The organism is Vibrio qingdaonensis, from assembly GCF_026191675.1.
Classification (GTDB): Bacteria; Pseudomonadota; Gammaproteobacteria; order Enterobacterales; family Vibrionaceae; genus Vibrio; species Vibrio qingdaonensis.
The window spans coordinates 1-57,671 of record NZ_JAKRRY010000016.1; the positions used below are offsets into that span (position 1 = coordinate 1).

At 44.2% G+C, this 57,671-nt stretch carries 54 protein-coding genes and 2 pseudogenes (1 of these 56 running past the window's edge); 30 read left to right on the forward strand and 26 right to left on the reverse strand.

Annotated elements, in window-relative coordinates; translation table 11 throughout:
* Positions 1-240: 240 nt before the first annotated feature.
* On the forward strand, positions 241-1,824 hold the full coding sequence (locus MD535_RS12805) for a hypothetical protein (RefSeq protein WP_265675416.1): 1,584 nt from the start codon (positions 241-243) through the stop codon (positions 1,822-1,824).
* Between the two features lie 240 nt (positions 1,825-2,064).
* Entirely contained in the window at positions 2,065-3,279 is a 1,215-nt protein-coding gene (locus MD535_RS12810) for a phosphoribosyltransferase family protein (protein WP_265675417.1), read from the forward strand.
* Positions 3,280-3,373: 94 nt separating this feature from the next.
* Here MD535_RS12810 and MD535_RS12815 read toward each other — a convergent pair whose 3' ends face one another.
* Positions 3,374-3,802 carry a MarR family winged helix-turn-helix transcriptional regulator gene (locus tag MD535_RS12815; RefSeq protein WP_265675418.1) on the reverse strand — a complete coding sequence of 143 codons (429 nt, stop codon included), beginning with the start codon at positions 3,800-3,802 and terminating at the stop codon, positions 3,374-3,376.
* A gap of 2 nt (positions 3,803-3,804) precedes the next feature.
* Positions 3,805-4,440: a cytochrome b/b6 domain-containing protein gene (locus MD535_RS12820; RefSeq protein ID WP_265675517.1), complete on the reverse strand. Its 636-nt coding sequence runs from the start codon at positions 4,438-4,440 to the stop codon at positions 3,805-3,807.
* A 112-nt stretch (positions 4,441-4,552) separates the two neighbouring features.
* Here MD535_RS12820 and MD535_RS12825 point away from each other — a divergent pair, with 112 nt between their 5' ends.
* Positions 4,553-5,065 (forward strand): c-type cytochrome, encoded by a 513-nt coding sequence (locus tag MD535_RS12825; RefSeq protein ID WP_265675419.1) that lies wholly within the window; start codon positions 4,553-4,555, stop codon positions 5,063-5,065.
* A 44-nt stretch (positions 5,066-5,109) separates the two neighbouring features.
* On the forward strand, positions 5,110-5,784 hold the full coding sequence (locus MD535_RS12830) for a hypothetical protein (protein WP_265675420.1): 675 nt from the start codon (positions 5,110-5,112) through the stop codon (positions 5,782-5,784).
* 159 nt (positions 5,785-5,943) lie between these two features.
* On the opposite strand, the gene MD535_RS12835 is transcribed toward MD535_RS12830, so the two are convergent.
* Complete coding sequence (locus MD535_RS12835; protein WP_265675421.1) at positions 5,944-7,047, reverse strand: carcinine hydrolase/isopenicillin-N N-acyltransferase family protein; 1,104 nt, start codon at positions 7,045-7,047, stop codon at positions 5,944-5,946.
* A gap of 129 nt (positions 7,048-7,176) precedes the next feature.
* Here MD535_RS12835 and MD535_RS12840 point away from each other — a divergent pair, with 129 nt between their 5' ends.
* The 3 genes from MD535_RS12840 to MD535_RS12850 all read left to right on the forward strand — a co-directional run bounded on the left by MD535_RS12840 (position 7,177) and on the right by MD535_RS12850 (position 10,076).
* Complete coding sequence (locus MD535_RS12840; protein ID WP_265675422.1) at positions 7,177-7,599, forward strand: helix-turn-helix domain-containing protein; 423 nt, start codon at positions 7,177-7,179, stop codon at positions 7,597-7,599.
* Between the two features lie 339 nt (positions 7,600-7,938).
* Entirely contained in the window at positions 7,939-9,675 is a 1,737-nt protein-coding gene (locus tag MD535_RS12845) for an S-type pyocin domain-containing protein (RefSeq protein ID WP_265675423.1), read from the forward strand.
* A complete protein-coding gene (locus MD535_RS12850) occupies positions 9,672-10,076 on the forward strand; it encodes a hypothetical protein (RefSeq protein WP_265675424.1) in 405 nt (134 codons plus the stop codon). The genes MD535_RS12845 and MD535_RS12850 overlap by 4 nt, the downstream gene beginning before the upstream one ends.
* 648 nt (positions 10,077-10,724) lie before the next feature.
* On the opposite strand, the gene MD535_RS12855 is transcribed toward MD535_RS12850, so the two are convergent.
* The 7 genes from MD535_RS12855 to MD535_RS12885 all read right to left on the reverse strand — a co-directional run bounded on the left by MD535_RS12855 (position 10,725) and on the right by MD535_RS12885 (position 16,850).
* Positions 10,725-11,162, reverse strand: coding sequence for a hypothetical protein (locus tag MD535_RS12855; RefSeq protein WP_265675425.1), 438 nt, complete (start codon positions 11,160-11,162; stop codon positions 10,725-10,727).
* Between the two features lie 175 nt (positions 11,163-11,337).
* On the reverse strand, positions 11,338-12,219 hold the full coding sequence (locus tag MD535_RS12860) for an L-ribulose-5-phosphate 3-epimerase (RefSeq protein ID WP_265675426.1): 882 nt from the start codon (positions 12,217-12,219) through the stop codon (positions 11,338-11,340).
* 11 nt (positions 12,220-12,230) lie between these two features.
* Positions 12,231-12,878, reverse strand: a complete 648-nt coding sequence (locus MD535_RS12865) for a 3-keto-L-gulonate-6-phosphate decarboxylase UlaD (protein ID WP_265675427.1) — start codon at positions 12,876-12,878, stop codon at positions 12,231-12,233.
* Positions 12,879-12,883: 5 nt separating this feature from the next.
* A complete protein-coding gene (locus tag MD535_RS12870) occupies positions 12,884-13,753 on the reverse strand; it encodes a pyridoxal phosphatase (protein WP_265675428.1) in 870 nt (289 codons plus the stop codon).
* A 20-nt stretch (positions 13,754-13,773) separates the two neighbouring features.
* A complete protein-coding gene (locus tag MD535_RS12875; protein WP_265675429.1) occupies positions 13,774-14,472 on the reverse strand; it encodes an L-ribulose-5-phosphate 4-epimerase in 699 nt (232 codons plus the stop codon).
* Positions 14,473-14,481: 9 nt separating this feature from the next.
* Positions 14,482-14,943: a PTS sugar transporter subunit IIA gene (locus MD535_RS12880; protein ID WP_265675430.1), complete on the reverse strand. Its 462-nt coding sequence runs from the start codon at positions 14,941-14,943 to the stop codon at positions 14,482-14,484.
* A gap of 116 nt (positions 14,944-15,059) precedes the next feature.
* Positions 15,060-16,850 (reverse strand): PTS ascorbate-specific subunit IIBC, encoded by a 1,791-nt coding sequence (locus MD535_RS12885; protein WP_265675431.1) that lies wholly within the window; start codon positions 16,848-16,850, stop codon positions 15,060-15,062.
* A gap of 340 nt (positions 16,851-17,190) precedes the next feature.
* Between MD535_RS12885 and ulaR the strand changes: the two genes are divergently transcribed.
* The 4 genes from ulaR to MD535_RS12905 all read left to right on the forward strand — a co-directional run bounded on the left by ulaR (position 17,191) and on the right by MD535_RS12905 (position 20,288).
* Positions 17,191-17,946: an HTH-type transcriptional regulator UlaR gene (gene ulaR / locus MD535_RS12890; RefSeq protein ID WP_265675432.1), complete on the forward strand. Its 756-nt coding sequence runs from the start codon at positions 17,191-17,193 to the stop codon at positions 17,944-17,946.
* A gap of 137 nt (positions 17,947-18,083) precedes the next feature.
* Positions 18,084-19,151, forward strand: coding sequence for an L-ascorbate 6-phosphate lactonase (gene ulaG, locus MD535_RS12895; RefSeq protein ID WP_265675433.1), 1,068 nt, complete (start codon positions 18,084-18,086; stop codon positions 19,149-19,151).
* An 86-nt stretch (positions 19,152-19,237) separates the two neighbouring features.
* Entirely contained in the window at positions 19,238-19,483 is a 246-nt protein-coding gene (locus MD535_RS12900; RefSeq protein WP_265675434.1) for a hypothetical protein, read from the forward strand.
* Positions 19,473-20,288 carry a Cof-type HAD-IIB family hydrolase gene (locus MD535_RS12905; protein ID WP_265675435.1) on the forward strand — a complete coding sequence of 272 codons (816 nt, stop codon included), beginning with the start codon at positions 19,473-19,475 and terminating at the stop codon, positions 20,286-20,288. Before MD535_RS12900 ends, MD535_RS12905 begins: the two co-directional genes overlap by 11 nt.
* A gap of 91 nt (positions 20,289-20,379) precedes the next feature.
* Here the strand turns inward: MD535_RS12905 and yghU are convergent, their stop codons facing one another.
* Both yghU and MD535_RS12915 read right to left on the reverse strand, forming a co-directional pair.
* Positions 20,380-21,240 (reverse strand): glutathione-dependent disulfide-bond oxidoreductase, encoded by an 861-nt coding sequence (yghU, locus tag MD535_RS12910; protein ID WP_265675436.1) that lies wholly within the window; start codon positions 21,238-21,240, stop codon positions 20,380-20,382.
* 261 nt (positions 21,241-21,501) lie between these two features.
* The gene (locus tag MD535_RS12915) at positions 21,502-22,179 is read right to left on the reverse strand and encodes a glutathione S-transferase family protein (RefSeq protein ID WP_265675437.1); all 678 of its coding nucleotides are present in this window, start codon (positions 22,177-22,179) and stop codon (positions 21,502-21,504) included.
* A 459-nt stretch (positions 22,180-22,638) separates the two neighbouring features.
* On the opposite strand from MD535_RS12915, the gene MD535_RS12920 reads away from it, so the two are divergent.
* Positions 22,639-23,016 (forward strand): hypothetical protein, encoded by a 378-nt coding sequence (locus MD535_RS12920; protein ID WP_265675438.1) that lies wholly within the window; start codon positions 22,639-22,641, stop codon positions 23,014-23,016.
* 130 nt (positions 23,017-23,146) lie between these two features.
* On the opposite strand, the gene MD535_RS12925 is transcribed toward MD535_RS12920, so the two are convergent.
* Together MD535_RS12925 and MD535_RS12930 are read right to left on the reverse strand one after the other, a co-directional pair.
* On the reverse strand, positions 23,147-24,061 hold the full coding sequence (locus MD535_RS12925; RefSeq protein WP_265675439.1) for an ROK family protein: 915 nt from the start codon (positions 24,059-24,061) through the stop codon (positions 23,147-23,149).
* Positions 24,062-24,102: 41 nt separating this feature from the next.
* Positions 24,103-25,134 (reverse strand): LacI family DNA-binding transcriptional regulator, encoded by a 1,032-nt coding sequence (locus tag MD535_RS12930; RefSeq protein WP_265675440.1) that lies wholly within the window; start codon positions 25,132-25,134, stop codon positions 24,103-24,105.
* A gap of 225 nt (positions 25,135-25,359) precedes the next feature.
* On the opposite strand from MD535_RS12930, the gene MD535_RS12935 reads away from it, so the two are divergent.
* The 4 genes from MD535_RS12935 (at position 25,360) to MD535_RS12950 (ending at position 31,353) form a co-directional block, all read left to right on the forward strand.
* Positions 25,360-26,526, forward strand: a complete 1,167-nt coding sequence (locus tag MD535_RS12935; protein ID WP_265675441.1) for a glycoside hydrolase family protein — start codon at positions 25,360-25,362, stop codon at positions 26,524-26,526.
* A gap of 64 nt (positions 26,527-26,590) precedes the next feature.
* On the forward strand, positions 26,591-27,580 hold the full coding sequence (gene dctP, locus MD535_RS12940) for a TRAP transporter substrate-binding protein DctP (RefSeq protein WP_265675442.1): 990 nt from the start codon (positions 26,591-26,593) through the stop codon (positions 27,578-27,580).
* A gap of 65 nt (positions 27,581-27,645) precedes the next feature.
* On the forward strand, positions 27,646-29,589 hold the full coding sequence (locus MD535_RS12945) for a TRAP transporter large permease (protein ID WP_265675443.1): 1,944 nt from the start codon (positions 27,646-27,648) through the stop codon (positions 29,587-29,589).
* A gap of 114 nt (positions 29,590-29,703) precedes the next feature.
* Positions 29,704-31,353: a heparin lyase I family protein gene (locus MD535_RS12950; protein WP_265675444.1), complete on the forward strand. Its 1,650-nt coding sequence runs from the start codon at positions 29,704-29,706 to the stop codon at positions 31,351-31,353.
* A gap of 99 nt (positions 31,354-31,452) precedes the next feature.
* Here MD535_RS12950 and MD535_RS12955 read toward each other — a convergent pair whose 3' ends face one another.
* On the reverse strand, positions 31,453-32,370 hold the full coding sequence (locus MD535_RS12955) for a LysR family transcriptional regulator (protein ID WP_265675445.1): 918 nt from the start codon (positions 32,368-32,370) through the stop codon (positions 31,453-31,455).
* 144 nt (positions 32,371-32,514) lie between these two features.
* Here MD535_RS12955 and MD535_RS12960 point away from each other — a divergent pair, with 144 nt between their 5' ends.
* A complete protein-coding gene (locus MD535_RS12960; RefSeq protein WP_265675446.1) occupies positions 32,515-32,955 on the forward strand; it encodes a PACE efflux transporter in 441 nt (146 codons plus the stop codon).
* 130 nt (positions 32,956-33,085) lie between these two features.
* Complete coding sequence (locus MD535_RS12965; RefSeq protein WP_265675447.1) at positions 33,086-33,493, forward strand: DUF2061 domain-containing protein; 408 nt, start codon at positions 33,086-33,088, stop codon at positions 33,491-33,493.
* A 106-nt stretch (positions 33,494-33,599) separates the two neighbouring features.
* Here the strand turns inward: MD535_RS12965 and MD535_RS12970 are convergent, their stop codons facing one another.
* From MD535_RS12970 to phnW, 4 genes are all read right to left on the reverse strand, one after another.
* Positions 33,600-34,889: a hypothetical protein gene (locus MD535_RS12970; protein WP_265675448.1), complete on the reverse strand. Its 1,290-nt coding sequence runs from the start codon at positions 34,887-34,889 to the stop codon at positions 33,600-33,602.
* A gap of 433 nt (positions 34,890-35,322) precedes the next feature.
* Positions 35,323-36,171 (reverse strand): phosphonoacetaldehyde hydrolase, encoded by an 849-nt coding sequence (gene phnX, locus MD535_RS12975; protein ID WP_265675449.1) that lies wholly within the window; start codon positions 36,169-36,171, stop codon positions 35,323-35,325.
* Entirely contained in the window at positions 36,164-37,537 is a 1,374-nt protein-coding gene (locus MD535_RS12980) for an aspartate aminotransferase family protein (RefSeq protein ID WP_265675450.1), read from the reverse strand. The genes phnX and MD535_RS12980 overlap by 8 nt, the downstream gene beginning before the upstream one ends.
* Positions 37,537-38,640 (reverse strand): 2-aminoethylphosphonate--pyruvate transaminase, encoded by a 1,104-nt coding sequence (gene phnW, locus MD535_RS12985; protein ID WP_265675451.1) that lies wholly within the window; start codon positions 38,638-38,640, stop codon positions 37,537-37,539. Before phnW ends, MD535_RS12980 begins: the two co-directional genes overlap by 1 nt.
* Positions 38,641-38,953: 313 nt before the next feature.
* On the opposite strand from phnW, the gene MD535_RS12990 reads away from it, so the two are divergent.
* From MD535_RS12990 to MD535_RS13010, 5 genes and pseudogenes are all read left to right on the forward strand, one after another.
* Positions 38,954-39,961: a putative 2-aminoethylphosphonate ABC transporter substrate-binding protein gene (locus MD535_RS12990; protein ID WP_265675452.1), complete on the forward strand. Its 1,008-nt coding sequence runs from the start codon at positions 38,954-38,956 to the stop codon at positions 39,959-39,961.
* Positions 39,962-40,155: 194 nt separating this feature from the next.
* A complete protein-coding gene (locus MD535_RS12995; protein WP_265675453.1) occupies positions 40,156-41,298 on the forward strand; it encodes a putative 2-aminoethylphosphonate ABC transporter ATP-binding protein in 1,143 nt (380 codons plus the stop codon).
* Positions 41,299-41,378: 80 nt separating this feature from the next.
* A pseudogene (locus tag MD535_RS13000) lies at positions 41,379-43,031 on the forward strand (putative 2-aminoethylphosphonate ABC transporter permease subunit); the annotation flags it as partial.
* 58 nt (positions 43,032-43,089) lie between these two features.
* Positions 43,090-43,803 carry a phosphonate utilization transcriptional regulator PhnR gene (phnR, locus tag MD535_RS13005; RefSeq protein WP_265675454.1) on the forward strand — a complete coding sequence of 238 codons (714 nt, stop codon included), beginning with the start codon at positions 43,090-43,092 and terminating at the stop codon, positions 43,801-43,803.
* A gap of 81 nt (positions 43,804-43,884) precedes the next feature.
* The gene (locus MD535_RS13010; RefSeq protein WP_265675455.1) at positions 43,885-44,784 is read left to right on the forward strand and encodes an EamA family transporter; all 900 of its coding nucleotides are present in this window, start codon (positions 43,885-43,887) and stop codon (positions 44,782-44,784) included.
* 76 nt (positions 44,785-44,860) lie between these two features.
* On the opposite strand, the gene MD535_RS13015 is transcribed toward MD535_RS13010, so the two are convergent.
* On the reverse strand, positions 44,861-45,391 hold the full coding sequence (locus MD535_RS13015) for a dihydrofolate reductase family protein (RefSeq protein WP_265675456.1): 531 nt from the start codon (positions 45,389-45,391) through the stop codon (positions 44,861-44,863).
* 83 nt (positions 45,392-45,474) lie between these two features.
* On the opposite strand from MD535_RS13015, the gene MD535_RS13020 reads away from it, so the two are divergent.
* Positions 45,475-46,053: a TetR/AcrR family transcriptional regulator gene (locus MD535_RS13020; protein WP_265675457.1), complete on the forward strand. Its 579-nt coding sequence runs from the start codon at positions 45,475-45,477 to the stop codon at positions 46,051-46,053.
* A gap of 68 nt (positions 46,054-46,121) precedes the next feature.
* Here MD535_RS13020 and MD535_RS13025 read toward each other — a convergent pair whose 3' ends face one another.
* Entirely contained in the window at positions 46,122-47,654 is a 1,533-nt protein-coding gene (locus MD535_RS13025) for a phospholipase D family protein (RefSeq protein WP_265675458.1), read from the reverse strand.
* Between the two features lie 201 nt (positions 47,655-47,855).
* Here MD535_RS13025 and yddG point away from each other — a divergent pair, with 201 nt between their 5' ends.
* Positions 47,856-48,767 carry an aromatic amino acid DMT transporter YddG gene (yddG, locus tag MD535_RS13030; RefSeq protein WP_265675459.1) on the forward strand — a complete coding sequence of 304 codons (912 nt, stop codon included), beginning with the start codon at positions 47,856-47,858 and terminating at the stop codon, positions 48,765-48,767.
* A 119-nt stretch (positions 48,768-48,886) separates the two neighbouring features.
* The gene (locus MD535_RS13035; RefSeq protein ID WP_265675460.1) at positions 48,887-49,564 is read left to right on the forward strand and encodes an START domain-containing protein; all 678 of its coding nucleotides are present in this window, start codon (positions 48,887-48,889) and stop codon (positions 49,562-49,564) included.
* Between the two features lie 105 nt (positions 49,565-49,669).
* Here MD535_RS13035 and MD535_RS13040 read toward each other — a convergent pair.
* Together MD535_RS13040 and MD535_RS13045 are read right to left on the reverse strand one after the other, a co-directional pair.
* Positions 49,670-50,308: pseudogene (locus tag MD535_RS13040) on the reverse strand (cation transporter); the annotation flags it as partial.
* 277 nt (positions 50,309-50,585) lie between these two features.
* Positions 50,586-51,464, reverse strand: a complete 879-nt coding sequence (locus MD535_RS13045; RefSeq protein ID WP_265675461.1) for a LysR family transcriptional regulator — start codon at positions 51,462-51,464, stop codon at positions 50,586-50,588.
* Between the two features lie 182 nt (positions 51,465-51,646).
* Here MD535_RS13045 and MD535_RS13050 point away from each other — a divergent pair, with 182 nt between their 5' ends.
* The 3 genes from MD535_RS13050 (at position 51,647) to MD535_RS13060 (ending at position 54,020) form a co-directional block, all read left to right on the forward strand.
* Positions 51,647-52,228 (forward strand): class I SAM-dependent DNA methyltransferase, encoded by a 582-nt coding sequence (locus tag MD535_RS13050; protein WP_265675462.1) that lies wholly within the window; start codon positions 51,647-51,649, stop codon positions 52,226-52,228.
* A 179-nt stretch (positions 52,229-52,407) separates the two neighbouring features.
* Entirely contained in the window at positions 52,408-53,187 is a 780-nt protein-coding gene (locus MD535_RS13055) for a lipid-binding SYLF domain-containing protein (protein WP_265675463.1), read from the forward strand.
* Positions 53,188-53,450: 263 nt separating this feature from the next.
* On the forward strand, positions 53,451-54,020 hold the full coding sequence (locus tag MD535_RS13060) for a DUF4136 domain-containing protein (protein WP_265675464.1): 570 nt from the start codon (positions 53,451-53,453) through the stop codon (positions 54,018-54,020).
* Positions 54,021-54,098: 78 nt separating this feature from the next.
* On the opposite strand, the gene MD535_RS13065 is transcribed toward MD535_RS13060, so the two are convergent.
* The 3 genes from MD535_RS13065 to MD535_RS13075 form a co-directional block, all read right to left on the reverse strand.
* A complete protein-coding gene (locus MD535_RS13065) occupies positions 54,099-54,629 on the reverse strand; it encodes a GNAT family N-acetyltransferase (RefSeq protein WP_265675465.1) in 531 nt (176 codons plus the stop codon).
* Between the two features lie 24 nt (positions 54,630-54,653).
* Positions 54,654-55,562: a hypothetical protein gene (locus tag MD535_RS13070; RefSeq protein ID WP_265675466.1), complete on the reverse strand. Its 909-nt coding sequence runs from the start codon at positions 55,560-55,562 to the stop codon at positions 54,654-54,656.
* 213 nt (positions 55,563-55,775) lie between these two features.
* Positions 55,776-56,864, reverse strand: a complete 1,089-nt coding sequence (locus MD535_RS13075) for a choloylglycine hydrolase family protein (protein WP_265675467.1) — start codon at positions 56,862-56,864, stop codon at positions 55,776-55,778.
* A gap of 321 nt (positions 56,865-57,185) precedes the next feature.
* On the opposite strand from MD535_RS13075, the gene MD535_RS13080 reads away from it, so the two are divergent.
* A protein-coding gene (locus tag MD535_RS13080; RefSeq protein WP_265675468.1) for a Lon protease family protein crosses the window boundary here: on the forward strand, positions 57,186-57,671 show its 5' end (the start). Its footprint extends 1,875 nt past the window's final position; the window shows 486 of its 2,361 coding nt (coding positions 1-486); it begins with the start codon at positions 57,186-57,188; its stop codon lies beyond the right edge, outside the window.

Below are 57,671 nucleotides of genomic sequence, written 5' to 3' on the forward strand. Positions count from 1 at the left end.
CTTCGAGAAGTGACTAAAGGGCCATATATGGTCTCCTCGCTGAGTGCAGGGCATTGGTGACCAGTTTAAAGTAGGACTAAAAAGGCGGATACTGAACATAAAAGTGTTAGCTATGTAGTGTTTTTTAACTATAAATAAGCGAAAACAACATACGCCTACTAGCCTAATGGGTCACATGGAATGTTAAGTAGGAATCAGGTCTTGTTCGTCAAATAGGATGAGTAATGACTGATATGGAAGATGAAAAAGATAAAATTATTGGTTACTTTTGCCTGTCTCTTTTGGGTTGTAGGTAGTATAAGCGGCTGTAGTAAAGCAGCGCCAACACCAGAATGGAAACTATTTAAAGGTGACTATCAATGGCAGCTATTTATGCCAATTTCGGCCGTGCCTTTGCAGAATACATCGACACCAACCAAATCGCTTTATAAGGCTTACGACCAAGAAATAAAACGCTGGGTTGATAATACACTCTATAGCTATTTCGAGTATAAAAGTCGTTTTAATGACTGTCAGTTTACCGAATATAAGACTTGGAACTTATGTGATGCCTCCTATCAAAAATCAATTTATTTTGGCTACGGTTATGACCGCCTAGTTTCTGTGCTCAATGATTACTACGTTAATGGGGTTCACCAAGCAAGTTATACTTCGTTGTTAGAGTATAACGGAAAGAAAAGGTGGCATGATACTACAGTGATTTTGGGACCTAGAGTTCATGGCGCTAGGATAACGAGAATCTCAGAGTTCAATCAGGATTGTACAGTAAAAATTGGAATGACAGTTGAAGCAGTAATGAACTGGGAATATGCGTATATCGATAAGAAAAACCAGAAAACCATCTATTATGAGCCAGCTGACGATAGAATAGAATACGAAATTTCACGGAATTATACGGCACATAAAGATATGTTTGCGCCATTGTCAGAAAAGCAGCTCAAAGACTATGTTATACATACGAAAAACAAAAGTAAGAGTATTAATACAAGCGGTTACCGTTATCATGCGATTAAGAATCTCGACATTGTAGCTAAAAGAAATAATCAAAAATATGCACAGTTGTCTTCAACGTACCTGCATAAATTGGATAGCTTATACTCTCAAAATGACCCTGAAATGTACGATGGAGAAAACGTCCTAATTACATTGAATAATTCTGTCGTGGGAGCGACAAATACAGCTTTGGGGATGGTTGCAGAGGTAGGCAGTGCATATGCCGCTAATTCATCGTCATATTCTTCTAGCTCTTCAGGCGGCGCGGGGAAAAGCTTAGATCAAATGATGCAAGAGCAGCGCCTGTTGCTCAACGATGCAGTTCAAAAATCCCAAGTACGATCAACCAAGACAGGTATGCAATCAAATGTGTCCACTTCAGTGGCTTCTACGCACTCTCCATCTAAGAATACGAGTTCGAAAAGTACACCTGTGGTCGTCTCATCTGCATCAAAGTCTACCACTAATAATCATTCGGTAGCGCGTAATAGTAAGAGTTCAGCTAGCACGAAGAGTGTTTCAGCAAAGACTTCTAAGGATACTGGTAAATCGAAAAAAGTAGAGGAAAAGAAACGCCGAGCGTTTGCCGTGCTATGGCGTGACAAGCAAAATGAGAACTGGTTGGTCGATGGTCCTATACAAAAGGGGTTGACTGAGTACGCCTCAGAAAGAGAAGCGTTGGATATTGCCTGCCCAGGGGCGGACACTGAGTTTCGGTATATGGAAACATTCCAAGGTTACCGAGTTTATCAGTGTACGGGCCGTCCTTTAGAGAGTTGGGATAGGGATATTCCACAAATCTATGCTTTGCCGGGTAAGTTCCATCTATAGCGGCTGATGTAACCAGCACTGAATGGTAATGTTACTTTCATCGGAAGAGCCGTCGGTAGCGCTTCCGAAAACACACCGAAAGTAATGAGGCACTCTTAACTGGTTACCCTAACCACAATACCAAGCCATTACTTACAAGCCTTTACCACAAACTCGGATTTCCCGCTGCCGTTTTGCTCGCTTTACCGCTAGAATACCCCCATCACAACCCACTCATTTTCCGAATTAATAAGGAATGCCATGAGCAGCCAAAACACACTATCTAGCGATATAGTGATTGTTAGTAACTCTTCCGATAACCCATTTGCCATCGATGTCGCCTATGCGATGGGGCAGCATGAAGACATTTCAGATGTCATCAGTATGAAACACTTCATGAACACCGAATTTTGCCCGCGCTTTATCTCTGATGAAGACGATATGGACAATATTGGCAACAGTTTAGACGGTAAGACTGTCGTCATCGTCAGTACCGGCAACCTGGTGACCAGTCGTCAAGAGTTGGCGATGCATAACTTTATTATTGCCCGCGCTGCCAAAGAAAATGGTGCCAGTCGTGTAGTGTTGGTGGAGCCTGATCTGTTCTTCTCTGCTCAAGATCGTGGTGCTCGCCCTGGGCTTGGCGACACAGGTGGTGAGCGTTCGGCTTCGGACATTAAGAAATTTGATGGTCAGCCGTTTACCGCACAGCTGTATGCGCAGTTATTAAAGCTGTCTGGCGTTGATGATGTGGTAACGGTACATAACCACTCTGATTCGGTACAGAAGATGTTTGGCGATGTGTTTGGTGGACGTTTCTATAACCTCATTCCTTATCAGATTTACGCGCACTACCTGCTTAACTCTAACATGTTGAACTACGGCCCAGACGGTGAGGGTTTGGTACTTTGTGCGCCAGACAAAGGGGCGCGCGACTTTGTCAAAGAGATGTACAACAGAATTGGTTTGAGCAAAGCCAAATTCATCATGTTGGATAAAGAGCGTACCGCTGAGCGTAAAGTGGAAATCACCCTGCACAAAGAAAGTGAAGACACCTTTGAAGGGCTAGAAAAGTCGAGCATCGTACTGTTTGACGACATGGTACGTACGGGTTCAACCGTGGTGAAATCGTGTCAGTTCCTACAGCAGCTTAAACCTGAGAATATGGTGTTTACGGTTTCACATTTCTACGCCAGTACTGAAGGGCGTGAGCGTATGTCTCACCCAGCACTGGGTGAGATTTTAACACTGAATACCATGCCAACTATCCTTAACCGCGACGAGCAAGGCCGTCTGCGTAAGAAGATGGTGGTGTTAAAAATTGAGAAGTACTTGGCTCAGGAGCTTAGCAAGATCTTAGCGATCCCGCAGCGCTCAGAAGAAGAAAACCCATATAAGATCGATATGTCCTCTAAGAACCCGCGTTTTCAGCGCAAGATTTGGTTCTCTGATCAGCTATCTGAGCTTAAAGGCTAATTGACGCGCCATATTGACGTAACATGATCTCCCATCATATGGGAGGTCATGTCATTAGTATTATCTCAATAATTTAGTTACTAAACCTAAGGTACTAAACCTGAGCCACCATTTTTTGCAGCAGGCCAATGATGGTTTTTTGCTCATCAGGATTGAGGCTGGAAAGCATCTGCTGATTGACTTCAACAGGCAAATGAATCACTTCATTTTTTAGTGCTCGACCTTCAGCCGTGAGAAAGATCCGAAACGAACGGCGGCTTTCTGGATCGGCTTGGCGCTCAACCAGACCGAGTGTTTCAAGTTTATCGAGTGTTCGTGTTGTCGTGGAGCTTTCTACCTTTGAGGTTTGCGCGATTTCTCGCTGCGTCATCCCTTCTTTTTCCCACAAGCACATTAAAGTAGGCCACAGGGCTAGTGTTAACCCTTTTTCTTTTAAGCGTTTATCAAACTCTTTCGACGCGTGATTTGCGACGACATTTAACAGCCAGCCAAAGCTCGTTTGGCGATCGAATTTATGTTCCATGTTTACACCATTGAAATTGCAACTATTGCCATAGTAACTAATGATGACGCGATTAGCACGACTAATGCGCGACGACTACTGACGATGTTAGGTTGTGAGATTAAGTGATGGGCTGCGAACTGTTGGTAGCCAGAAAGCATCGCCCACAGTAAGGGTTTAGCGCGAAGCTTGTAAATTAAGACGGCGCCCACGTGCAATACAATGAGCAGTGGCAGCAGATCCACTAACAGTAAATGTATCTGTTCTGCGCCGACATAAACGATGTCAGGTAGTTCTATTCCTACAGCCTCAAGCCCATCAAACATACCCGCGAGAATCATGCCCGTCACGCATTGTATAAACAGGCTAGCGAGCAGGGTGAATACCATCCAACTCCCCAGTGGGTTATGACCAGGTTGCGAATAGCGTCCTGTCTTCAGATACGTCCACACTTTACGAGGTGAGGCCATAAACTGACGAAACAGACTGGTTTCACTTCCTACTATTCCCCAACTAATTCGCCAAGTGATTAGGGTAAACAGTACCAGCCCTAATTGTAGGTGAGGACCGTTTCCAGAGAAGCCAGTGACCAGTAACCCGATGAACACGATTGCTTGGGTCCAGTGGTAGAGGCGTGTCGCTAAATCCCATACTTTGATTTTCTTCATTTTTTTATCTCATTCGTAAAAACTTTGATTAATTTACACAACAATAGTTGCGCAAGCAACTATTGTTGTGTAAATTAATGTTCAAGCGATGAGGAAAGCTCACATGATGAACAGGAGAATGACGATGACGATAAAGAAATTAAGCTTGAAATCCGTTCAGGCGACACGCGTTGCACCATTTAGCCAATGGTTAATGGCGGCAGTTATAGTCGTAAGCAACGTGACAGTAACGAGTGCCATGGCATCAGAAAATAGTATTGAACAAAGACAAGCTGCGTTTTCAGACATTGAGTCAAACACTAAAGCCGCAGCGAAAATGATAGATGGCGATGAGACGGACTGGGCGGCATTGCTGGTAATGAGTGAACAGCTTGTGGCAAGCGGTGATGTGGTGTCTAACGCGTTTGTGGCTGGAAGCGATGAAGGGGGCAAAGCAAAGTCTGACGTCTGGGAAAAACCGGAAAAATTCGAGCGTTTGATGTTGGAAATGAATGATGGGTATCAAAGCTTGTTGGCTGCTGCTCAACATCAAGATGCAAAAAAAGCGAAACAAGCTATTAAATCTGCAGAGTCGACGTGTCGTAGCTGCCACCGCTCTTACCGTGCTCGTTGGTAAGCGTTTAACCCTTATTAAAACAATAATCTATAGAGAGTAAAGTTATGAAACTATTTAAAAAAATCATCGTAAGCATCGCGACTATTGCCTTGTTTCCAAGCCTTGCTACGGCGCAAGACTTTGGTGTCGAACTAAAGTGGAATACACAAGATATTTACCAAGTGTTGGAAACGATGCCTAAACAAAAGCAAGCGTTTAAGGCGTTTATTGACAGCGGACGAGTCAAAGATATGTTTGTGACAGATAGTAAAATAGGTGAAGAAAATACGCCCTTGTTACGTTTTGTCATGGAAGGTGACAGCGAGGCGGACATCCGTGCTGAACTTGCGCAACTGCCGCTTTATCAAGCGAACCTCGTAAAAATTGGTCGTGTGCAAGCGATGGGCAATAAGTGGTTAGACACCACACCTCAAGATAATCATTATGGCCTAACGTTGACGTGGAAATCGGGGATTGAACCGATGGAAATTGACCGTGTGCTGGGGATTGATTTACAGCGCGTTATCGCCCTTAATCAAGTGGGCACAGTGTCTTCGTCTTACATCCATACTCAGGCGCTAGAAGGCAATGTTGTGCGTCCAGTGTATTTGGTTTCCGTGTTAGCAAAAGATGCTGAGCAAGCGTTAGAAATGAGCAAACAATTTGAAGCCATTCGCCTAGGTTATGCCAGTGTTGACGTTGAACATTTAGGGCGCAAGTTGGATATGACAAAGCTGTAAGTTGTAAGTTTCAAGCTATAAGCTATAAGCTATAAGCTATAAGCTATAAGAGATCAGTGATGGATAGGTAAGAATGGCGATGAAGATAACGCAACATCGCCATTTTTTGCATCAGCATTAACCTATTTCTGTCTCAGGTATGCCTAGTTATTTCAGTGATTAATCTAAACACACTTTTGTATAATCGCTGAATCGAGGATTATCACCCGACACATACGCACAGCCGTTCTTCACATCAAACACCATCGCTTCAACGGTCACAAAATCTTTATCGTTATATTTCGTGAGATTGATTGGACGTTGATTAAACAGATATTGCATCCCTTCAACGCTCAACTCTTGCGAATAATCCAAAAATAGATTGGCGGCATCTTCGCGTGCAAACGTGTCAAAGAACGCCGCATTCATCTCGTATTCGGTTTCTAACTGGCTCATCTGTTGGCGAAAATCTTGGTTATGGTTGGCATGGGCGACACCACGCTCGCCATGTATGACGTTTATGCCGTCAGCACTGATCTCGATAGCGGCGCTTGCGCCTTTGTCATCGACCACCGTGAAGTTTAGCGCCACAATAGTGCTGTAGGGTTTCAGCATATTGATGACATCTTCTACACGCTCTTGTTGCACGGCAGCCGCAAAAATCGCGTCATGAGTCACGAGGTTATCGGCGTCGATGCCACTTTTCCCTGATGGTTCACCAAGGAAGTTAAGAACGATACCGACATGACGTCCCATGCCTTGAAAGTGTGCGCCATCGGCCACCACAAATAGGCTGTCATCAGTTTTTACTAGAGTGGTGTGGTCGGTCAGTGCAGAGAGCGCCAAATCATTGGTTTGTCCAACAATGCCATTATTGAACGCGACCGTGGTACAGCCTGAAATGGTGTCAGCCGTGCCTTTTTTGATGCTTTCATTCACAACCCAATCGGTATTGACGGCGGCAGCAAACAAGGTCGCCACAGACACGCCTTTTAACTTGGCTTGGGCTTCCATCATTTTGGTGTATTCAGGCGCGAGTTTACGGTTATTGCTAATCGCACGTTCAGCGGCTTCGATAACGATTGGGTTTGGTGACAGTCTTTCCATTTCGGATAAGGCTTTCGCCAGTTGTTGATCAGACTGACCAGACATATCAAGTAACAGTGCCCCCGATTGAACCGCTTCCCGTTCTCCAGAAAAATAAGGGAGGTTGTCGCCTGCGGTATTGGCGTAGGCGGTGAAAGATGCACTGGCAATCAGAAGCGATAAAAGTGTTGTTTTCATGCGGGATACCTCAGTTACTGGATGATTTAATGCGATTTACGCGGCATATTCATTGTCTATGGCTTTAAGTTAACGGTTTGGCAGTCTAAAATCTGGACATGTTAATGATAATAATTTGGTATTTTGGACATGGAACTGGATTCAGACGGTTATGAGTTTTTTGGATTTTCGGATCCTGAATTGCGCGGAATGCTCATTGAGCGAATTGAATTTGCCCTCGCTGCGGCAAAATGGAGTCGCGTTGATCTTGCTAAGAAGTCGGGTTTACCTAAAAGCAGTGTTTATGCCAAGCTCAATCGAGAACTTACCAGCGAGCTGACGTTCTCGGACTTGTGTGCGATAGCCAAGGCGTTGGATGTCAGCTTATTACAGTTATTACCAACCACAGAAATGGAACGAAAAGCCGCAGGAAGACCAGTTGCCAAGGGAAGCACGCTCAAGAAATTAGATGATCTCCTAAGCCGTCCAGAAGAAGAGTTCGAACTGGTGTATCAGCTCGACTTGGTGATTCGAAACTACATGGCGCGCCAAGCGAACTCCGATGACCAATAGGGTTTCTTCGGTTGGTTTATTGGTTCGTTACTGCGTCAATGTCAGCGACGCGATGGCGCTACATCGCCACAGGTGACAAGCGGATGTATTCTGCCATTTCCTTTTGGTTAGCGGGCAAGAAGCACATAGCTGGTTAATATGGCTTGAGTTGCTTACGTGGATTAAGCAGAATAGGGGGAAGTTACAGGCAGAGGAAGTCCGATTAATAAGCGTTATATGCTTTTTTTTAAAAATTGAGAGCCCTTCCATTTTAGGTGATTTAACTATCAATTCAGTGAGATAGTCGACTTATTGAAATGATAGAATTAACGTCGTCTTTTATTCTAGGTAAGCACTGCTATGACAATGAAAAATAGTATATTTCCACCTAACTCTATGGCGCATGATTCCCCAAATCGGACTGAACCGTTAGGTATAGAAGATTCTCGTTATCAAGAGGCTACCAAAGACAGTTTCTTTCCTAAATGGTCGATAGCCTACGATGCAGAAGCGAGAAGTGGTTTCGGCGTTACTCCTGCAATATCAGATTCGGCGGTTACTCGTCAAAATGCGATAGCGGCGGAAACGGAAGCAGTCAAAGCTCAAACTGCGAATGCAAATTTAATAGCATCTAACGATGCTATTTCTAGTGAAATTAAAACGATATCTGAATTATTGGGCTCTGATTCTAATAAATTTTTCGCCTCAAGTATTATTCCTGATATTGATAAAAATCAAGCCATTCCATTAAGAGAATACGGTGAAGTCGCGGTGTTAACATCTGGCAAAAGCACTGACTTTAAGAAACGCTTTTCTAAAATGGAACCAGAGCAAGAGTTGAAGATCTTGTCTGGTACTAGCTTAGTGGATATGACGTTAAGTGATTTAGGTGCTTGGAGAATAACTCACAACAGTGAAGAGGTTCTTCCTGCATGGTGTTTATTGTTTTGTGCGTCAGGCATGAAAGCCGAGCATTTGATTAACCGTGAAGGATTTAATCAATTAACAGATGTAAATACAGCGCTTAAACTACGACTTCAAAATGATGAAAGTGGTAAAGAAGATTTAATAGCTTTTCACCGTGACGGTGAAAAGCTTCCTGTTATTCAAGCGGAGTCAAATCCAGAGAATGGAAGTAAAGCTTTTAAAGCAACGCTTCCTAGTGGTGTTGTCATTAACTGGAATGGCATAAGTAAACAAGGCCCATTATTCCATAATGGTACTGAGCGTAGGTTTGGAAGTCTTCGACAGGAAAAAGTCCTTCCAAATGAAGGGAAAACTCAAGACATTGATGGTGTTTCTGAAGATGCCGTTGAAGAAGTCATTATTGCGTTTCCAAAGCAAAAGTTCCTTGAGCCTTTGTATTTAGTTCTTCCTGAATTCAAAGAGGAATCAAAAATAACAATCAACCCTAAAAATATGTACTGGCCTCCGTATAACCCGTTATCAAAAGGTGGAGAAAAAGAGCTTAATATTGAATACACTCAAGATATTGTTAAGTTTGCAGTGCTTGAGCCTGAAGAGTGGACTGTTTTCTTTGACTCTTTCGATAAGTTGAAAGCAGTAAAAAATACTGTTACTGGGCTTTATGATGCAAGGGAAACCGCGAAAGCTCTTGGCGGATTAGGCGTAACAATTCTGGTTAAGAATATTGATGGCGTGGATTATGTTATTCTTAAAAATTATGATAAATGGAGTCAAACGTTACTTCATGGTGGTGTATTTAAAGCTAATAATGCTCAAGTAATAAAGCTAGGTTTAGGTGCTTTGGATTCTGTCAAGGGAATGGCTAGGTTTGTTAAGGTTAGCGCCCCAATGGAGATTTTGGTTGGTTCTGGAATAAATGTACTTCAATTTATAGTTAATGATGAATATACATTGAAAAAGCTAGGTATAGAGCAGGCTAAAATATTAGTTAATATCTTGGCAGCTTCTGGTTTGGCTGTCGGTGCGGTATACTTATTTCCTGTATTGGGTGCGACGGCTTTATACTCTGGTGTCACTTTAGTTATTAGTTCGACAGTGATTTGGACTGTCGATAAGCTAACTGATTTTGAAAGTAAGTTGATTGAAAAAGTTTTGGAGTTATCAGAATGATGTATCGTGTTGTGTGGTTTATTTTTGCTCCTGCAATAACATTATTGTATGGGTGGGTATGTACTAGTTTTCTATTTCCCTTTGTTTTTGATGTGACGAAGGTTTTATACGAACCTATAGGTTACATTAGTGGGATTTTGTTTGCTGGTTTTTTTAGCATTCTGCTTGTATTTGGTTATAGGTTTGTAGAAGTAACTTTTTTAAAGGAAGTAAAACCAACTAATAAACAATTGAAAGTATCATTTGTTACAGGTTTGATTTTTGGTGTTTTTGTTAATTACGCGACTTATTCTTTAATTATTGAGCCTAAAGGGTTAATGGAATGCCCAGCAGAACTTGGATATAAAAACAATTTAATGTCTGAGTATGTAATTGACCTTAAAGAATGCTCGGTTAATTAGTCGATAATCATCAGCCGAATATAACAAATGCATCAACACGATTTGCTACACTCGCGTTGTCAGTTTGCCTTTAGTTTCAGTGATTAAGGCGTTAAAACTCAATTAAGTCTGTATCATAGCAAACGTGTTATGCAGGCGCTGACGGATCCCCTCATAATTTACCCAGCCCAGCATTGTGTATGAGCCTTTGATATTCGAACACTCCCCAGTGGTGTTGAGATTCATTGATTTGATATCGACGATGATTCTAATCTCTCTTCTCTTTCGAGAAGAGGTATTGATAGGACTTGGTGGTGTTTAATGCTGCTGGCTTGGAAGTCAAAATTCCACTTAGCTTGTACTGCAATTATGCCATTCCACCACATCAAGATTTCGGTGAGTAACGTAATAAGAAGCAGGATATCTAACCGCTTAGTACAACGAGTTATATTGTGACGAAGTGCGATCTCATAAGCGGTACTTTTTAGATCACGGGGAATGGATTGGCAGCAGTGATTAAGTGGGCATGCCACTTATTATAAGTTTTTTGCACGGCGTAGTTGACGATTTCTAGCAGCCTATCAACACGTTTAATTGCACGTTTTACTGTGGTGTCGGTATAGAGTTGGCGGCCGAGTTTAGTCAGTGTTAAATCAGAGCCATTAACCACTAGCGATATTGCGAGTTTTTAACTTGAACAAACTTGCAGTAGTTGTTCACAACACCGTCGATGTGTACCACGCCACAGTGAATGTTGTGGCTACGGTTACCCACCACCTGATACTCAACGACGGTGGCGTTATCGGCGACTCTCATCAGCAATACGCCATCCACGACCTTCCACTGTCCAACGAGATTTTTTTCAGTAAATAGGGCTTTCTCGGTCAATGTACCGTTGGGCTTTAATTCGATGTGCGTGCTAGAGCCATCTTCATTAACTTTGACCCAAGACTGTAGATTGACCTCAAAGCTCATGATTTTTTTACGGTTGTTTATCCACTGAGTGAACTCATCTTCCAGTCTTTTAGGGAGATCAGGTACGCCGTTTACCTCAAGCATGACGCCATGTTTTTCACGCCAAAATAGTTGAAAATAAAGTGAATTCATACGTAACAGCTCATCGGATAATTTAGGGGCTTCACTCTGAGGCTTTGATATTACGTTGTCAATAGATGACAAAAAGCAGCACCGATAAAAGTGCTGCTTTGGAGGGGCGTTGTGTTACTGCGCTAAATGAAAATAATGCCAATAACGCCTGGTGTTAAAATGCGCGTTCGAACCGTTATTGGTTAAATAACAACGGCAATTGAGCATGGCTGCAGGCTTCATTAAGACGAACCTGTGCTTGCTGAATATTGGTGCGCCATTGGTCATCTTTGGCCCACATCTCTATGACCAGTGGGACCACGCATTGTGTCGCTTTTAGCGTGTCAAAAATGGCATTGAAATCGACGTCACCCTCACCAATAACGAGATCTCGAAACTGACCTTGATAAGTAGGGGTGACCTTGTAGGTGTCTTTTAGGTGGATTTGTACAATATGCGGCACGCTCAAGGCAAGCTCGGTGCAAATGTCATAATTCCAGCCTGAAATGTTCCCCACATCAGGGTAAGCGGTAAAATACGGAGAGTTGACCTCTCTATTCAATATTTCAAACTTACTGAGTGAGTTGAGGTAGTCGGTGTCCATAATCTCTACAGCCAACATCACCCCAGCCCGTTCTGCCATCTTTGCAGCTAACTTCATTCCATCAATAAAGCGTTGGTGCGTCTCTTGGTTAGCCGGTTCATAGTAAACATCGTAACCTGCTAGTTGAATCGTCCGGATGCCCAGTTTGTAGGCCAGTGTGATGGCTTTTTCCATGTGAATCGCGGCTTCTTGGCGAATGGTCGCGTCGGCGGAACCAAATGGAAACTTGCGATGCGCGCTTAAGCACATGGATTGCAACGGCAGAGCGTTGTCTTCACACAACCGCTTTAACTCATAGATGGTCTTATCATCCCAATCCAACCGGCTGCGTCTTTCATCGGACTCGTCCACAGAGATTTCTAGAAAATCAAAGCCTAGGCTTTTGGTTTCTTTGAGTTTCTGTTCCCATGAGAAATGATCGGGCAGTGCCTTTTCATATAACCCCACGCGGTGTCGTTGCAACATCTCAAACATGCAGTCTTCTCCTAGTTCCAGAAACGGTCGATTTGAGTGCGTAGCGCTTCAGCCGTTTCTTTGCCTTTGTCGCCAGCCAGTGCACGGCCTGCGATAAAGGTCTTGGCTTTAATGCCTTCAAATAGGTACAAGTCTTCTGGCACAATGCCGCCGGTAATAGACAGCTCGATACCAAGCTCGGAGAGCTGACGCATTTTCACGAGGTCTTCTTCTGTCCAGCCCACGCCTGCTAATTCTGCATCACGAGAGCGGTGATAGATGGCCTGGCTAATGCCCAGGTCAACCCAAGCTTGTGCGTCTTGCATGGTCCAATTACCGTAGATTTCAATTTGAATTTCACCGTTTAGTTCGTCTGCTACTTTTTTGCATGCACCAATAGTGGCGATGTGCGCGGCCGCAGAGACGGTAATCCAGTCAGCACCAGCTTCGAAGGCCATTTTAGCGAGAATCGCGCCGCCATCCGTGGTTTTCATATCACAGACTAAGATATGGTCTGGGTGGTTAGCTCGCAGTGTTTTGACCGAATTCATGCCTTCAGCAAACGCGAGAATGGTACCGACTTCGATGACGTCAACAAAGCTTTCGACGTTTTTCGCAACCGCGATAGCCGATTCAAGGTCTGTTTGGTCTAGGGCGATCTGGATCATTGGTTTAGTCATCTTACTTATCCTTTAATTTTTTCACGAATGAGACGGGCGAGTCCGTCATGGTTGTTATCAGTGGGGCAGGTGAGTTGAGCGTTGGATTTCACCGTATCGTCGGCGTTTTTCATTGCAACGCCCAGGCCTGCGAATTCAAGCATGGAAATATCGTTATGGTTGTCACCGATGGCAATGACTTGCTCAGCGGTGAACCCCAGTTGTTGGACATAGCGGGCAAGGCGTTCGCCTTTGTTATTGCCTTTCGCAGCAAAATCGATGCGATTAGACCAAGAGCGCTCACCAGTAAAGTGTTGTGACACCCAAGGGTTGTCAGCAAGACGTTGAACCGAACTGACGTCACCTTCGACGACAAACTTCCATACATAGTCGGTTTGTTCGGCGAGCTCGTTAAACGAGTCTATAGTTCGGATTTGCGGTTGTTGCCCTTGCGGATATTGTCTTGCCCATGATTCCAGTTGCTGCATGTATTGAATGGGCGTGTTGCTGCTATAGGTCATGGCATCGGTGACATACATGACGAGCTTCATTTGAAAGTCATTCGCCAATTGGATGAACCGCAACGCGTTTTTTTTGTTGATCGCGTTGTGCTCAAGTACTTGTTTTGTCTGGTAGTCGTACACGTAGGTGCCATTACAGCAGATGATCGGCGTGGTTAAGCCGAGTTCATCGTAGTAGGGTTTTGCCGCAGTATGATGACGACCCGTTACGATGACGACATGACAGACTTTCTGTGCATCTTGAATCGCCTGTTTAACCTCAGGCTGAATGGTATGGTCATCGGTCAACACGGTCCCGTCTAAATCAAGCGCAAGTACTTGATAGTTAGTTTCGGCTTGAGACTCGGTTTGAGATACCGTTTCTATTTGAGACATCGAACCTCCCAACGCTATGGCTAGTTTTGACCGTAGTAAGCATTTTCACCATGCTTTCTTAGGTAATGTTTATCAGACAGCTCAGGTTGAATTTTGATGCCGCTGTTGAGTGAACGTGTCGCTAATGCCATCGCGGAAATCTCTTCGAGAACCACCGCATTATGCACAGCGTCTGACGCGTCTTTTCCCCAAGAGAAAGGGGCGTGCCCTGCGACAATCACGCTTGGAATCGACATCGCTTGAATACGACGTTGTTGAAACTCTTCAACGATAACAAGCCCGGTATTTTTCTCGTATTCTCCGGCTATTTCTCGGCTAGATAGCTTGCGAGTACAAGGTATGTCGCCATAGAAGTAGTCGGCGTGTGTGGTGCCTAATGCTGGAATATCAATGCCAGCTTGCGCCCAAATGGTCGCGCTTCTTGAATGCGTGTGAACCACGCCGCCAATCTGAGGAAACGCATGATAAAGCTCGATATGCGTCGCGGTATCGCTCGACGGGTTTAGTGTGCCTTCAAGACGATTCCCTTCTAAATCAACGACCACAATGTCATCAACGGACATATCTTCGTATTCTACGCCAGAGGGTTTTATGGCAATGACGCCTAACTCGCGGTCAATCTCGGAAACATTTCCCCAAGTAAAAGTGACTAAGCCATATTTTGGCAGCTGAAGGTTAGCGGTCAGTACTCTCTGTTTTAGTGCTTGATATTGCGACATAAGGACTCCTTACTCTGCGGCCGCTAATGCAGCATCAATTAATTGCGCGACATCATTTGGGGTTTTACAGGCACGAAGTTTGGAAAAATCCTCATCAAATTCGATAAGGTTGGCAACTTGCATGGTGCCTTCGATGTGCTCCTCAGAGTCTTTACCTGCGAGAGTGATAAGTACGTCAACAGGATCGTCAACACCATCAAAGATGACCGGAGTGTCTAAGACAGTTAAAGCAAAACCCGTTTTTATTACGCCGTCTTCAGGGCGGCAGTGGGGAAGAGCAAAGGCATCATGAATGCAAATGTAAGGACCTTCGTCTTTAATGGCGGTAATGATGGCGTCGTAGTAGCGGGTTTCAGCAACGCCCGCGTTGACTAATGCGTCGGTGCCAAGCTTGATTGCAGCTTGCCAATCTGTTGCTTTGGCATTGAGTAAAATAGCGTTGTTCTGAAGAAGAGATTCTTTTAAGTTCATTGCTTGCCTCACATAGATATTTTATTTTTATGGACTCGGAGAACAGGTCTCCGAGTCGTATTTTTAGTTATAGATAGTAATGTAAATTATGTTTTCATTAAGCGATGCGTCGTCGCTTACTTATGGAAGTTGTTTTCAATAATTGAAACCAGCTCGTCACCAAATGTTTTCACCATGATCATATTCTTCACGGCTAACTGCTGTTTACCTTCTGGTAGACCCGTAATCTTTTCTGCCAAAGCAACAGAGGTGACGATGATGTCAAATGAACCCAAGTGTGATTTGTAGTCGGTAATCGCGCTGTTAAAGGTCGAGCTCGGGATGCCTCTCTTGTCCAAGTACTCTTTAATTTTCTTAGAGCACATCATTGATGAGCCTTGACCTGAGCCGCAGCACACGAGGACACGAACGGGTTTTTGTGTCGTACTACCGCTGGCTTGTGGAGCGTCGGCAGTGGCGGTAGATTGAACTGGCGCAGCGACCTCAATTTCAATGCCTTCAGGTGTCACAGCCGTGACGGTTTCCATCGCATCTTCTTCCGCTCGTAGTGTTTTAGAGGCGAAGTACATGTACACACCAGACAGCGCGACGATAACGAAGAAGAACAAGCTAGAGCTAGAGATACCTTGCATGATAGGCGGGAAGATTAATGCCCAGTCAGCCATGCCCATCCAGCCGTTAAACTCAGTACCAGATTGAGCGAAGATATGGATGGCCCAAGCAGAGCCGACGACTTCGATAATCCCCATCACGAAACAGATCTTCATGACCGCTTTCCAGCCACCAAAGTGGTTAGCAAAGACGCCAATGGTCGCGTTGGAGAAGAACATTGGGATAAAGCCTGGGATAATCATGATTGGTGCGTCAAACGCGAGCATAGCAAGCACAGCGGTAAACTGACCTACCGCACCCCACATGAAACCAAACACCATCGCATTCGGCGAGTAGGCATAAATAGCCGCACAGTCAATGGCGAGAACCGCGTTTGGAATAAGGCGTTGTGAAATACCGTTGAAGGCTTCGGACAGTTCGGCTACGAACATACGTACGCCAGTGACGATAACTTGAATCGCCACCGCGAATTTCAAGCCAGTTTCAAAGATATAGATAAACCAGTGCGTTTTTCCTGCCATGTCTTGAAGATTATCAAGGCCAAAAGAAAGCAGAATAATACCGAAGAACGCAGTCATGACTAAGGTTGTTGCAGCGATACTATCGTGGAAAATGTGTAGCCATTTTGGCAGTTTTACATGGTCAACGCTGTCGTTTTTATCACCGAGTTTCGGCGCGACTTTGGTGGCAATCCATGAGGCAAACTGTTGCTGGTGACCAATAGAGAAACCAGCGCCGCCCGTGACTTCTTGGGTCGGCTTAAACATGATGTTAGACGAGATACCCCAGTACAATGCCATCAGGATTGCTGAGTAAATGATCGTTTCCCACATGCTTGCGCCAAGCACAAAATAGAATACCGCAATCAGACCCGCTTGCTGGAACATGATGTGTCCCGTCAGCATGATGGTGCGAATGCCTGTATAGCGGCGGAAGGCGACTAAGAGAATATTCAGACCCAGCGCGAGTAGCACCGCGTAGCCTACCCATGAATAGTTGTCACCCATGGTCTCCATCGTTGCCATCATGGAGGTGTACGGGTCAATCACTGAGCCGGTTAGCCCGTGAATTTCACTCATTTTCTCAATGACGGGTTTGAAGCCAGCGACCAGTGTGCCCGCACCGACTTGTACAATCATGAAGCCAACGATGGTTTTGATTGAACCGGAAATAATGGTTGTCGCGTCTCGTTTTAAAAGAATGTACCCAAGACAAGTAACGAGACCGAGTAGCAGGGGTGCCTTGGTCATTACTTGACTGTAAAAAATATAGAAGATGTCGTATAAGAACTCCATATCTTTACCCTTATATAATTTGTAGTTTTAATGATGTGTAGGATGTAGTGCTATCTTGTTTTTGCTCACGAGATAAACTTTAACAATCACAAGTAATCATTCAATGCGTACTTGTGATTATTTTGATTTATATCAATTATTGACTGAGTGAATGCATTCAAATGGGCTTCCGATCACGTTAAAACAAATAAGTCTATTAAAAACAAAGGGTTGTGAAATATTGTGATTCATGCCCTATTTTTATAAGCTGCAGGTTTGACAATCAGACAGGTGATTATTAGAATCATAACAAATCACAAGTAATCACAAAGTTGTCATGACAACTCAGAGAGTGATAGATATGAATGAAGTCCAAAGACACAACAGCATCTTGTCGTTGTTAGAAGATAAACAAACTATCAACGTCGCGAACATTATTGATAGTTTTAATGTTTCTCCGGCAACGGCAAGGCGCGATATCGCCAAACTGGATGAGCTAGGTAAGCTGAGAAAGGTGCGAAATGGCGCAGAACGCGTTGAGAGTAAGAAGAGAAAGTGGTCACCACTTAACATCAACAGCACTGAATTTTATGAAGAAAAGTCAGCTATTGCGCAAGCCGCGGCTGATCTTTGCCAGTCGGGTGACAGCGTTGTCATCAACTGTGGTTCCACGGCTTTCCTTTTGGGTCAGCAACTGTGTGGTAGTGATGTGCAGATTGTTACTAACTACTTTCCACTCGCCAGTTACTTAATTAATGAAGATCACGATGATGTCATCATCATTGGTGGTCAATATAACAAAGCCCAAAACATCTTTTTAAACCCTGCGCCTAACTCATTGGGGGGGTATGCGGGAAACTGGATGTTTACGTCAGGTAAAGGTTTGACGGATGTGGGTTTGTACAAGGCTGATATGTTAACAGCAGTCGCCGAACAACAAATGTTAGAGCAAATCGATAAACTAGTCGTTGTTGTGGATAGCTCTAAGATTGGCCAACGAACCGGCATGTTATTTTGCGAAAGTAAACATATTGATATTGTTATTACAGGAAAAGATGCAAACGCTGAGGTGGTAAAATCCATTGAGGCTCAAGGAACCAAAGTTATATTAGTTTAATATTTAGTTAAATAACTTCTGGGATTAATCCCGAATCGAAAATAATAAATTTAAGCTTAGCGCCTTATCAATAAAATAAGGCGCGCGGCTCCCTACATCCTAAACAAAATTAAAATTGTGAAATAGAAGGTATTATCATGAGCAATGTAAATGAAATCACTCGCGAATCTTGGATCCTCAATACATTTCCAGAGTGGGGCACATGGTTAAATGAAGAAATTGAGCAAACCGAAGTTCAACCGAATACGTTCTCAATGTGGTGGCTTGGCTGTACCGGTATTTGGTTGAAGTCTGAAGGCGGTGCGAACCTATCCATGGACTTTTGGTGTGGTACAGGTAAGAAAACCCAAGCGGTTCAAAAAATGAAGAACCAACACCAAATGATGCGTATGGGGGGTGTTGAAGCATTACAACCTAACCTACGTACCGCGATTTTCCCACTTGACCCATTTGCGATTAAAGAAATTGATGCGGTGATGGCATCTCATGACCACGGCGATCACATTGACATCAATGTTGCTGCGGCGGTTCTACAAAACTGTGGTGACCATGTGAAATTTATTGGTCCTAAAGCCTGTGTCGATCTTTGGATGAAATGGGGTGTGCCAGAAGATCGTTGTGTGGTGGCTAAAGTGGGCGACGAGATCACGATTAAAGATGTGACGATTAAAGTGCTAGATGCCTTTGACCGTACGGCGCTTGTGACACTGCCAGAAGGCACATCATCTACGGATAAAGATATTTTAGATGGCATGGATGATCGCGCCGTTAACTACTTGGTAGAAACAACAGGTGGGTCAGTGTATCACTCAGGTGATTCTCACTACTCAAACTACTACGCTAAGCACGGTAATGACCATAAGATTGATGTCGCGTTGTTATCATTTGGTGAGAACCCACGTGGCGTGACGGATAAAATGACGTCTTCTGATATCTTACGTGCTGCAGAATCGCTAGATTGTGAAGTAGTGGTGCCATTCCATCATGATATTTGGGCAAACTTCCAAAATGACCCACGTGAAATTGAAATGCTGTGGAACATGAAGAAAGAGCGTCTTCAATATGGTTTCGCACCGTTCTTTTGGCAAGTAGGGGGCAGATACACGTACCCTACAGACAAAGGACGTATGCATTACCAACATTTCCGTGGTTTTGCCGATGTCTTTAAGAACGACCCTGAACTGCCATACCGAGCCTTCCTATAATGGCAAAAGGGACGATTTATCGTCCCTTTTTTTATGAAGAAAATAACAGATAATATTTATGTTGCTACCATGGATGAAATACCGATATGTTGCTGAAAGAATTTAGAACCCATTTTGAACGTGGTGATATTGAAGGTGCTATCGCAGTTAAATCGAATCAAAGTGACCATTATTATTTACTAGTGGTCAGTAAAAAATGGGGAGTGAATAGTTTTTTAGAAACTGGAAAGACGTTAAAACCAAGAATATTTAAAACAATTAAGGCGCTATTAAATACCGCCCAAAGTATTGGTATCTCTCCTCACTATGTTGAGATTGAATATGGACTATAAACTTATTGCCATTGATATGGATGGCACATTGCTCAATGCCAGTGGCGAGATTATGCCCGTAGTGCGAGAGGCGTTATTTTCGCTACGTCAGCGCTACCAGATTGTTCTTGCTACGGGTCGCCATCATACGACAGTGTTACCGTACTATAAGCAACTTGCGCTTGATACTCCGATTATCTGCTGCAACGGTTCTTACTTATATTATCCAGATAGTGAGCAATACCGCTATCAGAGCCCTATATCTGAAGCGAATGTGCAGTTTTTCTTGGATCAGTGCCACTCTTTGGATCTTATCGCCTATGTGGATGACCGAATTATTCTTAAGCACACGCATCCGGCGAACTACATCAGTAAGCTAGAACAGTGGGCATTAACGCAACCAGCCTCTATTCGACCGAAAATTGAACGAGTTGACGACCTTGCTTCAGAGTTGTTGGGATCAACACACGTGTGGACCTTTGTTACAGAAGGTGACTCAAAAGCCATCGACGCTCTGATTGCTCTCGATCACTTGCAACGTGCATTTTGCTACGAACATTCGTGGTTTAACCGTATTGGCTTCAATAACCTTGGTAATAGTAAAGGGCGGCTACTTACTCGATATCTGGAGGAAATGGCGATCCCGACGAGCCAGGTTATGGCTATTGGCGATAATGATAATGACGTGTCTATGATTGATGTTGCCGGCGTAGGCGTAGCGTTAAGTAATGCGACGCCAAAACTTAAAATGCGTGCTAATCACATCACTCTCGGTAGCAATAATGACTCTGGTATGATGGAAGCGTTCGCGTTGCTTACACCATGAGAAGATGCTCATAAGTAAAAGCTTGAAACACAAAAAAGTCGAGGGTATCCAAGTCATTAGGATCCCCTCGCTTTTAAATGTCAGTAAGGCACTACTCTGGCTTTAATGAGAGTACGTGATCAATGTCTTTAGCGCTGTGACGCTCTGGTACTTGCTCCCACTCTTCACCCCACGAGCGGTTTAAGATGCGCCCACGCTGTACCCCCTCTCGAGCTTCTAGCATTTTCGCCCATCGCATGACATGCGTGTAACTTTCAACTTGTAAAAACTCGGCGGCGTCATACAAGTTACCAAGCACGACATTGCCATACCAAGGCCAAATTGCCATATCTGCAATCGTGTATTCTTCACCGGTTACGTAGGTATTGGTAGCAAGTTGTTTGTCTAACACGTCCAACTGGCGTTTTGCTTCCATGGCAAAGCGATTGATGGGGTATTCGAATTTTTCGTCGGCATACGCATAGAAATGCCCGAAACCACCCCCTAAGAAAGGCGCAGAGCCTTGCGCCCAAAATAACCAATTGAAAGTTTGCGTTCGCGCCGTCCCTTCGTTAGGCAGAAAGTGCCCAAATTTTTCGGCAAGGTGCACAAGGATCGAAGCGGATTCAAATACATTAACGCTTTCTTTACCGGAACGGTCGACCAACGCCGGGATTTTTGAGTTAGGGTTTACGCCGACAAAACCCGATGAAAATTGATCGCCCTCACCAATATTAATGAGGTAAGCATCGTATTCCGCTTCTTTGATGCCAAGTGCGAGCAATTCTTCTAGAAGAATGGTGACTTTTTGTCCATTAGGAGTACCGAGTGAATACAGCTGTAATGTGTGGTCACCAACCGGTAGTGCTTTATCATGGGTAGACCCAGACACAGGGCGATTAATGCTGGCCCATTTATTGCCACCTTTTGTGTCGTGAACCCAGATTTTCGGCGGTGTATATTGATTTTCCATACTAACTCCTAAGTTAAATCGGTAAGGGCTAAGCTAAACGCGAAGGCTTAAACTAAAGTACTAGAGGCTCACGTTACTCACTAAGACATTAAACGATGTTTAATTCTAGTTCAGTATTTCAACGTGCATGATCCAAAGCGTTTTATTAATGATAATCATCGCCATAAATTCACCATGAAGGCTGCGCTATGGGTGTGCGAATAAGTCAGCGAACCTCGCTAACTTATTGTTATTTATTCAACATGACGACGAGACGATTGTCTAATCTTTCGCGTAGTTCTGTGGGAACAGAGCACGTTTAGTAACGTCATCTTGTTCGGTTTTGAACTCAATGTCGTTGCCAACATCGCGAGCTACTTGCACGGCTGGACGCTGGCTAATGGCATCAAACCAACGCTTCAAGTTGGGGTAAGGGGTAAGCGCCTCTTCTCCCAGCACAACCGCAGCTTTGTCAACCCAACCCCACGCGGCGATATCGGCAATACTGTAGGTTTGCCCAACAAGGTAGTCTCGGCCTTTTAAGTGTGTGTCGAGTACCTCGTAGTGACGTTGTGCTTCGCGCAAGTATCGATTGATCGCATACGGGATCTTTTCAGGCGATGCGTGTCGAAAGTGAACCGATTGACCCGAGAATGGACCCAGCCCAGAGGCAATAAACATTAACCAAGACAGCATCTCACCACGATCTTCAGGCTTTCCTGCTAGCAGTCCTGTTTTTTCGGAAAGGTAGAGTAAAATTGCATTGGAATCAAATACTCTTACACCGCCGTCTTCAATCGCTGGTGCTTTACCATTCGGGTTGATCGCTCGATATTTAGGGCTGTGCTGCTCACCTTTATAGGTATCAACAGGAACGAGCTCATAAGGCAGACCCGTTTCAGCGAGATACAGTGCGACTTTCATTGGGTTCGGTGTCTTGTGAAAGTAAAACTTTAGCATGTCATTTTCCTTTGAGTTAAGTCTATTGGGATGCATCACTAGACCTTTCCTTCTTGTGATAAGCCACACTATAGAATCATTTGAACGATCGTTCAAATAAATATTGAACGAATGTTCAAACTAGTTTCAATTAGTGAAGTTCGTAACCAGATATTGGCGTATAGATTGATCGACGGTTAACACACCTTTGCGGTTTAAGATGCGTTAACGTTATGGAATTTATGAATCTTGCGGATATAAGAGCCGCAATGGCGGAAAGGTTTATACGCGGATTTTGTTGTGTTTTTTGAGCGATAAAAACAGGTCATACAGTAATTCAATGTCGTCTTGCTCTATGGACATCATGGCATCCATTTTATGGAAACTCGCATAGTGCGGTTTTCAAATAATGAAAACAGTACTGCGTATACTGACTCAAATAGCGTGAAGCTAATTGGCATAATCCAGATGAGGCGTGTAATGAAAATAGAGAATTTCCCCTTTCCCCTAGCGAGCGTGGCATTGCTGGCAATCGTCATGCTGTTTTCTCCCGTGAGTCATGCATTATCAAGTCCAGAAGCAAGTGTCGTGATAGGTCAAACCGAGCAATACGCTCGTGTTGTTGCCCGAGGGAAGTTACTTAGTTTGACGAAATGGAAAGTCGAAGTAGATTTTGGGCAAGAGGTAGAAATTGGTATTCGAAATAAAGATCTTCTTCGTGATGAGGCAGGCAATACGGTTGCCTTTAACTCGCCCATTGACGCGGTGAATTTTTTAAACTCGAAAGGTTGGGTACTCGTTTCTGCCAGTTCATCTTCAGACCATTTCTCTGCGATACTAAAGCGAACGGTGCAATAAATAGAAAAGCACACATTGATGTTGATAAGTAGTGGACTTGTTTTTACCGGCCATTGAACCATGGGTAGGAAAGAAAAAAGAGCTGATGAGTACACGAAGCCCCACTAACGATGTGGGGCTGAAGAGTGCTTTAGCTGCTGAGCATAGCCGCGCCGCGGACACCACTTGAATCGCCATAGCGTGCTTTGATCACCAAAGGGAAGTGGTCACGCTTCAAACACAGTTGCGGCAAACGCTCATTGAGAGCTGGATAGAGTTGATCAAAGTTGGATAATCCGCCCCCGAGGACGACAACATCCGGATCGAAGGTGTTAATAAATGGGGCGATGGATAGGGATAACAAGTCGAAGTATCTTTCAACGAATGTGATGACTTCTGGTACTTTGACGTCATAGGCTTCGATAATTTGAAGCGCAGTATGATTCTTACCAGTATAAAACGTGTAAAGGTCTTCAAATCCTGTACCAGAGAGGTATCGGTCTAAACAGCCTTCAGAGCCACATTCACAGGTAAATACCGGTGTTCCTTTGTTAGCATCTGTTATTGCTTGAAAGGCTTTAAAGCTCAGCGGCGTATGACCGAGCTCCATGGAAAGCTGGTTAGCTCCGCTGTAACTTTTTTGGTCTATTGCGAGGCCAGCCCCAAATCCGGTACCTAAGATAAGACCTAATACGTGCTTAGATCGTTCTAATTGGTCGTTTTGTGATTCTGATAGTGCGAAGCAATTTGCGTCATTATCAATAAAGATAGGTCGTTGAAGACGCTTTTCTATAGGCTCTCGGATTTTTAGACCGTCGATAGACGGAATATTTGGGGCAAAAATGGTGTGGTCATCGCTCGACTCTGAACCTGGAATGCCAATTCCGATGTTTCCGATACAGCCAAGCTCTTTATCAGCATGCTCAACAATATCGACGACAGCATCGATAAAGCCATCGTAGCAATTTCTAGGTGTCGCGACTCTTACTTTTAACTGCTCGTTAAATTCAGTATCGTAAGCACGAAGTTCTATTTTTGTGCCGCCAATATCTAATCCATACAACATAAATAATTCCAATCAATAAGCTAAAATTGTTCAATTAATTTTTAAATTAAGGGTTTAACAGAATCTCGTTCAATGAGTTTTACTGCCGTAGATATTCTTGAACCTGCACTGTCTGGGTCATTGGAGACTTGTAGTAGAGTATTTAACGTGATGGTACACAGGTTATTTAAATCGCTTGCGACAGTGGTGAGAGCGGGGTTATTAAAGCGGCTTGCTTCAACGTTATCAAAGCCGACTATTGAGAACTCTGTCCCTAAATCAACACCAAGCTCTTCTATTGCATCGGTTAAGCTAATCGCGATCATATCGCACATGCACACAACCGCGGTATACCCTGACAGTTCGCCGTTTTTTATGATATCTGGTAGCAGGCGACTCGCAGCGAAGTCGATGTCGGTATAGGTATGTACTGGATCTCTTTTTTCGAAGTTAATCACACTGTTTTCAGTTGCTAAACCACTTTCATGCATGGCTTTTAAATAACCACCTTGGCGGAATCGAGTGGTGTGGTTGATGTTACTGGTAAGCAATTTTATCTTTTGGTGGCCCTGGTCGATAAGAAGTTTCGTTGACAGGTAAGCGCCGAGATAGTAATCGGGAGAAATGCTGGATATTTGACATTTAGAATCGATACCATTAATGATTACCGCAGGTACTTCTAGTTCCCTGACAATATCGAGTACCTCTGGCTTATCAACGCCTAACGAGATAATTGCATTGCAGCCTTTGAGGCGATCTACAAATAAATCTAACGATTTAGATATTCTGACTAAGCGAACCTTTAATCCAAGCTCTTGTGCTTGGTTCTCCAGTATCGAGAAAATATTCCCAAAGAAGCTATGCGAGCCATTCATTTGGTGCTCTATGATAATGGTGATCTCGTCATAATTGACTTGCCACTTTACATTGGCATTTGGCTTTTTGTAGCTGAGTTCATCTAAGGTTGCTTCAACTTTTTGTTTTGTCGCTTCACTTACATATGCACTGTTGTTAATTACCCTAGAAACGGTTGCTTTTGAGACGCCACTCATTGTCGCAATATCATCTAGGGTTATGCCTTCGTTAGCACTCATTGTCTATACCCTTGCTAATACACATAAATAACACACCTCTATCATACCGAGTTCAAGTACCGTTCTTCTATGAAAACTATCGATTCAGTCATGAAACGTGATCGGAATATCATGAAACGTTTCATGATTACGAATTGTTTCTCAATATGTAACGGATCACATTTTTTAGTCGAGCGGATGCGTATATTGATTTCCAGAGATTGGTATTCAAGGTTACATAGACACATGAAAGAATTTGAAAGCATTAACGGCAACATCATCAAAAGTATTGAGCGCAATATGCCGCGCATTGGAATTAAGAACCCGATGGTTGGCTACAGCCCTACAGAATTTAAGTGGCGTTATCCTGACAATATTTTTTGGACTGATTCATTTTGGACTGGTGAGTTGTGGCTAGCTTACTTACAAACTGGCGAGCAGAAATTTAAAAATCAGGCACGAATGAGAATGGCGCATCTAGGAAAAATCCTTGATAACCCATTGTTGATGAATCATGACTTAGGGTTCCAGTTTTCATTAAGTGCGGTAGCGGATTACAAATTGACCGGAAACCAAGAAGCGCGTTCAATTGCTCTTCGTGCAGCAGAGGCATTGCGTAATCGTTTTAACTGGAATGGCAATTACCTTGTTGCTTGGACGGCAGGTAGTGAAGGAAAGGCACACGCTGAAAAAATTCAAGGTAAGATCATCATTGATTGTATGGAGAATTTGCCGTTATTGCTTTGGGCGTATCGTGAAACGAATGCAGAGTCGTTTAAGACGGTTGCACTAGCTCAAGCGGAAACAACGCTAAAGCATATCGTTCGTGATGACTGGAGTACTTTCCATACTTTTGATTTTGATACGACGACTAACGAGCCTATTCGTGGCTGTACTTATCAAGGCTATGCCGATGATTCATGTTGGAGTCGCGGTCAAGCTTGGGCCATTCATGGTTTTGCTCACCTTGCGAATGTTGAAAATAGTGAACACTACGCAGAAGTCAGTGCCAAGTTACTTGATTATGTAATCGACAATATTACCGATGATCTCGTGCCAATTTGGGATTACCGACTACCGGCGAGTGAGCCACAATATAAAGATTCCTCTGCTGGTTCTGTTACCGCTGCGGGTGCACTTCTACTCGCGTCTGTATATGAAAGAATGGGTAATGAAGAGCAAGCTACTAAGTATCGTGACTTTGGTTTAGCGATGCTAAAGGCCCTTCATGAACACTGTGATATTACTCATATTGACGAAGCGCAAGGGTTGCTGTGTAAAGCCGCATCATTTGTACATTTCGCACATGAGTTTGATCGTGATTATCAAGCCAACTCAATGTTGCCTTACGGTGACTACTACTACTATGAAGCGGTTCTTCGAGCTCAAGGGCACACTGAACTATTCTGGTAAACCTTGTTGCAGGTCGACAACTCTGCCTACTCACCCCCTACAAAAAATGGAAAGGAACGAATCCATGAAACTAAAAAAATTAGCGGCAATTATGCTTACTGGTGCGATTGCACTTACATCGGCAAGTTCAATGGCAAAAACGTATAAGTTAGCGTCAAACGTACCTGCAGATGGTCCTCCAGGACAGCTATTGCAAGAGTTTGCTAGCCGCGTAACCGATGATACGGATGGTCGTGTAAAAATTAAAGTCTTCGCAAATGGTACGCTAGGTGGACAAGCGCAGTACTTGCAACAAGTACAAAGTGGCGTTATCCAGATGGGGCTTGTGAACTCGGCGATGATGGAAAATATTGAGCCGACGTTTGGTGTTCTCAATCTTCCTTATATTTATCGTTCATTCGATGAGTTCAAGATGGTCATGGATAGCGATCTGATTCAGAAAGAACTGTTTTCTTCTACGGCAGATAAGGGCTTTGAAATTGTTGGGTTCTTAGATAATGGTCCTCGTAGTATCTATTCAACGAAACCAATTAATTCGATAGAGGACTTGAAAGGACTTAAATTACGAGTGATGTCGAGTCCAACCTATATTGAAATGCTTGAATTGATGGGTACCGCACCAACGCCACTCGACTTTTCTGAAATCTATTCAGCGCTTCAGCAAGGTATGATTGATGGTGGAGAAGGGGGTTTAGGCGCGCTTTGGGAAATTAAGTTCGGTGAGCACGCTAAATACGCCATTAAATCAGAACAAACTCGAATGGTTGATCTCATTGTAATCAATGATAAAGCGCTTGCTAAGATGAAACCGGAAGATGTTAAAACGGTTCAACGTGTCATGAAAGATGTAACTGAAAAGTCTTACGATGTTGTTCGTGAGCAAGAAGCTGCATCGATGAAGCTGGCAAAGGAAAAGCTAGGCGTAAAAGTGGTTGAAATCGACAAAGCGCCACTAGTGGCATCAATGGCACCTATCTATGAGCGTGCCATGCAAGATCCTGACAAGGGACCAATGCTGAAGAAAGTATTTGAGTTGCAGGGCCGTGAATTTTAAGCCCCTAAGTGAAAAGAGGGGGAGCTTCGGCTCCCCTTTTAGATTTAAAGGTAAGGTGTGTGGTAATGGCTGAAATAATAAATAAAATTACAAATAGAGATAATGAAATGCCGTCCGGATGGAAAGCCCAAGTGATAGGTCTGTATAAACGTCTTGATACGCTAATGTCCGCTATTTTGATAACGCTAATATCTTTAATGAGCGTTTTGATTGTCTACCAAGTTTTTACACGCTACGTGTTGGGCTCTGCAAGTGGCACATCACAAGAGCTTCTCATTTATTCAATGATTTGGTTGGCCTTTCTTGGTAGTGCAGTGTGTTTTGGTAAAGGGTCGCACCTTAGTTTACCTCTCGTCTATGACATGCTGACACCGAAAAAACAAAATGTAATTACCACGCTTAATGCCACCCTAGTATGTCTTTTAGCCGTCATTATGATTGTTGGTGGTCTTGGGGCTGTGGAAAAGAATGCGAGCTTCTTAACACCTATGATGCAAGTGTCGATGTCGGTACTTCAATCGATCTTATGGTTGGCTGGCGGGTTGATGATTATTCAGCAAGTCGGACGCGTGATTGAGTTGATAGGTTTTAATAAAACCCTCGCAATGAGCTTTGCGACATCCAGTGCAATCTTGCTAGTGATCGCGGTCGTCTATACGTTTTTTCAATCGACGGAATACTATGAATATTTAGTTGACGAGCATATCGAAATAACATCAACCATCGTCTTATTTACGGTTTTCTTTGCATTATTGGCCATTAGCCTGCCGATAGCCGTTGGGCTAGCGTATTCTGGTCTAATTGCGTTGTCTCTTCAGTTAGATTTCGAAATGCTAATTATGACTTCTAGCGAAAAGTTATTTAGCGGTCTGGAAAGTTTCGGTTTCTTAGCACTACCATTTTTCATTCTTGCCGGAAACTTGATGAACCAAGGTGGCATTGCTCGTCGCTTGATTGAGCTCGCCTTATTAATTGGTAGAAAAATACCGGGCAGTCTCTGGCACTCCAATGTTATCGTAAACATGTTATTTGGCTGTTTGTCTGGATCTGGTATCGCAGCGGCAACGGCGATTGGTGGGGTAATGACTCCAATGGCGAAAGAAAAAGGCTATGACATGTCGGTGACAACGGCGATCAACGCTGCGTCTGCACCAACAGGTATGCTGATTCCACCAACGGGTGTATTCATCATCTATTCGATGATTACTGGCGGCAGCGCGTCTATTGCTGCGATGTTCTTAGCTGGCTACATTCCAGGCTTGATGATGGGACTTTCCGTTGTCGTGGCCGCGTATTTTTATGCGAAACGATTAGGGTACAAAACAGATACGGAATCTAAATCGTTAAAATCTATTCTCGATGTGGTTTGGAAAACCGTACCGAGCCTGACCATGATTGTCGTGATTATTGGTGGCATTTTAACTGGTGTCTTTACTGCAATTGAAGCTGGGGGAATTGCTGTTCTCTATAGTTTGGTATTGTCTTTGTGTTATCGCACACTGACTTGGTCTTCATTAGCGAAAACATTGCGTGATTCAGCCTTAATGTCAGCGGTCATTTTGTTTCTCATTTCATGCTCAGGTTTAATGAGCTGGAGTATGACCTTTGCGAGCATACCTGACACGATAGGCGAGCTTTTGGTCACGGTATCTGATAACAAAATTGTCTTATTACTGCTGATGAACGTAACGTTACTATTGGTTGGCATCTTTATGGATATGGCGCCAGCACTGCTTATCTTTACGCCAATATTTTACCCTGTAGCGATGTCTCTTGGCGTCGACCCAGTACAGTTTGGTGTCATCATTGTTTACAACCTATGTATGGGGCTGATTACGCCACCTGTGGGTACCGTACTCTTTGTTTCTTGTAGTGTAACGGGACAAAAAATCACGAGTATTGTGAAACCACTACTGCCAATCTTCTTGTTGCAGTTTATTGGGCTCATGCTCATCACATACTTCCCAATATTTACGATGGGGTTGCCAAACTTATTTGGTGTTAATTAACTCGTAAGTCTGCTTTACCGTATTACCTTTCAGTTAATATACCTATAAACGCCTTGCCTACTCGGGTCAGGCGCTTTTAGGAGTGCCGCTTATATATATAAAGGAATAAAAATAATGAAAAATACACAGCATCGCCTGCCTAAAACTGTGCTCTATACAGCGCTATTTTTGATGCCAGGACTCGCTACTGCTGATGCCGTTTGCCCACTGTTTCACGTCGGTATTGACAATGCGTCAGATTCCAGCGGCAATGATGGACATGGCCCCGAATATACCATTGACCGGAATTTAATGGATGGTTCGCGTTGGTCATCGGCTGGAGATGGACAAGAAATTAGCTACGACTTGGGAGCGGTTAAATCGGTCAGCCAGATTGATATGGCGTTCTATCAAGGCGATGTAAGAAAGGCGTTCTTTAAGGTCGATACTTCATTGGATGGCAAGACTTGGAGTACGGCTTTAGGGTGCACTGAATCAAATGGCAGTACGAGTGGATTTGAAGCGTTCCCATTTTCTGAAGTGGAGGCGCGCTTTGTTCGTGTCACAGGGTATGGTAATTCTAATGCTGACTCCAGTAAATGGAACAGCATTATTGAGACGCGCATTATGAGTTGCACTCAAGATATGGCGGTTGCGAACCAGAAAGTGACTTACATTAGCGGCGAACCAGTAGTAGCGCGTGACCAAAAATTAGTAGGGGATGCATTAACGCTAAGATCGAAATTATATGGTCATGCTGCTGTGTATCCTGAAAGTGAAATTGTTGACGGCCAATTCTCTATCTTAGGTAACGATGCTCCTAAGGGCGTGCTGTATCGTAATCCGAAAGGTGGCGTGGACGGAACCCCTGCTTATTTATTTCGTTTAAATGGTGGTCGTCGAATTGAATTGAGTACGGCGTATGTCTCCGATGATATTGCCGCTCAATATACGCCAGAGTATGTTACGAATCTGCTAAAGATTGAAGATGTATACCGTCTATCGAATCTTGGTGAATACGGAGATACGTTCACATACGAGTGGAGCGTTCGATTCCCATATTTACCTGCAAATGGCCAAGAGGGCATTATTTCTCAATGGCATGGGCGCCCGGACAAAACACTGACTCAAGATCCCGAGGGTAATCTGACATATAACAGCGTTGAAGAGATGGTGGATATTCGCAATCAAATGGATATCTCGGCAGAAATTGATCAAGGGATAGGTTATGTGAAAGGCACTCAACAGCCTAATGGTTGGAAAGTTGATTCCTATCAGCGCCCTATTGGTGAACTGGCAATTTATGATAATTACCTTTACTTATTTTTCCGTAATGACCCAAACCGCCTGTCCGGAACCGATGCGGATTCTCCAGTACCGCATCCTGGGAAAAATCCGCTACCGTATATAAAAGAAGGCAATAAGGTGTCCTCTGTTGTGGTTTGGGAGAGAAAGCTAAGTGATGTGCCGGTTGATGAGTGGATAGATCTTAAGTTAGAAATTAAGTATGCCACTTATAGCGAAACGGAGGATAAAGTGCTGGAGAGTGGTTATGCTAAGTTTTGGGTAAATGGAAAGCTTGAAGCTGACTACCAAGGTGCCATTGGAAAAAATGACCAATTCCCTCCTTATTTTCAGCATGGGGTTTACACGGGTAGAGGGATGGCTGTAGATCATAGTGGCTATCGCTATTTAGTCAATGGAACGCCTTGGACCCTAAAAACAGCTGGGCCAATCAAAACCTCACAGACGAACTTGGCTAATAAACTGGAACCTAACCAATAGTATCAGTTAAGATTTTTCGCTCAGTATAGTTTCTACTGGAACGGTAAGTACAAGTGGTCATGTTTCTATGTAAGCTTGACCATTTTTCTGAGTAACCGCTTACTGTTTCCTATTTTGAGTATGCTCCCAGCGATTTTCAGTTAATCGGTATTGTTTAAGGGTGTCGAGGACGTGTACGAGTACTGGTCCTGATGCGTGACTTCGCGATACTAGGCAGCCCACCGCCGTTAGCCAACCATTAAATTCATGTGCGACAGGTAATGAAACCACCGAGTTCTGCTCTAACGATGTCTTGATAAGTAGCTCAGGAACGAGCGCCCAACCAATACCTTGGCGCACAAGATCAATAAGGGTTTGGTGATTATTGGCATACCAGAGCTTGGAGCTAATTCCGTAGCTGAACCACAGTTCTTTTTGTTTCGCACTACGGTGGACGCATTGGCGATAAAGTTTTAGATCATCATGCTCTACGATAGGAAGCGCGGCTAACGGGTGCTCCGGTGAAGCAATGGTCAAAAACTTCGCCTGTCCCATAATAAAAAAGTCCATGTCGACTTTTAGCTCCCCATCGGCGAATACAATACCCGCGTGCGCTTTTCCCGTACGAATTAGATCTTCAATATCGAAGCTAGAAGCCGTGATGATTTCAAAGTGCGTAATGGGAAACTGGTCGGCTAACGGGGTCAATATACTTAAAAAATCATCGCTGACCATACTTTCATCGATAGCGATGACAAGCTCATGTTCGTACGCATTAGTGAGCGCCGTCGCCTTTTGATCGAAGTAAACCTGTTGCTGCAATATAGATCGCGCAATGGGCAGTAAGGCCTCACCACTTTTTGTTAAGGTAGGTGTGTTTTTATCTCGGTTGAATAACTCTTGGTTAACGGCAATTTCAAGGTTAGCCACGGCTTGACTGACACCTGATTGAGCACGCTTTAGTTTGCGTGCCGCCGCTGAGAATGAGCCATTTTCACATACCGTGACGAAGACTCTTAATTGTTCAAAGCTGTACATGGGTATGCCTCTATTCGCGATGTTTACTAAGTGAATAACAAAATAAGCTATCACCAATTGTGATGGCTGTTAACTTTATTTGCACGCTCACCCTGACATAATCCCAACTTCATTTTTGAGTAAGTAAGCAGGTTGGAGCAAATTATGGGAACACTAGAGCGTGTTTTTCATTCGGTATTATTTGAAACGTTGGCAGTCACATCGTCTATCCTTGGATTGGCGTTGTTTACCGATCATGATATCGGAGCGCTATCAGGAACAATGATAGTTATCGCTACGATGGCGATGATCTGGAATTATTTGTTTAATTTGGGGTTTGATAGAGTAATGCCGGGTGAGAAAACCCAGCGGTCAATGTCACTACGAGTCATTCATGTCCTACTATTTGAGGCGGGATTGCTGTTTTTCACTATTCCAGTGATGGCTTTTATTCTGAAGGTGAGTTTGTGGCAAGCATTGTTAATGGATTTAGGCGTGACGATATTCATCACCATCTATGCGTTTCTTTTTAACCTTATCTATGACCATGTTCGGGCTCATGTGTTGCAGCGAAGAGTGTTAAAAGGTGTTAGAGCGGTATCGTAGGAAAGTGAATGTCTGATATTTCGATTTTTAATCAATAGGTTTTAACTATTGAATAATTAGATTTAATCTGTTTTGTTCGTTGAAAAGTGTTGGGTATAGTGGAGACAATTGAACACAACAGGACAACATCATGGCGAAAACACTTAGGTTTGCATCAATTCACTTTACCATTGCATTTAGCGTGGCGTATGTTTTTACTGGTGAGATCATTCTGAGTAGCATGATCGCCATGCTGGAACCCGCAGTGAATACAGTGGCGTTTTATTTCCATGAAAAGTTATGGGAAAAATCGCAATGGCTGAAGTCATTAAGTCAAAATGTTCGCATTAAAACGGCGTCATTTGCAGTGGTTCATTATAGTGTCGCGTTTTCGGTGGTATACGCACTGACCGGAAGTATGGTTGCTGGTGGAGCCGTGGCATTGCTGGAGCCCGCAATTAATACGGTAGCTTACTTTTTACATGAAAAATCATGGAATAAAAGAGTTGGCAGCAAGAACAAGCTTATGCCATGTTCAACGGATTGTGTGGTGGCGTAATCGAGAAGCCGCGCTTTGAAATATTCATAAACGAACAACGCCAGAGAGTGATCTCTGGCGTTTCTCATCGATAATTTAACGGTTATTACCGTGATCGAAATACAGACTAAGAACTGACAGAGTTGGATTCGGAAATAACCTCTGGTGCCTCTGGGTCTAAAACATCAGTATCTGGCGCTGCGTTTACTGCAGGAGAAACGGCAGCTGGTGTTTCTGGGGCAACGTCCTCTCTTTGGGCTTTTTCCAACTCAGGCTGAGTTACTACAGTGTCTAATTGGGCTAATTTTTGTGTTTCAAGCGAGCTGATTTTACTTTGCAGCGCTCGTTTTTCTGCCATAAGCTGATTTGCCTGATCAGCCGTTGCCTCTGCATCTTGTTTGATTTGCTCGAGCTCTAATGTCAGTGATTGCCATTTCTCATCATCGCTTTTTTGAGTATCCAGCATTGAGCTTTCAATGTATTTTGCATGCTCAATGAGCGTTTTATTTCTGTGGTCACCAGTGGCAGAGGCAACAGCAATGGCGTGGAGGCGTGCTTCTAAGTTTAGAATATAGCGCTCATATTGCTTTTCAGGTAGTGATTTGAGCTCTCGAACTTGCTGAACGACCTTATCTGTACGTTGCAATGCAAATGAAACCGTATCGGCGCGAACTTGTATTTCTTTATGATTACGAGGCGATGACTGAATAAAGGCTTCTGCTTTAGAAAGCGTTGCTTCAGAACGTGCCATAACCAACGGGGCATCAACAGAATAACGTTGTTTCTTCTGTTGGCTAAATTGTTGCTTAGCATCGCCTAAATAGTGTTTAGTGACAGATTTAGCTTCTAGTTGGTGTTGTTTAGTCTCTAATGCAATTAATCTTTCGTTGTCAATAGATTCATTATTGGCAACATAATCTACAGTGCGTTTAAATTGCTGCTCAACACGTTTAAATTCAGTTGGGAATAGGGATTGTGCATTTGCCTTCTCTAAATAGGTATTGTTTTCAAAAGATACCGACATCACTGACAATACGCGCTGCTTTGTGGCAATGGCGCTCCGGTATGCCAGTTCAAATTCATCTAATGATGCAGTCATTTCCTGACCATAGTTTTGGCTGGAAAATAGATCTGAATCGTTGATTTTTCTTGGTTCATGCTCAAACTCAGAATAAGCATGACGAGCCTCTTTTAGCGCTTCTGTCATGGCTGAATAGGCTTGCGTAGCATACCATTTAAGCTCTTCGTCGCTGTGCCGTGATGTGGCATCATCAAGCTTTACTTTTAGTGTGTCATACAGGTCAAGCTGAATATTGGTAGATGCTGCTTGTTTTGATTCATCTGATGAAGTAGACGCACAGCCAAATAATGAAGTTGCCAATATAAGGCAGGCTAGCGTTTTGACAGGTTGTTGCATTTTCTATCCTTAGAATTGTTTTTATGTAATATACCCAGGCAATAAAATACACTAAGTACCTGGATTATATAGAAATGCATATAATTTATAAATGTATTTTATTGACACTTAGCTGACACGGTCATTGAATTACTCAATGGAAAGAGATTGTTTGAATTATTCATTAATCATGGTGATATTCTTGACTATTGATGTGTATTTTATGAATGCATTGGATTTGGTGGGGCGGATATAGGAACGAAATGTGTATAAAATCTGACTAGATGAGCAATGGGAGTAAAAGCTAGCCGTCACCACGGTTAGCTTTTGTATGTTAGATTAGCTACAACACGAAGAGTTTTGTGATCAAAATTCATAATGTTGTTTGTCGTTGAAGACGATTACATTCGCCGCTTTATTCGCTTTATCACGTTTATCTCTACAGCACGCTTTTCTAAGGTCGTTCACCTGCGCCCAAACGTTTTTCTATATCACAGATCACACTAGGAAGGTCATTAATCGTATCAATTAAATAGTGTGGTGAAGCTTTACCAAGCTTTTCACGTGCTCTTTCGCGAGCCGCATTTAATGTGGCTTCATCGGCTGCTTGGTATTCTTCTAAGGTTAAGCCAGCTTCATTACCCGATAGTAATAGTCCGACTGTCCACATTCCGGCGTTGTGACCTTCTTCAATACCGGGAGCGGCATCGTCAACTTTTACGCAAGCGCCAACACAAGTGACATTTAGCTCAATCATGTTTTTTAGTGCCATGAACGGAGCTGGGCGACCACCTTGAGAAAGGTCATCCGTTGCCACAATATAGTCCGGCTCATAGCCATAGTCTTTCGCAGCAGGGATCAAGACATCCATGACCTCTCTTGGGTAACCTGAGCAAGAACCTATTTTAATACCTTGCTGCTTTAGCCCGTTGACCACATCGATAGCGTTGAGAATAGGTTCGGCATGATCGGCGACTTTTGCTTTTTGTAGCGGCATAAATGTCGCGTAAATTTGGTCGATATCGCTGTCAGTCATCGTGCGACCAAACTGCTTTTCCCAGCGCTGAGCAACGGCTGGCAGGTGACCGACCGCTTTAATATGATCCCATTTACCAATGCCCATTGGCTCACGTGCTTCGGCAAGCGTAATGTCAAAGTCATAACCTTGCCTAAAGGCTTCCACAAAAATACTGGTGGGTGCGAATGAACCAAAGTCGACAATGGTGCCGGCCCAGTCAAAAACGATGGCTTGAACAGGCGACTTAGTGGAGGCACTTGGTGTTGCTGAATAGAGATTAGACATAATTAAAATCCTTGCATACTTTGGCGATCGCGTGCTCGAAAATGTCGAGGGCTTGCGTCAGTTGTTCACGAGTGATGATGAGCGGTGGGCTCAACTGTATAACGTTACCTTGCGAGACCTTAAAGCTCAGTCCCTGATTGAGGCATTGATACAACACGGATTCTGCCTCGTCATAGGCGCGCTGTTTGGAGACATGATTGGTCACCAGTTCAACGCCCCATAACAACCCTATTCCGCGTACGTCACCGATCACAGGGTAGGTTGCCTTCATTTGCGTTAAGCGAGCTTTAACAAACTCACCATCCGCGCGTGTTTTTTCTAGTAATTGATCGTGTTCAATGGCTTCCATCGTTGCCAACGCCGCCGCACATCCAATGGGGCTTTTTTCATGAGTGTAATGACCCAGTGATATCTCTGCAGCGGTGTTATATTTTTCTTTGGTCACCATGGCAGCAATAGGCACGAGTCCTCCCCCTAATCCCTTACCAATGCACAAGATGTCGGGTTCAATATCAAAGGCTTGATACGTAAACCACTCGCCACTGCGGCCCATGCCGTTAGGAATATCATCGATGATCAATAAGACGTTATGCTTGTCACAAATCTCTCGAATACGTTGCCAATAGGCTTTGCTTGGTACTTGTACATCGGTATTGCGTACGCCTTCAGCAATAAATGCGCCTATGCCACCTTCTTTTTCGATCACATATTCTAAGTAATCCGCGTAATGAACATCGCTGCCGTCTTGAGAGGGCAGTGCACCACGGTAAGATATAGCAGGTGGAATACGCTCAACCCCTGACATTAATGGCCCCATCCCTTCACGAAAACAGGCTTCTCCACCAACGGATATGGCATCAAGGGAAGCACCATGAAAGGAATCCCAAAGTGACACGACTTTGTGACTGCCTGTGATGTAACGAGCTAACTTTAGTGCCATGCCGACAACGGAGGTTCCGCCCGGTGCAAAGAGCACTCGGTTTAGGTCGCCACCACAGATGTCGGTGAGCTTTTCCGCGCATTTGACCGCCGTCTCGTTGGTAAAGCGACGGGGAGAAAATGGCAGTGAATGCATTTGCTCAGTGACGCGCTTAATGACGTGAGGGTGACCATAACCAAGTTGATGGACATTGTTGCCATGAAAATCCATGTATCTCTTGCCACGCGTATCTTGAAGGTAAATCCCTTCCGCAGCTTCCAGTGAATCAAGACAAGGTGTTGACATCGATTGATGTAGAAACACATCCGAATCGCGTTTAAGTAAGACTTGAGTGGCCTCGTCTTGAATATCAGACATCCATGTTTGGCGAGCGGGTGTGTTGTTCACATCCCCCTCGCTGCGTAAGTGAGTTGCTTGATCTGACATTATTTGATTTCCCAATACATCGAGCTCTTCACAGCAGTGATAAGACGTGAGATATCCGCCGGATGCACATCACCAATATTACCGATACGGAAACAGTCAGCGTTGGAGACTTTCCCCGGGTAAATCACAAAGCCTTGTGCTTTAAGTCGGTTGTAAAACTCTTTGAATTGGTAATCACTGTGCTTTGGTGAGTAGAAAGAGGTGATGATTGGTGAGTGCAGGTCATCATGGAGCAATGGCGCAAAGCCCAAAGAGCGCATGCCTTCGACTAAGGTCTTTTGGTTAGTCTGATAACGCTGATGACGAGCGGCAATACCGCCTTCGTCCTGTAGCTCTTGCAGTGCTTGGTAAAATGCGCGCACGGTATGCGTTGGTGAAGTAAAGCGCCATTTTCCGTGGTTGTGCTCCATGCATTGCCATTGGTCATAGAGATCTAATGTTAGCGAGCGAGCTTGCCCTTGGCATTTCTCTAGGGACGTTTGTTTAGCAATGACAAAGCCAAACCCCGGTACACCTTGAATGCATTTATTGGCCGAGCTGATCATAAAGTCGATGTCTAACTCACCGATATCCATAGGGATACCACCAAAGCTGGACATCGCATCTAGGATCACCGCCTTGCCGTGCTGCTTTGCGAGTTTTATTACCGGCTCAATAGGATTGAGCATGCCAGTTGTCGTTTCGCAATGCACAATGGCAATATGAGTAATGTCAGCATCACTTTTGAGTGCGTTTTTTATTGCTTCTAAATTTGGTTGCTGCGTTTCGCCCAGAGAGATGACACAGGTAGGAATGGAGAGGTAGTCCGCAATTTGTGCAATGCGAGCACCGTAAGCGCCGTTATCGATAACCAAAAGTTTGTCATTCTTGCCAAGTGCACTGCCGATTGTCGCTTCAACAGAGGCCGTGCCACTGCCTTGCATGAGCACACTGGTATAGCCGGGGTGGCGGGTCGCCAATTGTGTTAGCGATGAGCGAATGACCTCAACGACGTCTTTGTTGTAGTCGTCATCCCATGTGCACCAATCTTTAAGCATCGCTTGTCGAACGGTTTCAGAGGTAGAAAGCGGGCCGGGCGTAAGCAGTAAGTATTCGTTTTTCATTATCACTTCTCATATTGGACTATACCAGGTTGTTGTGGCTACTTTAGCAATCCTTTTTATTGTTCGTAAAGGGGGAGAAATTAGATTTAATAAAAGCTTCATAGTTCGAAATGCAGCGAAAATCGTTGTCATCGAATTAGTCATAAATCGTCGCAAAACTGCCATTTTTCGTTCATTTAATCGTCATAAATGAGAATTACCGTGTAATTAGAAACTGGTACATACCAATTAAGGTGTGACCGTCAATGATGACTTTAAAGGTGACGTGCAGATAAACAGCGAGTCGCCACAAAAAATGAGACTGGAGATGGAAATGAAAAACCGTTTGATGAAAGGGGCACTCGCAACGTTGGTTTCTTTGTGGGCAACGAATGCCTTAGCAGCCACGGAAGTGACGGTATATACCGCTTTTGAAACCGATATTCTTGCTAAATATAAGAATGCGTTTGAGAAGGAAAACCCTGATATCGCTATCAAATGGGTGCGTGATTCGACAGGCATCATGACGGCTAAACTGCTGGCTGAAAAAAACAATACTCGCGCAGACGTAGTGTGGGGATTGGCGGGTTCATCCATGGCGCTACTAAAAGAAGAGGGCATTCTTAAGTCGTATACACCGCAAGGTCTAGAAAACTTGAATGCCAATTTGAATGATCCGCAATCCAGCCAAGCGTGGTATGGAAACGACGCATTCTTTAATGCGGTTTGCTTCAATGAAATCGTCGCAGAGCAGTTAAACCTGCCAAAGCCTCAGTCTTGGGAGGATTTAACTAAGCCCGTTTATCAAGGGCACATTGCGATGCCAAATCCTGCGTCTTCAGGAACGGGTTACATGCAAGTGTCTGCTTGGTTACAGAACATGGGCGAGACGCAAGCTTGGGATTACATGAAGAAGCTAGATAACAACATTGCCCATTATACGCATTCAGGTTCAAAACCTTGTGTTCAAGCGGCGATGGGTGAAGTCGCGATTGGTATTTCGATGGCGGTTCGTGGTGCTAAGCTGAAAAACCAAGGCGCACCACTGGCCGTGATCACACCAAAAGGAATTGGCTGGGAATCTGAAGCCGTCGGCCTAGTGAAAGAATCGGATGCAGCAAAGCGCGTTGTGGATTGGTCCGTTTCAAAAGCGGCGAATGAACTCTACGTTGAATCTTACCCTGTCGTGGCCCACAAAGAAGTCAAAGCCGTGGTATCAAACTACCCTGAAGTGGAAGGTGCGATGGCGAAGATGGATTTCGCGAAAATGGGTTCAGACCGAGCAGAAGTATTAAAAACATGGTCACAAAAATTCGATTCAAAGTCAGAGCCTAAGTCCTAAGATAACCAAGCGGCTTTAATATCTAATAGAGCGGCAAACTCCGAATAAAAGAAGGCAGCTATTAGGCCTTCTTTTTGTCGTTTTTACTTGCGAAACCAAACAACAATGAAATTGAAATCAACCTGAAACAAAGCTGTCATTGCAATGAAATATAGCAATCTTAGTATTGGTATATACCATTTGGAGAGAAAGTGATGACAGTATCCAATCCTTATCTAGACATTCATAATGTAGTGAAAAAATTTGGCCAGTTCACGGCATTGAAAGAGATTTCATTATCCATTGAGCGCGGTGAGTTCGTGTGTTTTCTTGGGCCTTCTGGGTGCGGTAAAACCACGTTGCTGCGTGCGATTGCGGGCTTGGATCTTCCTACTTCAGGACGTATTTTCCAAGACGATAAAGACACCACCTTCCTCCCACCAGAAAAGCGTGACTTTGGCATTGTCTTTCAATCCTATGCGTTGTTTCCCAATCTTACCGTGCAAGAAAATATTGCCGTAGGACTAAAGAATCAGGGGCTGTCCAACAAAGAAGCATTGGAGAAAGTCGAACATTGGTTAGACATGATTGGCTTGCCGACATCAGCCAACAAGTTTCCCAATCAACTGTCCGGTGGGCAGCAGCAGCGAGTCGCACTTGCACGAGCGTTGGCATTATCACCAGGCTTATTGTTGTTAGATGAACCTCTGTCGGCATTGGACGCGAAAGTGCGTACTCACCTTCGTGATGAAATATGCCAGATGCAGCGTCGTTTGGGCATCACTACTATCATGGTGACCCACGATCAAGAAGAAGCGCTGTCGATGGCCGATCGTATTGTGGTCATGAATCATGGTGTGATTGAGCAGGTTGGTACGCCGCAGGAGATCTACGAAGCGCCAGCGACGCGTTTTGTTGCGGATTTTGTCGGTAGCATGAACTTCATAGAGGCGTCCGTCGCTTCGAGTCAATCGTTAAGGGTTGCTGAGTCTATGCTTGCGTTACCGACCTTAGATAATATGCAGCTAAAGCAGGGGGATATCTTCCAGCTGGCTGTTCGACCAGAAAATATTCAGTTTGTGGAGCGGGCCAGTGAGGCGATTCCGGTGCGAATTATCGCGAAAGAGTTTCAAGGCGCTTATTACCGCGTTGAGGTAGCGATGCAAAACGCGCCGCTAGCGACCTCTTTATATATGGATGTGCCCGTGAAAGACGTTAAGCGTTTCAATTTACGTCGCAATGATATCCGTTACATCGAATTTGGTCACACGGGGTTACGTGGTTACCCATTAGAAAAACAAGTGTTCGCGTCTCCGCTAGGTAGTACTGCAAGCCATGTTTCAGAGCAGGCGGCGTAGGAGGCAATATGGACGCAACTTCAACGCTTTCTTTTGGCGAGACAATGAAAAGACGCGCGGTAATGGCTAGCGCCAAGATGAGCCAAGATAACTGTATTCTCTTGGGTTTATTAACGCTGATCTTTATTTTTATGATGCTGTTTATCATCATGCCGCTATGGGCAATGATGAAAAAGAGTGTTCAAAATAGTGATGGTGATTTTGTTGGCTTGGATAATTTCTTGGCCTATTTCGCAACGGATAGCCTTTGGGTGTCTTTGAGCAATACCTTCACAGTTGGTTTGATTGTGACTGTCGTCGTGGGGATATTGGCGTTTGGGTATGCTTATGCGTTAACACGAACGTGTATGCCCTATAAAGGTTTGTTTCGCTTTATGGGGGCTGCTCCCATTCTAGCGCCATCGTTACTTCCTGCGATTAGCTTAATCTTCTTGTTTGGAAATCAAGGCGTCGCTAAAGCGTTGCTGCAGGGCAACTCGGTATACGGTGTGATTGGTATCTCGCTGGGACTGATTTTCTGGACCTTTCCGCATGCACTCATGATTCTAACGACGTCACTGCGCACCTCGGATGCCCGTCTGTATGAAGCCGCCAGAGCGCTCAATACCTCTCCGATCAAAACATTTTTTATGGTGACATTGCCTGCCGCTAAATACGGTCTAATTAGTACGTTAATTGTGGTATTTACGCTCGTTGTCTGTGACTTTGGTGTACCGAAAGTGATTGGTGGTAGCTACAACGTGTTAGCCACTGATATTTTTAAGCAGGTGGTCGGCCAGCAAAATTTTTCAATGGGTGCGGTCACCAGTATCTTATTGTTACTGCCTGCCATACTGGCGTTTACCGTTGATCGCTGGGTGCAAAAGAAACAAAAGAGCATGTTAGATTCACGTTCTGTGCCGTATCAACCAGAGCCAAACAAATTGCGCGATAGCCTCAGCTTGCTGTATTGCATGTTCATTTCTTTTGCGGTTGTAGTAGTACTAGGTATGGCTATTTATGGTTCGCTGGTTACGTTCTGGCCATGGAATAAAGCACTGACACTAAACAACTATAACTTCGCGGAAATGAGTACCTATGGTTGGGATCCTTATTTTAACTCCTTAAAACTTGGTATGTGGACGGCTATCGTGGGTTCTATTGTCATCTTTCTTGGTGCTTATGGTATTGAAAAAGGACGGGCATTTGCTCCACTGAGACAGTGGATGCAAATGATGAGCGTGATCCCAATGGCAGTGCCGGGTTTGGTACTTGGTTTAGGCTATATTTTTTACTTTAATGATGCCAATAACCCGCTGGGCGTACTGTATGGCACGATGGCGTTTTTAGTGATCAATACGGTAGTGCACTACTATACCGTCGGGCATATGACAGCATTGACGGCGTTAAAGCAGCTACCTGCGGAGATTGAATCGACCGCGGCATCGGTGAAATTGCCGCAATATAAGTTGTTTTTTAAAGTCACATTACCTTGTTGTTTGCCTGCGGTATTAGATATAGCGATATATTTATTTATCAACGCTTTAACAACGACATCGGCAGTAGTATTCTTATATTCAACCCAAACAATTCCAGCGTCGGTATCGGTACTGAATATGGATGATGCTGGGCAGACGGGATCGGCGGCCGCGATGGCGGTGATGATTATGATCTCTGCGGCGGCCGCTAAGTTGTTGCACATGGCGCTCGGTAAGTGGCTTGAAGGTAAGACGCAAGCATGGCGTGTACGATAGAGTGGGGTTTGATCATGTTCATCCTACCCAGTGCAAAAGAATAGAATAAGGATACGAAGTGCAATACGTAAAAATAAAAGATGCGCTTGTAGAGCAAATAGAGTCGGGTACCCTAATGCCAAGACAGAAATTGCCCGCAGAACGCAAATTGGCGGAGTCGTTTGATACCACACGAGTAACGTTACGAGAAGCGCTGTCGCTGTTAGAAGCTGAAGGTCGTATTTTTAGAGAAGATCGTCGAGGTTGGTTTATTTCACCGGAACCGCTGAAGTACGATCCCACAGAAACCCTTAACTTTACTAATATGGCGTTGAGCCAGAACCGTCAGCCACACACTACGCTGGTCGCAGCAAAAGCGATGATGGCGACGAAAAAAGCCGCAGAGTTACTTAATCTGCCGCCATTTTCTGATATTTTTCGTGTTGATCGTGTCCGGTATTTGGAAGATAGACCGGTTGTCTTTGTGACGAATTATATTCGCACTGAGCAGTTTCCTAACTTACTTAGCCATGATTTGTCTTTATCCTTGACGGATATTTATCGAGAGCAATATGGCGTGGTGTACAGCAAGGTTAAGTATCGAGTGAGCACCACTTCTTTATTGGGCGAAATGGCGCAGGCTCTACGAGCAACGTCCGGCACGCCGGCAATGATGGTCGAACGCATCAACTACAATCAACATGGTGAGCTTATTGATTGTGATATCGAATATTGGCGCCACGATGCGATCAGCATTGAGTCTGTGGCTCAGTTGCAGGCAAACCAGCGTTAATTAGCGTCGTGTCATAGAGCGTGGTTTCATGCCACGCTTGAGTCTTTTATCCCAATCCATCATCTTTTTAAGGAACTCACCTTGACGTTCTATGCCGTGCTATTAGTGGTGTTCTCAGCTTTGCTCCATGCAGGCTGGAACGTATTAGGTAAGTCGAATAATGGGTCTGGTTATTCCTTTACCTTGGGAGCGTCGCTTGCTCCTTTTATCCTATTGCTTCCTTATTTAGTATGGTGCTTATCTGTTATCGGATTCAATAATTTAACGCTGTCTTTTTGGAGCTTGTTATTCTTTAGCGCTGTGGGGCAGGTGGTTTATTTAGTTGGTTTGTTAAGAGCCTATAATCTTGGGGATATTGGCGTGATATATCCCATCGCTCGAGCCCTTCCAGTGTTGATGGTCGGGGTTATCACTGTTGCAATAGGCCAAGCACTCACGTTTAACGCATGGCTAGGGTTTTCCATACTCACGTTAGGGTGTTTGCTAGTGCCTATGCGGCACTTTAAAGACTTTAGGCTACGCTCATACGTGAACCTTAGTGTTTTCTGGGCGTTTATCGCGGCGGTTGGCACCACTATTTACTCTGTTGTGGATAAGCAAGCATTAAGCTGGCTACAATACGAAACCGATGGTTTATCGTCTCATCAGGTTGCGATATTTTTTTTAGGGATGCAGTTTGCTGCTATCGCCATTGTCCTCATTACTTGGCTGTTACTCACTGGCAAGCGTCATGAGTTAGCCTTAACGTGGCAGTACCGTTATCGCTCCGCGACCGCGGGTATTATGATGGCGTTGACTTACGGTATGGTGTTGTTTGCCATGACCATGGTGGATAACGTGAGTTATGTGGTGGCATTGAGACAAGTAAGCATCATATTTGGTGTGCTAATGGGTATTTGGTTTTTAAACGAGAAGTGGTTTTATACTCGTGGCGTTGGCGTGAGCTTGGTTTTGGTAGGGCTACTGATAGCGTTAGTATAAACGGTGTTTGCGAATGTATGATTTAGAAAAAGGCGCTTGCGATGGTAAGCGCCCTTACGGAAAAACCGTGCGGTTGCTACGCCTTAATATATCGATTCTTAACAATGCAGTCGGCGTAACGTTGCGCTGAGAGATGCTTAAATTTTATTGGTTTATCCAATGAACCGAACAGAGAAATCCCTCCCCCAAGCAAAATTGGGATGGTGGTAATAATCATTTCATCAATCAGGTCTTCTTGTAAGAAGTTTTGAATCGTTACGCCGCCATCAATATAAAGGTCGTGGTAACCTCGCGTGTTTAAGTCTTTGACGATGTCGTTAAGATCACCGTTTATTAAAAACACTTTGCCTTCGTACCCTTTTGGCACTTCTTTCATTGTATTACTGAGTACAAAAACAGGCTTAGAGTAGGGCCACTCGCAATCAAAACTGAGCACGACGTCCAGAGTATTACGTCCCATGACTAGAGCATCAATACGATCCATAAAGTCGGCAAATCCAAAATCAGACCCTTCGGGATTTGGAACGTCGTGAAGCCACTCTAAGTTATTGTTTTTATCAGCTATAAAGCCGTCTAGGCTGGTAGCAATATAAACGATGTTAGCCATTATTGTAGACTCCGTAGTTTGAAAAAGGTGTGGTTTAATATATAATTCTACAGTGTAGAAAATAAGTTTAGCTAGGAACTCATATGACTGTCAAGCCAAAGAAACGTGGTCGCCCTTCTAAATCCGGATCCGGTCTAAGTCAGAAAATGATTGTAGACGCCGCGAAGGCACTGATGCAGCAACAAGGGTCTGTGCCAAGTATTCGAAAGCTAGCGGCGGAGCTTGGCGTTGATGCTATGGCTATCTATTACTACTTTAGCAATAAAGAGGAATTGTTGGAGGCGGTGGCCATTTCGCTTGTTGAAGGCATTTATCAGCCTGCAGGGTTAGCACCCTGGCAAGAAGAACTGACCGAATTAGGTTGGAGCTACCTGACATTGCTTAGTGATTATCCCGGTTTACTTGAAACGCTATTAAAAATGCGCAGTAATGGACCTGCTGAGGTATTCACGACAAGATTTGAGCAAGTGATTTCTGATATTGGCCTAGTGGATGAGACACAGAGACACGCGGTGAATTTATTTGCGGACTACTTACATGGTTTTGCATTTTCAATGCAGTTTACCACTATTGAACACGAGGAAAAAAAGGCGATTTATGACGGTTCGATATCGTTGTATTTACACGCATTATCCCCTGTTGCTATGACAGGCTGCAATTGACCTCCAACGCATAACCGCCGTTTGGGTTGGCGTTGAAGGTTGTGCATTATAAGCTGATACCTATGGTCTTAGAGTTGCTCTTCAATCGGTAGGATCCCGCTGAACCAAGCTCCAAATCTTCGCCATATACTGGCATCAGGTTCAGTGGTGAGTCTTTCTCCGGTGGAATGGTCAACCCAGATGATATCACCGTCAACGACTTCAATTTGATAGGCGGTGGAAGGTATTTCCTTCATAATTTCTAGGTAGACTTTATTTGCGTACTCGGGTTGCTCAATGACGACACCCATCTCTGTGTTAAGGTCAGCAGAGCGTGGATCCCAATTCATAGAACCAACGAAGATTTTTCGTTTATCAATGACGATGGCCTTAGTATGTAAGCTTGATCGGCTGCTGCCGGTTAAGCTCCAGTTCTTCTTAATTTCGGCGTTGGATTTGACTTCCCACAGTTGCACCCCACCCTTGACAAGATCTTTTCGGTATTTGGCATACCAACCGTGTACCGCAAAAACATCGTTTGAGGCTAGCGAGTTAGTAATAATAATAACCTCGCGCCCGTCTTCTACTGCTTTGACAAACTCTTTCACACCGGATTCTGTGGGGACAAAATAGGGTGAGATAAGGACCAGAGATGTTTTACCTGCGTTAATGACGGCGCCTAGGCTATCGATCAGTGTACTTTGCTTGCTGTCGGGTTTATCGGGTAGATCGTAAAGTAAATCCCCTTCACCCCAGTACAGCTCAATGGTGCCATTGAGTAAGTCACTGTATAAAGGCAACTTGGAAAAATCATGCGCGCCACCGGAAAATTTCTCTTTCAAGCCAAGCGCTTGTACCCAAGCATCCACATCAGCATCGGTATATTGCAGTTGGTCGTTGGTTAGCCACTCAATAGGGATTGAATAGTCGCTATTCCAATAAAGATCGTATTGCCGGTTCACCTGTCTGACGGATTTGCCGACCATAAGAAGATCTAAGTCGGCAAACTCCACGTTAGATTCGATGGAGTAGTATTCGTTACCAACGTTTCTCCCGCCTATGATGGAGACCACACCATCTACCGTCAGAGATTTATTGTGCATACGATGATTTAAACGCTCGAAGTCACTTAACATGGCAAGTCCACGAGCGGTGCGAAGGTGATGGGGATTGAACATGCGAACATCGATATTGGGATGACTGCTAAATCGCAGTAAGTCCTTGTCATCATAATTCTGCATGTCATCGAGCAGTACCCTCACACGTACACCACGTTCAGCCGCTTCAAATAAACGCCAGGCGATGAGGTTGCCTGCGGTGTCATCTCGAAAAATATAGTACTGCACATCAATACTAGACTGAGCCGTTTCAATGATAGCGAGTCGGGCAAGCAACGCGTCATGCCCTTTGTCGAGTGGATAAAACCCGGTCTCCTTGGTTAATGAATGCGAGGCGACTTCACGTTCAAAATATTGGTCCAGTCGAGTAGGCTCAGCATTAATAAGCGTATAGGAGGTGGTTTTCTCATACCGTGACGGGTCAATGCTTGAGGAAACACAGCCACTCAGTATCACGATTAGCATGAGGGGGAATAGGTTTTTTATAGACAAAAAGTTGGGCATAGTTAAAGTGTTGGTCACGAGATTAGTAAAAATGCACGGCGAGTTTAGCCACATCCATATGCAAATGCACTTTATCTTCAAGGATTTGACGGATATTTGTCACACTTGCTTGGTAAAGGTTAATAGAAACGACATAAGTTGCATAGGAGTTGTTTATAACTCTTTTAGCGTGGTTGCTGAGTTTAGATATTAGGAAAGGTGATGGCTGGATTGGGCGCGAATAAATACACATTGTTTGGTATTGGGGCAATATTACTTTGGAGCTGTTTGTTGGCATTAACTCGTAATATTGCTGAGCTTTTTGGGCCAATAGGCGGAGCTGCGTTACTGTACAGCGTCAGCGCACTGGCTTTAGTGCTTGTGATGGGGAGGCCAAAGTTAACAGATTTCTCGCTTAAGTATTTGTTAATAGGTGGAGGGTTATTTGTATGCTATGAGATTTTTCTCGCCCTTGCCCTGGGAATGGCTAACGATCGACATCAGGCAATAGAAATGGCGGTCATCAACTATTTATGGCCTGCATTAACAGTACTTTTTGCGGTTATTATGAGTAAGCATCGTATTAGTCTTATGGTATATCCGAGTGTACTACTGGCATTTTTGGGCGTGGTTTGGTGCATTACCGGTGATGAAGGTTTGTCACTGGAACTTATTATGAAGAATATAGCCTCGAATCCTATTTGTTACTTTATGGCGTTATCCGCGGCGTTTATTTGGGCTGTGTATTGTAATATTACGCCAGTGATGAGTAATGGAAAAAATGCGATAGTGCTATTTTTTATTGCGACCGCGACCGTGCTCTGGATTCAGTATGCATTCAGTGATGAGCAAGGCATGACATTTTCGTTGCCGTCTGTGCTGATATTACTGCTTGCTGGGGTGGTGATGGGAGCTGGGTATGCCCTCTGGAATGTCGCTATTATTGGCGGCAATATGATGTTGCTAGCAACGTTTTCTTATTTTACCCCTGTGTTATCCAGTGTCTTTTCTTCATTTTACTTATCCGTTGCTTTGGGGGCGTCATTTTGGCAAGGCGTGGTTATGGTGACGGTAGGGTCATTGTCATGCTATTGGGCTACGCGGGAGAAGACCCAAACGTTCAGTCATGAGTAAGACTTTGTCGTTTGTCGCAGGTTCGCGAAATGCCCTTTGATACACTAACGTAATAGATACTAACGTAATAGATACTAACGTAATAGTTAGAACAAGTTAGCTTTGACAAGGATGGAATAGTGCACCGTTATATACGACAACCACTCATGCGCGCGGCGCTGGTGGCGCTGGCTATGTTGCCGATCTCTGGGCTATCAGAAACCACATCAGACTCTGCTCAAGTGGTGCGTAAGCCTTGGCTTGTGAGCTACAACCAAGATGCGATTACGTTGTATAAAAGAGAACATAAGGATGGGCTGGTTGAAATTCGAGTCCATGCCGATGTGGAGACGACCTTTAGTGGTTTCTTGCTCCTTTTCGAAGATACTGAGCATGTACCGACGTGGCTGCATAACGTCGATCAAACTAAGGTGTTGTCGCAACTATCGGTCAATGAAAATATTGTTTACACGACGTTCGCCGCACCGTGGCCCGCGTTAGATCGTGATATGGTGACCTATTCTCGCTACTACCAGCAAGGTAAACGTTTTGTATTGGAAATACGAGACGCATCCGAATATCTTGCCAAGCAAGCTGGGTTTATTCGTATTACTCAAGTGAAGTCTCGTTGGGAGTTAACTAAGTTAGGTGATGGGCAGGTATTTATCATGTATACCGCTTTTGCCGATCCAGGGGGAGCACTCCCCGACTGGTTGGTGAATCAGTTAGCCATTGATGGGGCGATTGAAACGTTCAAGGGATTAAAAAGAGAGATACGGCATTACCAGCATCTCTCTCACCCTAATATTGTTGACTAAAGACAGGCTTTTAACACTTAATTACGCGCTTGTTGTCGCTACTCGTTTACTTGCCGCAGTGCGTGTGGTTCGTGATTGGCGTTCGCGCTTTATTTTTTCAATCGCAAGCTGAGTAAAGGCTTCTTTTAACATTACAGCGGGTACTTTAATGAAGTAGGCCGACATTAGAATCATCATCATCGGGTCTGCGTAGATGCTATAACTTGCCCATGGTGTTTGCTCGACAAACCAAGCCACAATAAAGCCTGCAGTTACCGCAACACTAAGCATGGTGTCCATTTGCCACTGTTTTGATTCGGCGTTAATTAAATTTGAAGCCAGCGCTTTATTTTTGTTTTCAATGTACCACCATGCGTAACCACAGCCGAGTACGTTTAACACGCCAAATATGGTTGCCACAGACGTGTCAATCGGGCGCCCACCGGTAAACATGGCAGAGACCGCAGAGTACAAAGAGACACTGACTATCAGTAGAATTACTGACGCTTTAATGGCAATAACGATGGCTTCAACACGGTTACGACCAAGCAGTGATAGCATGCTATGATTATTTTTTAATTGGTTTGCCGCTGCCAGTGACAATAATGTTAACAGCAAGCTGACTAATGAATACACTCCGTCAAAAGCAATGACAAGAGACCCCATGACCAATCCTACCACTAAACCACCAACAGCAAAGACTGTAGCAATAAAGGCTGAGACTGTTAGCGTTCTTGTTTCACTATTTCCATTGTTCGGGCGCATACCATATACCTTATTTAATTTCTAAGTCTATTGTTTGCTCTATGTGGTGTTATTTCAAACAATAGTTGAGGCGGTAGTAAGAGTGGATATGAGCGAATTTAAATTTTTTCTTTTAATTCAATGGTATGTGATATATATCTTGGTGTCATAAAAACTGACGGTCACTGATGGAAGGTAGAAATAAGGGAGAGAAATAACGAGGAACGTCAGCCGTCAGAGATGGTGAGCTATGATTTAGCTGAGGTTGTTCGTTGAAAAGAGATAAAGGTATAGATACTTAAAAGGCAAACAGATAATCACTGATTTGATCCGCTGTCCACGTCATCGCAGGGTGCTCGGACATACCGGCCGCAGTAAACATGCAAAAGTCTTCTTGGTTGAGTCCGTAAGTGTGCTTGATAACCGAGAGTTTCTGCTCGCGAAGATACTGACGAATGAGAGGCTCAGGCAGCACTCCCCATGCGCCTTCAGAGATAATGGTTTTGAGCATGTATTCAAAGCTTGAAAACCCAATGTATTTCAAGGAAAAAGGCAGCAATTCAGGATTCGCTTTTTCGTTGAGATAGGCTAACGAGACTTGCATAGAGTTGCGGAGAACGTCGTCGGAGACACGGGGTAATTTCGACAGTTTATGGTCAGAACGACATACCGACATCATGCGGATTTTCCCTAGCGGTTGATAGACAATTCTAGGATCATCGATACGTTCGTAGTCGACACCAAACGCGAAGTCCACTTGACCTTTTTCGACCAAAGCGGATAAATCACCAGAAGAGGCTAAGACAACGTTAAATGAAATGGCAGGAAAGTTTTGGTTAATTTGTACGGTGAGATCTTGCCATAGTGTGTCTGGAAGCGAGTCGTCGTGAGCGATCCACACTTCTGTCGCAAATTCTCCGGAGATCTGCGCGCATGTTTTGCGAATTCTATCGGAGGTGATCAGTAAATTCTCACAGTCTTTATAAATGGCTTTTCCAGTTTCAGACAAGGTGACATTGTTGCCGGTGCGAACAAAGAGTTCTGTCCCGAGATCTTTCTCTAACGCTTTAATTGCCATGCTGAGTTTGGTTCTATTGCAGTCGATCTGGCGAGCAGCAGCAGATACCGAACCTGTTTCGGCGACGGCACAAAACGCTTCAATTTGAGTAAAGTTCATAGTCATCCAATGATAAAATTTCGGCAATAAATGCAGGGTAAAATCATAGCATGTATCGCAAAGATTACGAAGATAACACTAGGAATTGGCGGGTATTCTGGTTTAATCTAGGGCCAGAGATTAAGGAATTAAAATCAGTGTGGGATCTGTAACCAATACTGATGAAATAAATGGAGTGAACGATGTCAAACGATTGGGATGAGTACGCAGCGACATGGGAAAACAATCAAGCGACGGCAGTTTTTGCTCAATCTTGTTTTGAAGAGTTAACGGCAATCACCTCTCTGACCCGCAAGACGGTGCTAGATTTTGGTTGTGGTACTGGGTTGCTAAGCCAGTTAATGTCGCCATGTACGAAACAAATCATCGCATTAGATGGCTCTGAATCAATGATTGAAGAGTTGGACAAAAAAGCGTTAGTGAATGTTGAACCTGTGGTTGACTTCCTGACACGCGGTTTAGTCGCTCAGCATCCAGCATTTCGTAATCAATTTGATTTAGTGGTGGCGTCTTCTGTATGCGGCTTTCTTGGCAATCCTCAGGAAACCGCGAATATTATCTATACCTTGCTCGACGAATACGGTTTATTTGTTCACTGGGACTGGGCGGTGGATAGTGATGACCTTGATTACGGTATGACAACACAACGAGCAGAGACGATATTGCTTAATGCGGGCTTTGACAGTGTAACCGTATCGGTGCCATTTGAGGTTGAAACTGACTCAGGTACACGTCCAGTACTGATGGGAGTGGGGCGTAAGTAACGCATTACTCACTGTTCATGTTCATGACTCAATGCTTATGGTCATTGCACTGTTGTCGCGAATTCTTAGTCTGGATTAATGTCAGACTTGGGTTAAAGTGGCAACATTGTTAATAGGTGGCGTAATCAGCGCCACTTTTTCTTGATACTATATGCTCCAATCCCTCTTTGGAGTCAGTTATGCGCGACCTACCTCTTCTTTTAAGCCGTGCGCTCGTGTTCGGTCTTTCTCTTCTTAGTGTTTCAACGTTGGCTTCAGACGATGTAATGGCATTGAAGACGCAATCGTTGCAAGCGAATACTTCCAGCATTCATACTCCTGCCGCACCTTCTCAAAGTGAAGAAGCCAAGCGAGCTTCCAAGGTTATCGCGCTAGCGGCTGAGGAAATAGATAAGTTTGATTCTACTGCTCACTGGCAATCGGTGAAGCGTTTGACAGGGGTCGCCCAAGCAGTGGTTATTTTTCCTATAGGCGGGCAAGCCGGATTTCTTGTGGGCGCACAGTGGGGAGAGGGAATACTGCTAACTAGACATGAACATCAATGGAGTGAGCCAGTTTTTGTCGAGTTTACGAGCTTTATGTTTGGTCTACTGGCTGGGGCGCAAAAAATTGGTGGAATCGGTGTCATTTTGTCAGACGATGTTGTGGACGACCTAGTACAACAGCCGATCAAAATGGGTGGGACAGCGGACTTAACTCTTGGGTCAGGTGTCAGTGGTAAAGTGGTGGGTGGTACCAGTGGCATTTCAGCCATGATGGTGTCTGAGAATACAGGGCTGTATTTCGGTGGCAGTATCGATACCTTTCAAATCAAGTTAAACCAAGCTCTTAATCAAGCGCTCTATGGCGATGATGTTGATATCTTACAGATTCTGGAGCGCTATGATAGTGACCAAGGGTATGCTCAAACGCTGCGTAAACGATTAGAAGGGATTGCTTACCGTGCGGTGTATCAATAGAGCTTACGTATACGGCTAGAAACGTGTGCAACCGTATCAGTAATAGCAACAGTCACGCGAACCGCGTCGTAGATTAGCGTAATTACCACCATTAGCGTGATTACTACAATTAGCGTAATTACTACAGAGCGTGAGACGTCTTAGAGTGGGTGCTAGAGGTACAATAAGCCATTAGCGTACTAGCAAAGTGGTTGTTTTTACTAGGCACTGGTAAAAACGTGAATTAGTATTAGACGATAACTGAGTAAAAAAAGAGCACGAGTATGAAGTCATCATTATTAGTATTCGTTATGAGTAGCTTATTCATAATGGGTTGCACCACGGTTACTCCGCCTCAAGCCAATTTTTCTTATGGTATCGCCACCACAGGTGACTTTTCGTTTTTGCCAGCAAGCAAGCCAAATACCTATTCGTGGAAATCAGATGCAGCAGTCGCGCATGTTTCTGAAGAAATAGATGCTAAAGAATACATTTCGGTGATTCAAAGCCTTATTGACCAAGAACTGGTTAATAAAGGGTTTGTTAAAGTGGCGCCTTCGCAATCCCCGCAGATGTGGATGGAATTTGGTATCGCGACAGAATCGAAGATGACGGATGATGATATTTTTGCCAGCACGCAAATTTCGACAGGTATTCAAGTCGCGGCCGAACCGGGCGAAAGTGGGGAAAAAGGCAGCTTATATATCGCAGCCTTTGCGCCGTTAGGCGACTTTCCCCGTTGGCGAGTCTTAGCGCAAGGCCCAACTGAGCGCCGTATAGAAGATCCGGATCAGCGAGCAGAGATGGCGCAAATTATAGGTTCAATGATGAAAAATGTCCCCGCTAAACCATAGCTGAGAACGCGAAGAATCCGATAGCTGGTAAATATAACCGTGCCCTGCCAACGAGTAGGGCACGGTTGTATTTACCGCTCAGAATGTCAATCCTCTAAGCTCTACTCGGCTGGTTGGCCATGCGCGACCTTGTAGCGGAATGGGGCGTACCATTGCTGAGATATTGGTACCGGGCATTAACATCGACTTATCCATTAGGAAAAAATTGGTGACCCGTTTGTAGCCGCTGGATGAATAGACTTCATCACGACCAAATAGAATCGAATACTGCATTCCCAGTTGCGCCATCTTTATATGCGCGTGCTCAAGTAGTTGTTTCACATAACCTTGCCCCCTGTGTTCGGGATGAACACAAACTTCCGCAATGCCGCCAATGACAATCGGTTTGGCATTGTGATAAACATGCTTCTCGTGGACAGCAAGGTGAGCCACTAACCGGTTGGATGTAGAGTCTTTTATATACCAGCGATGAGCGGGCATCTCATTGTAATAGCGTTGTGTTTTAAATCGCTCGTCACTAGGTTTTGTGAAACAAGCGCTCAGCAAGGTAATTAATTGCTGATTTAATGTTTCCTCAACAGCGCTATCTTTGATGTACTCTATGGTCATTTCTTACCTCAGGTTGTGAACGTATTAGTCTTCAACACACTTGTCTGTAATGACGTTATGTGTGCCTTTATCTGGGCCTCTCGCAATGTTAAGGCGGCTTAAAATGCTGTAACAGATTGCGTCACTCTCATTGCTCACCGACTGGATGATGACTTCACCACTATTGCCTGAACGAGAATTAGACCAACGTGTAGAGTGGCCTTTTTTTGGGGTTTTCATTAATTTAGTTAGTGCGGCTTTGTGTTTATCTCTATCTCCGTCGGTATAGCTCTTATCTTGCTTTAACCCAAAGGTATCTGAAGACACGTCGGTAATTTTGTCGACTAATTGAAAAGGAGAGTTGAGAATGCCGCCAATGACACCAGAAACAGCACCCTTGCTTGCTTCTCGACCCGCTTGCTCAGCTTGAGCGACCAACCCTTCTGCTTGAACAATGATTTCAGGTACCTCTTTTCGAAGAGCTGCGCTTTCTGCCAAAACATCAGGTATTTGCTTGTTCACTTTGTTAATTTGTTGATTCGTTTGACGAACCGTTTGATTGGTATAGTCGACTTGTTTTAGGACGCTGGGTAATGAACCATGCCACGCCTCACTCTGGGCGAGAATAGGTGGGATCGCATCACGTACTCGTGCAACTTCGCCGACAACAATTGGCAGTTGTTGGTTAATGTCGTCAATACGTTGTAGTACTTCGGGCACTAATCTTTGGTACTCTGCGCTTTGCGCCAAAATGGACGGCACAATGGATTGCAGGTTATTGATTTCTTCTATGACAGGGGTGATACGTTGTGCTGTCGTATCTACTTGCGCCAACAGTGCAGGTAGCTCGGTGCGTAATTGTCTTGCTTCTTGAGTAAAGGAATAGATTGATGCTGCAAGTGCGATTAAGGCAAGCGCAAATAACAAGCGAGATAGCGCGATGAGTTTATCCATGTGTGAGTTTGTCCATAAAGCATCCATAGAGGTTACAACATAACGAATGTTGAGCAGAGAGTAAAAGACAACCGTATACCTTGTGAGTATGCTCGACAACTTAGTAGCAAAACTCGGCACTTTTTTGGGGGGGGGGGGAGAAATTGATTACATATCGGCGCACTAGCGTAAATCTAGAGCGCCGAAAGATCGGATGTTGAGTTTGGTGTTAGGCTAAAGTTTGATAGCTTTAACGCTAAATTTGCCATTATCTAGTGGGTAGGCTTTTTCTTTTTCGATATTAAAGTCGATGTTGTTGACGTCGACTTGTTTTATTTGGCTGTCATACATCGTTTTGTAGTAGAGAAAACCGTTGTTTTGGTCAATCACAGATGTCCATTGTGTCGCACTTGGTAAGTCTGGGATATGCGCTCGATGCTCATTATTAAATTCACTGCCAATAGGAATATCAAAGTTATTTAGAATATGGAATGCTTGCGAGATAGCTTGTTCTGCTGTTTTAGCGTCGGGCGCCGTGCTGACATAGAATGCGGCACGTACAAAGCGAGAAGGCGGAGTGATGTCGCCAGGTAATCCTAAAAACCCAGTACCAATACCAAAGGAAGTGGCTTTGGCATCACCAAATTGACGAGGCGCACTGCTGCCTGGCTGCAAATTAACGTAGTTATTTAAATTGGTGACGTGCCAAGGGAAGGTGGGTGAGTTGGTCAGAACGCCAACGTTGTTATCGTAGATGTTAATTTCACCTTGGTTCATGATCTCAATGACAATGCTTTTACCACTCTTATCTGTGACGCGCCAGTGAGCCGTCGGCGATGGTTGGCCATCTTTATCAAGATACACTGTGACGATATTAATGGTATTTAGCGCCGCTTTGACTTCTTCAACGGTCTTGAAGTTAGACAGCATCCAACGGACAAAGTCCATGTCGGTAATACTATTTTTTACGTGGTTAGGGTCAAAAGGTGTGAGTGAACCGTAGCCTTTAAAGTAAAACAATCCAGCATTTAGGCCTGCTTCATTTACCCCCTCGCCGATAAAGCGATCATCGCTGACCGAGATACCAACAAACCCATACCGGCTGCGCCATGTTAACCCAGCTTGTTGGTCGGGCATGGTTGAGGTAAAGGCATAATCTCGAGGAGAAACAATCAGTCGACTATTGAGGTTACTTTCCCCCCACTCAATGGTTCTTGCCTGAATGTGGCTATTATCAAGAGCGGAGAGTGATATCCCAGTACAAGCGCTCGCAGGCATTAGAGCGTTGGAAGAGAGCAGTAAAGCAAACAGTATTTTTTTCATGGTAGTCAGTAAACAATAGGAATACACATCTCTGATGTTAGACCTATTTTAGCGGTATGCAATACGAATTATTGTCATTAGTGCGAGCATTATTGAAAAGTTAAGTTGTCTGTTTTTGTTGACTGTTGCATTGCTCATATGCATTGGCTGCTACGGATTGTGATGGTGTATTTAAGCACCGCGCTCGCATTGGGCACGAAATCGGAAACTACTTGATTGTGTAAAAAATGAACACTTAAACTGGTTTTTAGAGTAAGTCACTAAATTTTAAAAGTAATTCAGCTAAACTGAAATCATAACAAGAATGTTCAGGAGCGGGTTATGGCTATTCAAAGATTAGAATCCACATCGCTATACTATGCGGCAGAGTTGGAAAAGTTGCCTTGTAAATCAACGAAAGAACTCTCTCCTATTGATGAAATTGTTGGTCAAGAGCGGGCGCAAAAAGCGGTCGAGTTCGCTATGTCGATCAAAGAGAAGGGATACAACATTTATGCGATTGGGCAAAATGGTTTAGGGAAAAGAACCATGATACTGCGGTATCTCAGCCGTCATCAGCATGACAGTGAGGCGTTATTTGATTGGTGCTATGTTGCCAATTTCTCGGATACTCGTATTCCGCAAGTATTGAAGCTTCCCAGTGGTACCGGGACGCGCCTTAAGCAAGACGTCGAGAAGCTCATCGCTAAGCTGATGAAAGCGATCCCAATGGCGTTTGATAATGAACTTTATTATGGTCGGGCGGACAAGTTAAAGAATGATTTGGCTAGCGTGCAACAAGCCGAACTCGCGAAGTTGAGTGAAGAA

Coding starts and splice junctions, on each gene's coding strand:
- MD535_RS12805 (WP_265675416.1), top strand. CDS start 241: ATGAAAAAGATAAAATTATTGGTTACTTTTGCCTGTCTCTTTTGGGTT.
- MD535_RS12810 (WP_265675417.1), top strand. CDS start 2,065: ATGAGCAGCCAAAACACACTATCTAGCGATATAGTGATTGTTAGTAAC.
- MD535_RS12815 (WP_265675418.1), bottom strand. CDS start 3,802: ATGGAACATAAATTCGATCGCCAAACGAGCTTTGGCTGGCTGTTAAAT.
- MD535_RS12825 (WP_265675419.1), top strand. CDS start 4,553: ATGATGAACAGGAGAATGACGATGACGATAAAGAAATTAAGCTTGAAA.
- MD535_RS12830 (WP_265675420.1), top strand. CDS start 5,110: ATGAAACTATTTAAAAAAATCATCGTAAGCATCGCGACTATTGCCTTG.
- MD535_RS12835 (WP_265675421.1), bottom strand. CDS start 7,047: ATGAAAACAACACTTTTATCGCTTCTGATTGCCAGTGCATCTTTCACC.
- MD535_RS12840 (WP_265675422.1), top strand. CDS start 7,177: ATGGAACTGGATTCAGACGGTTATGAGTTTTTTGGATTTTCGGATCCT.
- MD535_RS12845 (WP_265675423.1), top strand. CDS start 7,939: ATGACAATGAAAAATAGTATATTTCCACCTAACTCTATGGCGCATGAT.
- MD535_RS12850 (WP_265675424.1), top strand. CDS start 9,672: ATGATGTATCGTGTTGTGTGGTTTATTTTTGCTCCTGCAATAACATTA.
- MD535_RS12855 (WP_265675425.1), bottom strand. CDS start 11,162: ATGAATTCACTTTATTTTCAACTATTTTGGCGTGAAAAACATGGCGTC.
- MD535_RS12860 (WP_265675426.1), bottom strand. CDS start 12,219: ATGTTTGAGATGTTGCAACGACACCGCGTGGGGTTATATGAAAAGGCA.
- MD535_RS12865 (WP_265675427.1), bottom strand. CDS start 12,878: ATGACTAAACCAATGATCCAGATCGCCCTAGACCAAACAGACCTTGAA.
- MD535_RS12870 (WP_265675428.1), bottom strand. CDS start 13,753: ATGTCTCAAATAGAAACGGTATCTCAAACCGAGTCTCAAGCCGAAACT.
- MD535_RS12875 (WP_265675429.1), bottom strand. CDS start 14,472: ATGTCGCAATATCAAGCACTAAAACAGAGAGTACTGACCGCTAACCTT.
- MD535_RS12880 (WP_265675430.1), bottom strand. CDS start 14,943: ATGAACTTAAAAGAATCTCTTCTTCAGAACAACGCTATTTTACTCAAT.
- MD535_RS12885 (WP_265675431.1), bottom strand. CDS start 16,850: ATGGAGTTCTTATACGACATCTTCTATATTTTTTACAGTCAAGTAATG.
- ulaR (WP_265675432.1), top strand. CDS start 17,191: ATGAATGAAGTCCAAAGACACAACAGCATCTTGTCGTTGTTAGAAGAT.
- ulaG (WP_265675433.1), top strand. CDS start 18,084: ATGAGCAATGTAAATGAAATCACTCGCGAATCTTGGATCCTCAATACA.
- MD535_RS12900 (WP_265675434.1), top strand. CDS start 19,238: ATGTTGCTGAAAGAATTTAGAACCCATTTTGAACGTGGTGATATTGAA.
- MD535_RS12905 (WP_265675435.1), top strand. CDS start 19,473: ATGGACTATAAACTTATTGCCATTGATATGGATGGCACATTGCTCAAT.
- yghU (WP_265675436.1), bottom strand. CDS start 21,240: ATGGAAAATCAATATACACCGCCGAAAATCTGGGTTCACGACACAAAA.
- MD535_RS12915 (WP_265675437.1), bottom strand. CDS start 22,179: ATGCTAAAGTTTTACTTTCACAAGACACCGAACCCAATGAAAGTCGCA.
- MD535_RS12920 (WP_265675438.1), top strand. CDS start 22,639: ATGAAAATAGAGAATTTCCCCTTTCCCCTAGCGAGCGTGGCATTGCTG.
- MD535_RS12925 (WP_265675439.1), bottom strand. CDS start 24,061: ATGTTGTATGGATTAGATATTGGCGGCACAAAAATAGAACTTCGTGCT.
- MD535_RS12930 (WP_265675440.1), bottom strand. CDS start 25,134: ATGAGTGCTAACGAAGGCATAACCCTAGATGATATTGCGACAATGAGT.
- MD535_RS12935 (WP_265675441.1), top strand. CDS start 25,360: ATGAAAGAATTTGAAAGCATTAACGGCAACATCATCAAAAGTATTGAG.
- dctP (WP_265675442.1), top strand. CDS start 26,591: ATGAAACTAAAAAAATTAGCGGCAATTATGCTTACTGGTGCGATTGCA.
- MD535_RS12945 (WP_265675443.1), top strand. CDS start 27,646: ATGGCTGAAATAATAAATAAAATTACAAATAGAGATAATGAAATGCCG.
- MD535_RS12950 (WP_265675444.1), top strand. CDS start 29,704: ATGAAAAATACACAGCATCGCCTGCCTAAAACTGTGCTCTATACAGCG.
- MD535_RS12955 (WP_265675445.1), bottom strand. CDS start 32,370: ATGTACAGCTTTGAACAATTAAGAGTCTTCGTCACGGTATGTGAAAAT.
- MD535_RS12960 (WP_265675446.1), top strand. CDS start 32,515: ATGGGAACACTAGAGCGTGTTTTTCATTCGGTATTATTTGAAACGTTG.
- MD535_RS12965 (WP_265675447.1), top strand. CDS start 33,086: ATGGCGAAAACACTTAGGTTTGCATCAATTCACTTTACCATTGCATTT.
- MD535_RS12970 (WP_265675448.1), bottom strand. CDS start 34,889: ATGCAACAACCTGTCAAAACGCTAGCCTGCCTTATATTGGCAACTTCA.
- phnX (WP_265675449.1), bottom strand. CDS start 36,171: ATGTCTAATCTCTATTCAGCAACACCAAGTGCCTCCACTAAGTCGCCT.
- MD535_RS12980 (WP_265675450.1), bottom strand. CDS start 37,537: ATGTCAGATCAAGCAACTCACTTACGCAGCGAGGGGGATGTGAACAAC.
- phnW (WP_265675451.1), bottom strand. CDS start 38,640: ATGAAAAACGAATACTTACTGCTTACGCCCGGCCCGCTTTCTACCTCT.
- MD535_RS12990 (WP_265675452.1), top strand. CDS start 38,954: ATGAAAAACCGTTTGATGAAAGGGGCACTCGCAACGTTGGTTTCTTTG.
- MD535_RS12995 (WP_265675453.1), top strand. CDS start 40,156: ATGACAGTATCCAATCCTTATCTAGACATTCATAATGTAGTGAAAAAA.
- MD535_RS13015 (WP_265675456.1), bottom strand. CDS start 45,391: ATGGCTAACATCGTTTATATTGCTACCAGCCTAGACGGCTTTATAGCT.
- MD535_RS13020 (WP_265675457.1), top strand. CDS start 45,475: ATGACTGTCAAGCCAAAGAAACGTGGTCGCCCTTCTAAATCCGGATCC.
- MD535_RS13025 (WP_265675458.1), bottom strand. CDS start 47,654: ATGCCCAACTTTTTGTCTATAAAAAACCTATTCCCCCTCATGCTAATC.
- yddG (WP_265675459.1), top strand. CDS start 47,856: ATGGCTGGATTGGGCGCGAATAAATACACATTGTTTGGTATTGGGGCA.
- MD535_RS13045 (WP_265675461.1), bottom strand. CDS start 51,464: ATGAACTTTACTCAAATTGAAGCGTTTTGTGCCGTCGCCGAAACAGGT.
- MD535_RS13050 (WP_265675462.1), top strand. CDS start 51,647: ATGTCAAACGATTGGGATGAGTACGCAGCGACATGGGAAAACAATCAA.
- MD535_RS13055 (WP_265675463.1), top strand. CDS start 52,408: ATGCGCGACCTACCTCTTCTTTTAAGCCGTGCGCTCGTGTTCGGTCTT.
- MD535_RS13060 (WP_265675464.1), top strand. CDS start 53,451: ATGAAGTCATCATTATTAGTATTCGTTATGAGTAGCTTATTCATAATG.
- MD535_RS13065 (WP_265675465.1), bottom strand. CDS start 54,629: ATGACCATAGAGTACATCAAAGATAGCGCTGTTGAGGAAACATTAAAT.
- MD535_RS13070 (WP_265675466.1), bottom strand. CDS start 55,562: ATGGATAAACTCATCGCGCTATCTCGCTTGTTATTTGCGCTTGCCTTA.
- MD535_RS13075 (WP_265675467.1), bottom strand. CDS start 56,864: ATGAAAAAAATACTGTTTGCTTTACTGCTCTCTTCCAACGCTCTAATG.